Raw genomic sequence first — 57671 nt, 5'->3', positions numbered from 1 at the left:
CTGGGCTGGTGGTGAACTACTCGCCGGAGTATGGCGAGACGCGCGACAACCCACAGCTGCTGCGCGACCTGGCGAGCCTCACTGGCGGGCGCGCCGACCCTGCCGCCGAGACAGTGTTCGACTCGCCGGCACAGGCTGTCGGCACTGTCACCGAGATCAGCCTGCCGCTGCTGTGGCTGGCGCTGCTGCTCTGGCCGCTCGACATTGGCCTGCGCCGACTGTTCCCGCGGCTGGGCGAATTAGCGCCCTGGCTAGCGGCGCTCCGCCCCAGGCCAGGCGCGCGCCCGGCCAGCCCAGAGCGCGGCGCGACACTAAGCCGGCTTGGCGCCGCCAAGCAGCGCGCGCGCGACCTGCGGGCCGTGCCCGAGCTGCAAGCACGCCCGGCCGAGCCAGCCGCACCAATCTTTCAGGCTGCCGCCGAGCCAGCCGACCAGCCGCCCACAGCGCCAGCCGAGCCAGCCGCGCCAGCGCCAGCCCCGAGCGACGACGACCAGTTCGCCCGGCTGATGGCTGCCAAGCAGCGCGCCCGCAAACAGCGCCAGCAGTAGCATGAAACCCTGCCGCGCCAGCCGCGTAGATCATTAGGAGTTACGCACTTGCGTGCTTCGGGTTCCTCACGGTACGAGATTGAGCCTGCGGCAGCAGGGTACTTGTTCATCTTCTGTGAACGGTTTTTCCGCGCGGAACGCGGAAAAACCGTTCACGATACAGAGAACAGTACCGCTCTGCCTTTGGCAGAGCCCGCCAACTGCGCAAGTCCTAATCATTATTGAACAATCGAGCCAATCGAAGACGGCTTCATACGCGGAATGCCAAATTGAGCTTTGCAATCGGTTTCGGCATCCAAATTTGCTTCTAGCAAAAAGCGCGTTTTACCTCTTGACAAACAGGTAAAACGCGCTATAATTTCGCACTGGTGAACGAATTCACCAGACGTTATTCGGGCTCTCCGGCACGCGGCGACCGCCCCGCGAGGCAACTGACCGACGTGTTACCGCCAGGGGAGATGGCGCCCATTGCATTGGGCCAGCCATCCGGGTGGCGGGTCCGGCGAGCTTTCCCAGAGGGATTATGGACGGTAAGGCCAACTTACAGCACCGCGACTTTTCACGCTGTGCCACGCTGAATCACCCACCTGGTGAGTCGGCGCCTGCCGCCCTGCCCCAGCGTCGCTAAGCGACGCCTGCCTCTGCCGCACGCGCCCCTGCACCAGCCGGTGTAGGGGCTTCTTCTTGCCCTTCAGCCTGGCCTGCGCCCGTCGCTCGACTGGATGCGCCACGGCGCGTCATTGCGCCCTGAAACCAGGATGGAGAAACCCAAGATCACACAATCTCTTCGCCCGGCCTACCCAAACCATATTCGACAAGCAAGCCGCCGCACTGCGCGCCGCGCGCCGTGTGCCGGCTTCAGGCTGCCGTTTTTTCAGATTGCGTCGCGCGTGACACGCGCATATCAAGGAGGGCACCAGCATTGAGCAAGCAGTCCTATCTCGACTACATTCAGAATCGGTACGGCATTGAGTCCGAAGGTATGCTGACTGATTTTCTCAGTCGCCGGGATGGGCGGCTGCTGCTTGCAGACCGCATCGACCTTAGCGCCATGGCCGAACGCTACGGCGCACCGCTGGAGATCGCCTACTGCCCGCTGATCACCACCCAGGTTGAGCGCATGCTCGGCTGGGCGGCCGGCGCGCGCGCGGAAAGTGGCTACGAGGGCGAGTTTCTGTACGCCTACGCCACCAAGGCCAACTTCGCCGAAGAGGTTGTGCGCACCGCCCTTGCGGCTGGCGCGCACTACGAGACATCCGCCACCGCCGACGTGTTGATCGCGCACCATCTATGGCGGCAGGGCGTGTTGCCCGACACGCGCTACCTGTTCTGCAACGGCTCAAAAGAGGCGAGCTACGTCGACGCGATCGTGGCGCTGCGCGAGGCCGGCTACGCGCGCGTGGTGCCGATCCTCGACGACCTGGCCGAGCTCGACGCATACCTGGCGCGCTGCACGGAGCCGCTGCTGCTCGGCGTGCGCGAGCGGCACTTCGCCGATGTCGTCAATCCGGCCCATCCCGGCGGCGAGCGCTTTGGGCTGACCCAGGACGAGATCGCCGAGGTTGCACGGCGGCTGGCCGGCACGCCGCACCAGCTGGTGGTGTACCACGCGATGGTCGGCAGCCAGCTCGAAGATATGGACGGCTGGATGGCGCGGCTCGAGCGCTCGGCGGCAGCCTACTGCCGGCTGCGCCAGCAGGTGCCGACGCTGCGCGCGTTTAACTTTGGCGGCGGCATGCCCACCTCGGCGTACGCGCTCGGCTTCGCCTTCGACTACCCGGCATTTCTACGCCGCCTGATGGCCAGCCTCGCGACGGTGTGCGCCGAGCACGGCGTGCCCCAGCCCGACATTATCGGCGAGTTTGGGCGCTACACCGTGGCGAACCATAGCGTCTACCTGTTCGAGGTTGGCGCGGTGAAAGCCGCGCAGGCCTCCCAGGCCGAGCCGTGGTACTTGGTCAATGGCAGCATGATGGTGTCGCTGCCCGATACGCTGATCGTCGAAGACCAGCAGTTCATTGTGCTGCCGCTCGAGCGCTGGGATGCCGAGGCGCGCGGCGTGCGGCTGGGCGGCCGGCGCACCTGCGACTCGGACGACATGTTTCCGCGGCCGTCGCAGCCGCCGCTGATGCTGCCCGATGCCGGCGCAGGGCTGACGGTAGCGGTGTTCGGCGTAGGCGCCTACCAGCAGATGATCTCGGGCCGCGGCGGCGCGCACCACTGCCTCAACCCCGAGATGAGGCGGATCATTATCGAGCAGGACGACGACGCGCTGGTGGTGCGCGAGGTTGCCCCACAAAACCTGGGCGCGATCATGAGCCTGCTGGGCTACGCCACCGAGCAGCTGGAGCCGGTTGCGCGGCCGATGCCGGCCGTGCGGCCTGAGCCGGTGCGCGCGAATCGGCGCCGCCAGCTCGCGCCGCGCCCACGCTCGCTGGTGGCACGCGCCGGGCGAGCATCGGCGCCGGCCGCGTAGTACCACGTGCGTCGTTCGGCACCGCAATGAGACACATTTGCCTGCGGTGGCTTAGCGCGATTTTCCGCGCGGAATGCGGAAAATCGCACTTGAGCAATAGTCACGGCGCGCTCTGCCGAAGGTAGAGCGCGCCAGCTGCGTATGTCGTCAAGTAATCAAGCTCTGCGCTCGGCTTCGCCAAGCGCCCCCTCGGAACGCACCTCGGCCGCCACTGCTGCATCGCCATTCAGCCCCGCGTGCCGGAGGGTGCGCGCGTAAAGCACCAGAGTTGGCGCCAGCAGCGCGCCAGCCACCGCAAGTGCGGCCCGCAACGAGAAGAACGTACCGATCGCACCAACCACTGGCCCACCCACAGTCTGGCCGAGCGCGTTGCTCTGGCTGCCGATCGAGAGCACGGTCGCGCGCGTCTGAGGGCCGGTCTGCTGAACCAGCCAGGCGCTGTAGAGCGGGCCGCTGAGCGAGTGCAGCACAGCCTTGAGCGCCAGCATAGCGAAGGCCAGCGCGAAGCTGCCGGCCAGCGCAAAGGCGATCACGCTTGCGACGATCAGGCCATTCAACACCAAGAGCACGCGCGCGGTCGACCGGCTGCTCTGGCTGATCGTGTCCAGCCGGCGCTGGAACGCCGCCGTGATGGCCATGCTGACGATCGCCGTCCCGATGTTGATGATGCCAAACCACACCACCGGCTTGAGCGCGCCAAGCGACGGGAAGCTGAAATCGAGCAGGATGTGCGCCTCCCACAGGCGATCGAAGCCCTCGCTGGCTGCGCCGCCAACCAGGTTCACGGCCAGCAGCGCCAGCAGCACCGGGCTGGCGCGCACAACGCGCGCACCAGCCGAGAACGTACCAAACATCGCGCGCCACGAGGCGCGCTCGGCCTGCGGGGCCGGCCGAAAGCCACGCTCGGGCATATACAGCGCCAGAAAGACGCCAAGCGCCAGGTAGAGCGCGCCGCCCAGGATCACCGGCAGCGCCAGCTGGACGCTCGCCAGGCCGACACTGGCGAGCACGCCTAAAATGCCGACGCCCCGGCCGACCTGAGCCGCGCGTAGGTAGGCCCGCCCGACCTGCTCCTCGCCAACCTCGTCGGCCAGCCAGGCATCGGTGGCACCGCTGAGAAAGGTCTCCCCAACGCCACGAATCGCCTCGGCTGCCAGCACGCCGGCCAGCAGCGGCACCGCGCCCTCGAGCACAAAGGCGGCCCCAAGGATGACCGTACCAATGATCACCGACAGCCGGCGGCTGTATGTGTCGGCCACAACGCCGGTTGGCACCTCGAACAGCAGAATGACGCTTTCTAAAACCGTGCCGACCAGCACAAGCTGGAATGGATTCATGCCGACGGCGCTGACATAGTAGACCGCCAGCACGGTAAACATGAGCGCACTGGCGAACGTAGATACACCGCTGATAACCAGATAGACAAAGAAGGCGTCGAGCCTTCTGCGATGGCGAAGCATAGGTGCTCCTCAATAAATATGCCGTACGCGGCCGGGGCTTTGCCCTCGGCAGGGCGCGCCTCTTGTTCTGTATGGCGACCAGAATCGGCGCACAGAAGCGCGTACGTACCACGCTGCCGCAGGCTGAAATCAGCCTCTATTGCGGGCGAGCGCGTAGCTTGTGACAATACAGCGAGCGGCCAGCGCGCATCCGTTTGCCAAACGGGTATGCTCGTGGCCGCCAGGTATACGAAAGCCACAGGCGCGCGCCCGTGGCCACAGGTTCAAGATCGTACGTGGGCAACTTCGTGCGAGGTGCGTCAGGCGGAAGCTCGCGGGCGGCGCGCCGCCCACGAATTCCCTTCTTCTGCCGCAGTGCAGCAGAAGCCACAGCAATCCAACGAAGTTGGTATGATTGGCCGGAAGGTGCGCTTAGACGGGCATTCCCCGCATGGAGGCCGAAGAAAGCCCAAAGTTGTTCGTAGTGGCTGCCATGTGCGCGCCCTCCCTCTCGTCGATTGCTGCACCAGTGTAGCACAGCGGCGACGGCGGGCAATCGGCCCTTGGGCCGATGCACGCGACGGCGCATTTGTCGGCATGCCCAACCTATGCTACGATACGAGTTTGTGACAGCATACAGATGAAAGAGCGCAACATTCATGCCCGGCGACCAGATCGTTGTGCGCGGCGCACGCGAGCACAACCTCAAGAACATCGATGTCACCATCCCGCGCGACCAGCTCGTGGTGATCACCGGGCTCTCCGGCTCGGGCAAATCGACGCTCGCGTTCGACACGATCTTCGCTGAAGGCCAGCGACGTTATGTTGAGTCGCTCTCGGTGTATGCCCGCCAGTTTCTGGGCCAGCTGAACAAGCCCGACGTCGACGCGATCGACGGGCTTTCGCCGGCGATTGCGATCGACCAGAAAGGCAACACCCGCAACCCGCGCTCGACCGTCGGCACTGTCACCGAGATCTACGACTACCTGCGGCTGCTGTTCGCGCGGATCGGCCACCCGCACTGCCCGATCGACGGCCGCCCGCTTGAGCGCCAGACCACGCAGCAGATGGTCGACGCAATTCTGGCGCTGCCCGACGCCACCCGCCTGCTGCTGCTGGCGCCGGTGACGCGCGACAAAAAAGGCGAGCACCAGAAAGTGCTCGACGACGCGCGCAAGAGCGGCTTTGTGCGGGCGCGGATCGACGGCGCGGTGCGCGACCTCGACGAGGAGATCAAGCTCGAAAAATACAAGCCGCATACGATCGAGGTCGTGGTCGACCGGCTGGTGATCCGCCATCCAGCCGCCGACGACGAAGGGCGAAAGAGCAAAGCCCAGGCGGCAAGCAGTTCGCCATCGGCCCTGCGCCCTGCGCCGGCTACCAACCACCCCGACCGCATCCGCGTGTCGGACTCGGTTGAGACGGCGCTCAAGCTGGGCAATGGCATGCTGGTGGCGCAGATCGTCGGCGAGGGCGCGGCGCGCGACCTGACCTTTTCGCAGCAGTACGCCTGCCCGGTGCACGGGCCGATCAGCCTGGGCAACCTCGAGCCGCGCGACTTCTCGTTCAACAACCCAAACGGCGCCTGCCCAACCTGCGGCGGCCTCGGCGTGATCCGCGAGATCGACCCCGACTTGGTGCTACCCGACCGCGCGCTGACGCTGGCCGAGGGCGCAATCGTGCCCTGGAGCCGCATGAGCCGGGCGCAGCGCCGCTACTTCGACGACGTGCTTGAGTCGCTGGCCGAGCATATGCGCTTCTCGATGCAGGCGCCGGTGCGCGAGCTGCCGCCCGACGCGATCGCCACGATCTTGTACGGCTCGAACGGCGATATTATGCCGCTGCGCTACCACATGCGCGGCGAAGAGCGCGTCGTCAACGGCCCGTTCGAGGGCGTGATCCCCAGCCTGCGCCGCAGGCTCGAGGAGGCGACCGACGAGGCCGAGCGCGCCGAGATCGACCAGTATATGACGCCGCGTACCTGCACCACCTGCAACGGCGCGCGGCTGCGCCCCGAAGTGCTCGGCGTGACGATCGGCAGCCAGAATATCGCCCAGGTGGCGGCGCTGCCGGTGGAGCAAACGCTTGTCTGGAGTGAGACCCTGCTCAAAGACCAACGACCAACGACCAACGACCAAAGCGCGTCGTCAGGGGGCGATGCCTCATCTTTGGCCCTTGGTCCTTCGCCGGTGGCCGAGCTGACATCGCGCGAGCGCATGATCGCCACGCCGATCCTGAAGGAAGTGCGCGCCCGGCTGGCCTTTCTGGCCGATGTGGGCCTTGGCTACCTGACGCTCGACCGCACCGCCGCCACGCTCTCGGGCGGCGAGTCGCAGCGCATCCGGCTGGCGACGCAGATCGGCTCGGGGCTGATGGGCGTGCTGTACATCCTCGACGAGCCGAGCATTGGGCTGCACCCGCGCGACCATCACCGCCTGCTGGCGACCATCCAGCGCCTGCGCGACCTGGGCAACACCGTGCTGATCGTCGAGCACGACGAAGACACCATCCGCGCGGCCGATTGGATCATCGACATCGGGCCAGGCGCGGGCGAGCACGGCGGCGAGCTGATCGCCAGCGGGCCGCTCGCGGCGATCGTGGCCGAGCCGCGCTCGCTGACCGGCCAGTTTCTGAGCGGGCGGCGACGCATCCCGGTGCCGCGGCGGCGGCGCGCCGGCAACGGCAAAAGCCTGGTCGTCAAAGGCGCGCGCGAGCATAACCTCAAGAATATCGACGTAGCCCTGCCGCTTGGCACGCTGATCTGCGTCACCGGCGTGAGCGGATCGGGCAAATCGACTCTCGTGACCGACACGCTGTACCCGCGCCTGGCCCAGGCGCTCTACACCACCCGCGCGCGCGCCGGGGCGCACGACAGCATCTACGGCATCGAGCACCTCGACAAAGTCATCGACATCGACCAATCGCCGATCGGCCGCACGCCGCGCTCGAACCCGGCCACCTACACCAAGGCATTCGACCCGATCCGCCAGCTGTTTGCACAGGTGCCCGAGGCGCGCGCGCGCGGCTACGACGCCAGCCGCTTCTCGTTCAATGTCAAAGGCGGGCGCTGCGAGCACTGCAATGGCGAGGGGCTGATGCAGATCGAGATGCAGTTCCTGCCCGATATCTTCGTGCCGTGCGAAGTATGCGGCGGGGCGCGCTATAACCGCGAGACGCTCGACATCCGCTACCGTGGCAAGAATATTGCGGAGATCCTGGACATGACCGTCGAAGAGGCGCTGGCATTTTTCGAGCGCGTGCCGGCCCTGCGCGAGAAGCTGCAGACGCTGATGGACGTCGGGCTGGGGTACGTGCGGCTCGGGCAATCGGCGACAACGCTTTCGGGGGGCGAGGCGCAGCGTATCAAGCTGGCTACCGAGCTGGCGCGCCGCGCCACCGGGCGCACGCTCTACATCCTCGACGAGCCGACCACCGGCCTGCATTTCGCCGATATCGAGCGGCTGCTGCACGTACTGCAGCGGCTCGTCGACGCCGGCAACACCGTGCTGGTGATCGAGCACAACCTGGATGTGGTCAAAAGCGCCGACTGGATCGTGGATATGGGGCCGGAGGGCGGCGACGCAGGCGGGCGGGTTGTGGCCGCAGGCACGCCCGAGCAGCTTGCCAAAGTGGCCGAGTCGCATACCGGCGCATTTCTGCGAAACATGCTATAGTACCAGCTACGTTATCGGGCGGAGTGCAACCACGTTGATCGTCACGTCGTAGTTGTTCGGCCCGCAGGTTGGTAGCCGGCGCGTACTCAGCAGCCGCCGCCAATATTCAAAATCGGTTACATTTGGCTGCACCTGCCGGCGGTAGACAATGCTTGTTGGGTAGCCCAGCTGCGGATCGTAGGCGACGCTGCCCTGCACCACCCGATAGCACGAGCACGATTGCAGCGAGCTGTAGCACGGCGTTGGCCGATCCAGCAGCTCGCTGATCTCGAACAACCGCGCCACTGTCGTCACCCCGATCCACGAAACCCTGCAGCTATTCGCCACGATGCGCCGCAGCCGCTCGCCGTCGGTCTCGAGCTCCTGCGCGCATGAATTACCGCCATACTCAATCCGAATGGCGATACGATAGCTGGCAAACGCGCGCGCGACCCAGCGCTGCTGCGCCTCAGCGCGGCGCTGGGCCGGCGAGGCCGACCACGAGAGCATGCCGATCGACACGCAGCTGCCAACGAGCAGCAGCCCGGCGAGCAGCAGCCCGGCGCTACGGCCTACCAGCCGCATTGGCTCGCGTACAAACTGTGAACAAAGATTCATCGTACGCCAATTGGCTAAAGGCTATTACAAAGCCATACCATCTGCCGCGCATAACAAAATTGATAACTTTGCATTATCGTAACAATCACAGTTTGCGCATCTGGGTACGCTACTCTGGATCATTAACAGAACGTACGCGGCCGCCTTCAGCGCGGGATGTCTGGGGGCACATCACCCGCACGAGCCTTACGAGTAACACAAATGAGGCATTTGTCGAGCTTACATTTTTACTTTCTGCCTCGTAGAGAGGATCAACAGTGGAACGAAGGCAACGAGTCGCAATAACAATCGCTGTGTGTCTTGTCGTCATACTTGTAACCATCGGCTTCACCGACCTGATCACACCTAATATTGCCATCCTGGCCTCGGGCGGCTACGTGCCGCTGCTGGGCGGTGGCTCAGGAAGCTCGAGTGGCGGCCTGCTCGACCCGGCGTTTCTTGGCGCCGAGAGCGAGCGCTCTGGCCTGGCCAACACGCTATTCGACGACCCTACCGCCCAGGCCGCCGAGCCGACCGCTACCGCGTATATCGCGGCTGAGGCCGGGCCATTCGGCAACTCGGCGCAGCTCGAGGTTGAGCCGACGCTCATCCGGCCGCCAGTCATCGCCAGCGCAACACCAACTGTGCCAAGCGGCAGCACCGCCCAGCCCGGCAGCGCAAGCCCGGCTGCCGGCGGCGGCTCGCAGCCTACCAGCACCAGCGGCACCAGCGCATCGCCAGGCCAGCCAACCGACACCGGCTCGACGGGGATCCTGCGTCGCGCCACCCCGACCAGCCCGCCGGCTACCAGCACGCCGGTGCTGCCGGGCCGCGGCACAGCCCAGCCGAGCCCCACCACGCGCCCGCAGACGACGCAGGTGCCTAGCAGCACGGCCGTAGCGCCATCATCCACCAGCATACCAGCAAGCAGCACGCCAGTGCCGCCGACATTCACGCCGTCGGTTACGCGCACGCCGACTGCGACACGCACGCCGACTGCGACGCGCACGCCAGTGACACCGACGAGCACACCGGTGCCGCCGACGCGCACACCGGTGCCACCGACGAGCACACCAGTGCCACCGACGAGCACACCAGTGCCACCGACGAACACACCGGTGCCGCCGACCGACACGCCGGTGCCACCGACGAACACACCGGTGCCGCCGACCGACACGCCTGAACCGCCGACCGACACGCCGGTGCCGCCGACCGACACGCCGGAACCGCCGACCGACACGCCGGTGCTACCCGCCCCGCCGCTGCTGCCGGCGCTGTGCCCACCAATTTGCCTATCGATCCGCTAATACGCTCTTCGCTTGATCACGTATAGATTGTATTGCGCTGCGTGGCTTTGCCACGCAGCGCAATACAAAAAGATGGGTGAGGCGACTTCGCCGCCCTCAAACCCCCACCAAAGTGTAAGTAATCAAGCGAATTTGGTATCATACGCCATCGGACAAGCGCGCGAAAGCAGATACCGCCGTGGCTTCAAGCCACGGCGGTATCTGCTTTCGCGCGCCGTAGCCCTGTGCTACCTTGCGATCTCGCGCGAGATCACCAGGCGCTGGATCTCGCTGGTGCCCTCGTAGATCTCGGTAATCTTGGCATCGCGGAAGAAGCGCTCGACCGGATACTCCTTTGAGTAGCCATTCGAGCCGTGCACCTGCACCGCTTTGGTAGCCGTCCACATCGCGGTTTCCGAGGCGTACAGCTTGGCCATCGAAGCAGCCGCCACATAATCGAGGTGGTTATCTTTACGCCAGGCAGCCTCGTACGTCAGCAGCCGCGCAGCCTTGATGCGCGTGGCCATATCGGCAAGAGTGAAGCCCACGCCCTCGAACTCGATGATCGGCTTGCCGAACTGCTCGCGAAGCTTGGCATATTCGAGCGCGGCCTCGTAGGCGCCCTGCGCGATGCCGACCGCCTGCGCCGCGATACCGATGCGGCCGGCGTTCAGGATCGTCATGGCGATCTTGAAGCCCTGGCCCTCGGCGCCAAGCCGCCGCCAGGCCGGCACGCGATAGTTATCGTAGGCCATCTGGCACGAGTGTGCGCTGCGAATGCCGAGCTTATGCTCAACTTTTACAACGCTGCAGCCGGGGGCGTGGGTGTCGACAAGGAACGCGCTGATGCCGCGTACGCCCTGCGACGGGTCGGTCATGGCCATGAGAATAATCGTGTCGGCGTGGTCGCCGTTGGTCACCCAGTTTTTGATCCCGTTGATCACATACTCGTCGCCATCACGCACCGCGCTGGTCTTCTGGGCGGCCGCGTCCGAGCCGGCGCCCGGCTCGGAGAGCGAGAACGCGCCGAGGGCGCGGCCAGCCGCCAGTGGCGCCAGCAGCTCGCGCTTCTGCTCCTCGGTGCCAAACTTTTCGAGGCCATAGCATACCAGCGAGTTGTTCACCGAGGCAATCACGCCGAGCGAGGCGTCGACGCGCGAAAGCTCTTCGACCACAATCGCGTACGAGATGTAGTCGAGCGCCGCGCCGCCGTACTCTTCGCCGATCGCCACGCCCAGAAAGCCGAGCTGGCCCATTTTTTTCACCAGCTCGGTTGGCCATTCCATCGCCTCATCGCGCGCCGCAGCGCTCGGCTTGGCCTCTTTCTCGGCGAAGTCGCGCACGGCCTGGCGCAAAAGCTCGTGATCGTCGGTTGGCGCAAAATTCATAATGATACCTCCTTGTATCGTATTGGTATTGGCCGGCCGCGCTGGCTAGTCGGCGGCCCGGCAAGATCAGGCTGCCGCAGAGCGCCCGAGCGCACACCGCGCTAGCGGCGCTCGGCCATTGGCGTGTATTGCACGTCCATTGGGCCAATATACTCGGATTCCGGCCGGATCAGGCGGTTGTCGCTATACTGCTCGTAGACGTGCGCCGTCCAGCCGGCAACGCGGCTGATCGCGAAGATCGGGGTGAACAGGTCGATCGGTATGCCCAGCGTATAGTACACCGAGGCCGAGTAGAAATCGACATTTACCGGCAGCGGCTTGGATTCCTGCACCAGCACGCGGATGCGCTCGGACATATCGTACCACTTGCGATTGCCCGACGACTCGGCCAGCTCGCGCGAAAGCCGCTGCAGCCACGCGGCGCGCGGGTCGTCGGCCTTGTAGACGCGGTGGCCAAAGCCCATGATCTTCTTTTTGGCGTTCACGGCCCCGCGAATGTACTGGTCGACGCGGTCGACCTGGCCGATCTCGCGCAGCATGTGCATCACCTGCTCGTTGGCGCCGCCGTGCAGCGGGCCTTTGAGCGTGCCAAGCGCCGAGGTAATCGCCGAGTGCAGATCCGAGAGCGTCGAGGCGGTGATGCGCGCCGAGAACGTCGAGGCGTTCAGGCCGTGATCGGCGTGCAAGATCAGGCAGGTATCGAGCACCTGGGCCGATTTCGCGTCGGGCTCCTTGCCGGTGAGCATATACAGGAAGTTGGCGGCGTGCCCAAGCGTGTTGTGCGGCAGAATCGGCCACTGGCCCTTGCGAATGCGATCCCACGCCGCCACGATCGTCGGCATCGAGGCCGTCAGGCGCGTGGATTTGTGCACATTCGCCTCGAGCGAATTATCGAGGTCGTCGGGGTCGTAGGAAGAAAGCGCCGACACGGCGGTGCGCAGCACTTCCATGGGCGCGGTCTTCTTGGGCAGCGACATAAGCAGGGCGAGGATCTCGTTGGGGATCTGGCGGTTCTCGAGAAACTTGCGCTGAAAGCTCTCGAACTGGCCGGCCGTGGGCAGCTTGCCATACCACAGCAGCGCCGTGGTTTCTTCAAATGTCGAGTGCTGCGCCAGGTCGTTGATATCAATGCCACGATAGAACAAACGGCCGTTGATGCCGTCGATGTAGCTAATCGCCGTCGCGGCCGCGACGATGCCTTCAAGGCCCTTGCCCATCGGTTTCCCTTTCTTTCAGCAGCCGATAGCGTGGCTTACGCAGTTGGCGCGCTCAGCCTGCGGCGGAGCATCGGAGTGCCATGCTGCCGCAGGCAAACGTGCTTCATTGAGATGCCGGATAATGCAACTGCGTACGTCGGAATAAGCACGAATGAGAAAGGACGAATGCCGGGCGGTTCGTCCTTTCTCATTCGCTCTTTATTGTTAGATAGCAAGGCATGTTACGGTGCGCTTGATACCTGCGACAGCGTGGAAGTCGTTCATCACCAGGCGGCCGACATCGCGCGACTCGGCGGTTTCGATCGTGACGATCACGTCGTAGGGGCCAGTCACCGCATCGACGTGCGTTACCCCTGGCAGGCTCGCGAGCGCGGCGATCACCTGAGCAACCTGGCCGGCCTCGGCTTCGATCAGCACATACGCCCTGGCTTGCATAGCGTGCTCCTGGACTCGAGCGCCGCAAGCGGCACGCACGCGCCGCCCGATTACGGCTGGCAACTGCGGCACATTATAGCACAGCGCCCTGGACGGGCAGGTTACAGCCTCAGGCCGCGCACGAAAGCTTCGGCCGCACCAACCTGGCCATCGGGCGGCGCGCCTTCGATCTGGTTGATCAGCGCGCTTGCGACGATCGCGCCGTCGGCGTAGGCGCCCACCTGGCGCACATGCGCGGCACTGCTAATGCCAAAGCCGACTACCAAAGGCAGATCGGTGTGGCGGCGCACCCGCGCCAGGAAATCGGGCAAGCCCGGCCACAGCTCGCGGCGCGCGCCGGTGACGCCGGTGAGCGACACGCAGTAGATGAAGCCGCTGGCCATGCCGGCGATAGTGGCGAGGCGCTCGTCGGGGGTGGTGGGCGCCACGAAGAAGATCAGGTCGAGGCCGGCAGCGCGGCACAGCGCCTGGCACTCGCCAGCCTCTTCGGGCGGCAGGTCGGGGATGATCAGGCCATCGGCGCCGGCAGCGGCGGCGTCGGCCACCAGCCTGGGCAGGCCATAGCGCAGGAACGGGTTGAAGTAGCCCATCATCACCAGCGGCGCACGCACGCCACGGCGGCGCAGCTCGGCGACCGTTTCGATGCAGGTGCCTAGGCGCACGCCATTGGCCAGCGCGCGCTCGGCGGCACGCTGGATGGTCGCGCCATCGGCCAGCGGGTCGGAGAATGGCACACCCAGCTCGAACAGGTCGGCGCCGGCAGCCTCGAGCGCGGGCGCCAGGTCGAGCGCTGTGTCGCGCTCGGGAAAGCCGACCATCAGGTATGGCATCAGCGCGGCGCGGCCCTCGGCCTTGAGGCGCGCGAAGGTTTCGGAAATTCGGCTCATAGCTACCTCAGCTTATTCAAACGGCCTGGCAGGCGCTACCTGGCGCCCCTCACCTGATGCACCAGCACGGTGCCAAGCACGAAGTACACAAACGCGAGCGCGAATAGCACGGTGTAGCCAAGGTTCGCCCAGCCGGCGCCATGCCCGACGCGCTGAAACGTGTCGAGCAGCACGCCGCCGATCGGCACGGCCAGCACTTGCGGCAGCGTAAACGACACGTGCCAGACGCCCATGTCCTTGGCGTAATCATCTTCGCTCGGCAGCACATCGCTGGCCAGCGCCCAGTCGACGGCCTGGTAGGCGCCGTAGCCTAGGCCAAACACAAAGCCCATCAGCACCGCCAGCTCGAAGCCGCTGGCGAACAGAAACACCAGCACCACCGCCGCCTGCAGGCCGCCGCTCAGGTAGACGATGCGCTTGCGGCCGTAGCGGTCGGAGAGCACGCCAGCCACCAGCGAGCTGAGGATCGCGCCAAGCAGCAGCGGCAGCACAAAGAACGACGTGGCCCCGGCCGCGTCGCCGGCCAGCTTCACGCCGAAAAAGGTGTAGTTGAACTGCGCCGCGCCGCCGGCGATCACATCCTTCATATAGAACAGGAGAAACGACTGCACGGTAAACGTGCCCAACGTTATAAGAAAGCGCGTCCAGAACACCCAGCTAAAATCGCGCGATCGGAACGGCTCGACCAGGCCGCGCAGAAACGCGCCCCAGCGAAACGGCGGCACGCTGGGCGGCTCGGGCTCGTGCACTGTGAGCACGGTGCCGAGCATGCCGATCAGCATGATCGCGGCGATAATGGCATACGCCCCGGTGATTCCGCCGATCAGCGGCAGCACCAGCCCAGTGATACCGCCAAGGAAGTTGCCGAGCATCAGCATCAGGCCCATCCAGCCGCTGGCTGAGCCGCGCTGCGCGGGCGGCACCAGATCGGGGATCATACCCGAGTACGGCGCGGTAGCCAGGTTGTTCAGCAGCTCGATCCAGATAAACGCCAGAATATACGGCACCAGCGCCGACGGCGCGCTGGGAATAAGCGCCAGCGCCACCAGGCCCAGCACATTGCCGAGCGTGCCGGCCACCAGAAACGGCCTGCGGCGGCCCCAGCGCGTGCGCACGCGGTCGCTCCACGCGCCGAACAGCGGCGCCACGATCATCGAGGCAAAGGCGCCAATCGACAAGATCTGGCCGAGCGTGGTGCCCTTGAACTCGGCGCCGCCGATCAGCTCGGCCTGGAGCGGCAGCAGCGTGATCAGAATAGCCGTCCAGTGCGCGTTGGTGGCGAACCAGTACAGGCTCAACGCGGCCTGCTGCCAGGTGCTCATGCGCGGCCGATCGATGGGCGCAGAAATCGAAGGGGCGATCGCGTCGGCCATGACGTGCTCCTTGTTCAACCAGGCATACAGTGGATGGGAGTATTGTAACGCAAAACCGCCGCGACGCGGCGGCGCGCTACTTGGAGGCGGGCTTGCGCGGCGGGGCCACCGGCGCGGGTGGGCGGGCCTCGGGGGCCAGCTTGCCGCTGAGCAGCGGCCAGGCTTTCCAGAAGTACTCGGCGCCTGAGAATGCCGTCCAGACGATCGTCAGGAACATCGGCACCGGCCACAGGCTGAATAGCCACGAGATCACCGCAGCCAGGCCAGCATATGCGGGGGCGGCGCGAAAGGCCACAGCATCGGGGCCGTTGAACGCAGCGGCCAGCAGGCACCATACCAGCGCCGTCACCGTAATCACCAGCTTTTGCTTGCCATACTGGCGCGCCGAGATCACCTCGCCCTCGGCTGCGGCGAACGAGCGCAGCCCCGACACGGCAAAGTCGCGCACGATGATCAGCAGCGCGATCCAGCCCGAAATCAGGCCGGCTTCGACCATGGGGATGAGCGCGCCCGCGACGAAGATTTTATCGGAGATCGTGTCGAGAAACACGCCCAACGGCGAAACCACACCCATACGCCGGGCCAGCGGGCCATCGGCAATATCGCTGATCGCCATCACCAGCAGCAGCACCACGGCGCTATAGTAGCCCGCAGCGGTATTCAGCAGGATCAGCCACACGAGCAGCGGCGTCGTGACGATCCGAAAGATTCCGAGCAAGTTAGGCAAACTACGTGCTAGCACTAGAACCTCCTGTTGGCGAGCCTGCGACCATTATACTCCCGATGCGGGTGGTTTGTTTCAGGCTACTCGCCAACATCGACTTGGCCGAGCACCAGGCGCGTACCGCCGATCACCTGGCCGGCGCTGCGCACCGGCAGCCGGGCTTCTTCGGCCGGGTTGCCCGCCGGGTACACGCCCAGCAGCAGGGTGTAGCGCCCAGGCGGCAGGGCGGCTGGTAGCGCAATCGATCGCTCGTCGTGCAGCGGATCGCCCACGTGCCAGGTGCTGGTTTGCCCGGCGGGGTAGTAGCCGTCGAGCGGCCGGCGATCGTCCTGCGCGAGCGGAGGGGCATCGCAGTCGCGGCACAGGTGCAGAAACATGGTGTAGTCGCGCGTGGGCGGGGTGGCGGCGGCCCAGAACAGCGTGATCGGCAGGCGCCCACCGGGGCGTAGCCTGCCGCCAAGCGGGGTGATGCTGTAGCCACGTAGGCCGATCTCGCCGCCAAACACCGCATCCAGCGGCACGGCCGGCTGCGGGATGGCCGCCGCGCCTTTCTGCTGATAGCGCGAGGGGAAGCTGGCGCACATCACCTCGACGCCGACAAATACATCGCCGCCGCACGGCCAGGTGCGCTGGTTGCTGGCATACTGGAAGCGCAGGCCCAGCACGCCGTACTTATCGGGCCGGCTGGGCGGGTCGACGCGCTGGCGCTGTTCGGCGGGCAGCTGCTCCCACGCGGCGCGCAGTTCGGCCAGCGTCTTAGGCGGGTCGATCGTGCGGGCATGCTCGGGCGCAATCAGCATCAGCATGCGCGTGTGGCCGCGCGCCGCGGCGTCGAAATCTTTCTCGTACTCGCGGCGGTAGCACTCGACCGGCACGCGCTGGCGCATGCAGTCGCCCTGGCCCAACACGTTAAACCGCACCGGCTGGGGCAGCGGGTCGGGCGTGACGCGGGGCGCATAGTAGCGCCACAGCGGCTCGACGTAGTATGGGTGCAGGATCAGCAGATCGTCGGGGTGAGCGCGCGCGGCAATTGCCGCAATGCCGTCGCGCCACTGCTCTTTCACCGGCGCGCCCGAGAACAGGCCGTGCTCGGGCTGCAGCAGCACCGCCGCATTCACCAGCAGCACGGCGGCGTAGGCGCTGCCTGGCAGCAGCAATGGCAGCCGTGGCCGCAGCGCCGCGACCGCAGCAGCCCGGCCCGGCGCGCGCCGGGCGGCGTAGCCTAGCGGGTAGGCCAGCAGCATAGCCCAGGCGGGGAACGCGACCGTGACATAGCGCGACTCGAACAGGCGCACCAGGCTCAGGGCAGCGGCAAACAGCAGCAGTGGCGCGGCGAATAGGCAGGTGATCGCAATCGCCGCGCGGTCGCCGCGCCAGGAGTCGCGCGCCAGCAGCACCAGGCCCACCAGCGTCAGCGCCAGCGCGGGCAGCGCCCACGCCAGCAGTGGCAGGCCAAGCCAGCCGCCGATATCGCCGCGGTCGAGCGCGAAATGGGCGAACGACAGCCACAAGCCGGCGAGCGGCCCGGCGGGTATGTGCCCGCTGCCGCCACGGCTTTCGACGCCGACGGCGCGCACAGTGCCGAACACCGCCGCCGCCGCGCCCAGCAGCGCGCCGGCCAGCAGCATCCAGCGCCCGCCCAGCCGATCGCGCGGAAACGGCCAGGCCAGCACCAGTGCGAGCATCGCCGCGCAGATCGCCAGCAGCGCCAGGCGGTGCACGAAGATGCTCGCCAGCGCCACCACAAGCAGCACCAGCCAGTCGCGCGCGGCGGCGCTGCGCAGCGCCCGCAGCAGCGCCCAGCCGAGCAGCGCCGCGCACAGCAGGAGCAAGCTGTACACCTTGGCATCCTGGGCTTGCCACAGCGCGAACGGCGCGGTGGCGAGCAGCAGCGGCGCCGGCGTAGCGCCAAGGGCCAGGAGCCGCGAGCCACGCGGCCGGCCCTGCATCGCTCCCAGCTCGAGCGCCGCGAGATAGCTCGCCGCCACTGCGGCGGCGCCGGCAAGCGCCGAGGGAAAGCGCAGCGCCCACTCCGAGTCGCCGGCGAGCGCCACCCAGCCCTTGAGCAGCAGGTGGTACAGCGGGTAGGCCGCATTCGGGCTGAACAGGTCGGCCAGCAGCGCCGCCCAGCCCTTGCCAGTCACCTCAGCCCAGGTGCCGCCCTCGTCGAGCCACAGGCTCTGCGCGCCCAGGCGGTAGAGCCGCAGCGCCAGCGCCAATGCAAACAGCAGCACGCCGACAACGGCCTGGCTGTGCTGGCGCCACAGCCGCAGCACGGGGGCCAGGGCAAGGCGCGCAGGCGTGTGATCGGGCTGGTTCATGGCGTACATGGTCGTATCGAGGCAAGCCGACGGAGCAATCGCCGGATTGTACCCGAGGCACAGGGGGTGGTCAAATCGCGGGCATAAAAAATCACGAGGGCTGCGCCGCCCCCGTGATTAGCACCGATAGCCTGGTAGGTTATGTGGCCGCACCGCTGGTGCGCGGCTACACACGCTTCGCATCTTCCCAGCCAACCCAGAAATTATTGCGCCGAATGTAGCCCTCGCTGCGCACAAGCACACCGCTGATCTCGGCACGATCGGCCTCGTTGACCAGCACGACGTTTGGGCGCGTCTTGAAACGATCGGTGTAGGCGTGGATCGCCTCTTCGATCTTGATCGACGCCGATTTTTTAGGATTGTCGTCGAACCACCCGAGATACATACCTGCCCTCCTATACGCTCACATGCCACGTCCCTAGCCGGACATCCTGAAACAGCACAAAGCACTGCTCCGGGCCGCAGATTACCTCAAAATAGCGCCGGCCCGAGCGCTCCCACACACGCGCGACCACGCGCACACGCCGCAGGTCGCCGCGCCAGCGAAACCGGTGCGGCAAAAAGTTGAACCGCTGATCGACCACGTCGACCGGTTCGGCGCGCCGCCAGAGTGCGCCGAGACCGGATAGCACACGGCCAAGCAGCCCCGCAGGCGCCGGAGCGAGTGCGCTGATTCGCTGAACCATGGCGCATTGTCCTTCTGTTCATCGTCGGCAAGCTCTGCGTATAGTATATCAGAACATTTGTTCTTGTCAATATTGGATCACGATTCAAGGATCCATTCCCCACTTTTCCCCCCACGTTTCTGGGCCAGGCGAATATCGCTGATACGCATCTGGCGATCGACGGCTTTGCACATATCGTAGATCGTCAGCGCGGCCGCGCTCACCGCCGTCAGCGCCTCCATCTCGACACCGGTTTTGCCGGTGGTACGCACGGTGGCCTCGATCAGCACGGCCGCGCCGTCGGCACCGGCCGCAGCCTTGGGCGTCAGCTCCAGCGCTACGTGCGTAAGCATCAGCGGGTGGCACAGCGGGATCAAGTCGGGCGTGCGCTTGGCGGCCATGATGCCGGCTACCCGCGCCACCGCCAGCACATCGCCCTTGGGCATTCCACCGGCCACAATCAGCTCCAGCGTGGCCGGCTGCATCAGCACGGCGCCACGCGCCACTGCCTCGCGCCGGGTGCTGTCTTTCTCGCCCACATCCACCATGCGCGCGCGGCCGGCCGCGTCGAGGTGGGTTAGCTCATGCTCGCTCATAGCTGCTCCTTTGCCTTTGCCTTCGGCATTCTGTATTCGCCATTGCAGGTGCGAGCGCCAGCCCGAAGCACAGCGACCAGCGCTTGCGGTGCGTCACTATAGCAATCACGCCTGGCGCGGTCAAGATAGCCATGCCCTTGCTAAAGCCGCTCGTAAGCCCAATATTACAAGATATTCCCTAAAATCACGTGCATCTCTATTGAAAAAGCGGGGTTAGTGGTATATAATGTGCAAACTTATGGGGAATTGTGGGGCAAAGTGGGGAAGCAGTAGAACTTATGTTCTAAAGGCAAGCGCGCACTGTGTTTCTAGGCGAGTACGAGCACAACCTCGACGACAAAGGCCGGCTGGCCGTCCCCTCGCGCTTCCGCGACGAGCTGGGCGACGGCGTAGTGGTCACACGCGGCTTCGACCGCTGTCTGATGGGGTTTCCGCGTAGCGCCTGGGAAGGGCTGGCCCAGCGCGTGAACGAGCTGTCGCTGGGGCAGGCCGAGGCGCGCAATCTGCGCCGGCACCTGTTCTCGGGCGCGGCCGACCTGGCGCTCGACCGGCAGGGGCGCATTTTGATCCCGCAGAACCTGCGCGAGTACGCCGGCCTTGGCGACCAGGTGATTGTGGCCGGGCTGAGCACGCACTTTGAAATCTGGGCGATGGGCAACTGGGGCCAGGTGCTCGAGTCGCTCGACACCAGCGCCAGCACGATCGCCGAGCAGCTTTCCGCCTTGGGGATTTGACCCCGCCAGTTGCAGCTTGAGCTATGGATAACCGCGAGCCACTCAATCTGCAATTCCGGCACGTGCCGGTGCTGCTGAGCGAGGTGATCGCCGGGCTGGCGCCGCGCGACGGCGGCAGCTATATCGACGCGACGCTCGGCGGCGGCGGGCACGCCCTGGCGATGCTGGCGGCCAGCGCGCCGAACGGCCGGCTGCTTGGCCTCGACGCCGACCCGGCCGCGCTAGCCGCCGCCAGGGCGCGGCTGGCAATCTATAGCGGGCGCACTACGCTGGTACATGGCAACTTTCGCGAGATCGGCCGGCTGGCGCGCGAGCACGGTTTCGCCGCCGTCGACGGCATCTTGCTCGATCTGGGCGTCTCGTCGTACCAGCTCGATACGCCTGAGCGCGGCTTTTCGTTCGCCGCCGACGCGCCGCTGGATATGCGGCTCGACCCGACGCAGGGCGAAACGGCGGCGGATCTGGTGAACGAGATGCCCGAGGCCGAGCTGGCCGACCTGATCTTCAACTATGGCGAAGAGCGCGGCGCGCGACGAGTGGCGCGCCTGGTCGCCGAGGCACGCCGCAAGCGGCCGATCACCAGCACTGCCGAGCTGGCCGGGCTGGTCGAGCGAGCGCTGGGCGGGCGGCACGGCAAAATTCACCCAGCCACGCGCACATTCCAGGCGCTGCGCATCGCCGTCAATCGCGAGCTCGAAAGCCTCGAAACGGCGCTGCCGCAGGCTATCGAGCTACTGGCGCCGGGTGGGCGCATCGCGGTGATCGCGTTCCACTCGCTCGAAGACCGGATCGCCAAGCTGTTCTTTCGCGCCGAGTCGGGCTATGGCGGCAGCGAGCGCAACCAGCTGGCGATCGTCACAAAGAAACCGATCGTGGCCGCGGCCGACGAGGCGCGCAGCAACCCACGCAGCCGGAGTGCCAAGCTGCGCATCGCCGAGAAGCTGAACCCAGAGAGATGAGAGGCAGATCATGGCCGTCAACATCCGACAGCTCTTTCCCATCCAGCAGGCGCGCGTGCGGCGCAGTCAGCTCGCGCGCTACCTGCAGCTCGATGGTGGGCGCTACCTGATCGCTGCGGCGGTGATCTTCGCGCTGCTCAGCCTGATCTCGCTCGGGCAGACGGGCCGGCTGGCCACGCAGGGCTACGAGCTGGTGAACCTGCAGAATACCCAGAAGCTGCTGCTGCGCGAGCACGGCACACTGCAGCTCCAGCTCTCCGAAGCCGAGTCGCTGCTGAAGATCGAAGGCCGCGCCAAATCGCTGAATATGCAGCCAATGCAGCCCAACCAGGTGCGCTACATTACGATCGCGCCGCCGGCCGTGCCGGGCGTACAGGCCGAGGGGCGCTAGAGCGCCGGCAAGCATTCGCTCGATACCGACGAGCACTCCATTCGCGCCCATGCGCAAGTATGCGCGGTGAACACCAGGCCAGTATGGCAGCACGCAGCCAACAGCTGAAAAAAACCGCCCGGCCCGTCGCGATCAGTCGCTGGCGGATCAACGCGATTTTGATCGTCGCAGTGGCGATGATTGCGATTGTGGCGCTGCGGCTGGGCAATCTGCAGGTGCTCCAGAGCGCCAAGCTCAGCAGCATGGCCAATAGCGAGATCAAGCGCCAGCTGCCGCTCAACCCGCGCCGTGGCACCATCCGCGACCGCGCCGGCAATGTGCTCGCGCTCGATGTCGATCGCGAAAGCCTGTTCGCAGTGCCGCGCGAGGTCGACCAAAAGAACGCGCCGCGGCTGGCGCTGATGCTGTCCGGGCTGCTCGGCAAGCCCGCGCCCGATCTGCTGGCGGCTCTGCAGCAGCCCGACAGCGCGTGGGTGCCGCTGAAGCGCTGGCTCGACCCGGAGATCGCCCAGCAGGTATCGAAAATCATCGAGAGCGAGCCAGGGCTGCGGATGATCTACGAGCCGCGGCGGGTGTACCCGCAGGGCAGCTTCGCGGCGCAGACGATCGGCGCGGTAAACCTCGAGGGCGTGGGCATTAGCGGCATCGAGGGCTACTACAACACCGACCTGATCGGCACCACCGGAATGATCACCGCCGAAGTCGACGCGCAATCGCAGCCGATCTGGATCGCGCCGCAGCAGAGCAAGCCCGCCAGCGACGGCGCCGACCTCGAGCTGACAATCGACCCGCTCATCCAGCACCTGATCGAGGTCGAGCTGAAGGCGGCGATCGACACGCACAAGGCCGACGGCGGCTCGATCATCGTGCTCGAGCCATCCACCGGCGCGGTGCGCGGCATGGCCAGCTACCCGACATTCGACCCGAACCGCTACTACGACTACGACCCCGAGATGTATAACCTGAACCCGGCGATCGCCAAGGGCTACGAGCCGGGCTCGACGTTTAAGCTGGTGACGGTGGCCGCCGGCTTGCAGGCGCGCACGTTCTCCACCAGCACCACCGTCGACGACCCTGGCGTGATCGAGCGCTACGGCTGGACGCTGAAGAACTGGGACAGTGGCGGGCACGGCATGCTCACGCCGGCCGAGATGCTGTACTACTCGAGCAATGTCGCGGCGCTGCAGTTCAACGAGCTGACCGGCAAAGACAAATTTTACGCCATGGTGAACGCGTTCGGCTACGGCAAGGCCACCGGAATCGACCTGGCGGGCGAGGGCGAGGGCATCGTGAAAGACCCCAACGCCGACAGCTGGGGGCCGCTGGATCTCGACACCAACGCCTTTGGCCAGGCGGTGCTGGTAACGCCGCTGCAGCAGGCGCGCATGATCGCGGCGATCGGCAACGGCGGCACGCTGATGCGGCCCTACGTGGTGGCGAAAATCTGCCACGCCGATAACTGCACCACGACGCAGCCGCAGGCCCAAGGCCAGCCGATCGCGCCCGAGGTGGCGAGCACCATCCGCGACATGATCGTGAAATCGGCGAATGGCTATGTCAACCCGATCAAGCCCGACACGCTCTGGCTGGTGCCGGGGTATGCGATCGGCGCCAAAACCGGCACGTCGCAGATCCCCGACAGCAAGGGCGGCTACGGCCCCGGCACAATTGGCTCGGTGGCCGGGCTGGCGCCGATCGAGCATCCGCGCTATGCCATTCTGGTGAAGATCGATTACCCGAAAGACGACCCGTTCGGCGTGAACACCGCGCTGCCGGTGTATCGCAAGATCGTCGAGCAGCTGATGCGCTATGAGCGGATCGCGCCCGACCCGAACTTCGTAGGGCCCGAGCAGGTGCCGGGCGTGGCGATCGCAGCGCACTAGCGCGCCGCGCGGGCCTGCAACTGGTAAAGATAATCTATGCTACAATGCCGCCGAGATCCGGGTTCATAGGGAGGATTTGGCGGTGTTGCGATTGGCTGAAGTGCTGACTGGAGTGCAGGCCGCGAGCGGGCGTTCGACGCCAAGCGTGCCGGCCGCGCTCGGCCAGGTTGCCTTCCCCGAGGCGGTGATCGACTCGCGGCTGGCAATTCCCGGCGCACTGTTCGTCGCATTAGGCGGCGAGCGGGTCGACGGGCACGATTTCATCGCCGACGCAGTTGCGCGCGGCGCCAGGGCGGCGCTGGTGCGGCAGGATCGGGCGAGCGGGCTGAAGCTGGATCGGCCATTCGCGGTGGTGGAGCCCACCGGCGCGGGGCTGGCCGGCGCCGAGCCCGACACAGTGCTGCTGATCGCGGTCGACGAGCCGCTGGCGGCACTGCACCGGCTGGCGAGCTACCACTGGGGCCAGTTCGCGCCAACGGTGATTGGCATCACCGGCAGCGTGGGCAAAACCTCGACAAAGGAAGTGGCCGCGTCGGTGCTGCAGCGTCGGTATCGCACCTTAAAAAACCCAAGAAGCTATAACAACGAGTCCACACTGCCCTTAACCCTGCTCCAGCTCGATCGCAGCCACGAGGTGGCCGTGCTGGAGATGGGGGCGTATGTGCCGGGCGATATTGCGCTGCTGGCGCAGCTCGCCCGGCCACATATCGGCATTGTGACAAACGTCGGGCCATCGCACCTCGAGCGCATGGGCACGATCGAGATGGTGGCCCACACCAAGAGCGAGCTGGTGCGCGCGCTGCCGCCCGACGGCCACGCGATCTTGAATATCGACGACGCGCGCGTGCGCGCCATGGCCGAGGTGACACCAGCGCGGCCATTCTTCTATGGCCTCGACCCAGCCGCCGACCTGTGGGCCGACCAGATCGAGAGCCGCGGGCTCGCAGGCATCGCTTTCCGGGCGCACCACGCCGGCGAAAGCGTCACGCTGCACCTACCGCTGCTGGGCCGGCATAGCGTGCACACCGCGCTGGCCGCGGCCGCCAGCGGGCTGCTGCTGGGCCTGGGATGGGACGCGATCGTCGAAGGGCTGCGCGACGAGAGCGCGCAGCTGCGGCTGCTGGCCGTGCCGGGCATCGGCGGCGCCACGCTGATCGACGACACCTACAATGCGTCGCCGGCGTCGTCGCTGGCAGCCCTGAACTTGCTCGCCGACCTGGACGGCCGCAAGATCGCCGTGATGGGCGACATGCTCGAGCTTGGCTCGGTCGAGGAAGAGTCGCACCGGCTGGTCGGCAGACGCGTGGCAGAAGTAGCCGAGCTGCTGATCACAGTGGGCCAGCGTGCGCGCTGGATTGCCGACGAGGCGCGGATCGCGGGCATGCCGGCCGCGCATATTCAGCACGTCGAGCAGAACCGCGAGGCGATTGCGGCGCTGCGCGGCACGCTGCGCGACGGCGACTACGTGCTGATCAAAGGCTCGCGCGGCGTGGCGATGGAGCAGATCGTGGCAGCGTTGCAGCCGGCTCAATCTGCCGAGGCTGAATGACGGTTGGCTGCGGCGGCAACCATGCTCACTTCGAGGAGAATGTATCGTGGGAAGTGCCTTACGAGCGGTGCTGGTCGATAATATGTCGCGTGCGCTGCTGCTGGCTGCGGCGGCGTTCGCGCTCACACTGGCCACCGGCGGCTACTGGGTGCGCTTTCTACGCGAGAAGCGGATTGGCAAGCAGATCCGCACCGAAGGCCCACAGAGCCATATTATCAAAACCGGCACACCGACTATGGGCGGGATCATCATCCTGCTGCCAGTGATCGGCCTGACGCTGTGCTTCAACCTGGTCGACCGCTGGTCGATGCTGCTGCCGCTGGCGGTGCTGATCGGCTTCGCCGTGCTGGGCGGGATCGACGACTATATGTCGCTGGTAGGGACGCGCTCGCGCACCTACGGCTTCACGCCGCGGCGCAAGCTCATCCTGACGATTATCATCGCGCTGGGGGCAAGCCTGGTGCTGTACCTGCCGGCGCCGTTTGGCCTGCAGCGCGCCGAGTTCAAAGGCCCGGTGATCATTCCGTTTGTCGGGCAGTGGGACATCGGGCTGTGGTACATCCCGCTGGCGACGTTCATCATCATTGGCACCAGCCACGCCGTGAACCTGACCGACGGGCTCGACAGCCTGGCAGGCTGGAATTTGACGCTGGCGTTCGCGGCCTACGGGGTGATCACCTTCCTGGATCAGAAGTTCATCAACCTGATGGCCTTTAACTTCACGCTGGTGGGCGCCTGCGCAGCGTTCCTGTGGTTCAACGCACACCCGGCCCAGGTGTTTATGGGCGATCTGGGGTCGCTCGCGCTCGGCGCAGTGCTGGCGGTGATCGCGCTACAATCGCAGCAGTGGCTGCTGCTGCCGGTGGTCGGCGCGGTGTTTGTGGGCGAGGCGCTCTCGGTGATGATCCAGGTCGGCTACTTCAAGTGGACGCGCCGGCGGCTGGGCGAGGGCAAGCGCTTCTTTAAAATGTCGCCGCTGCACAACCACTTCGTGTTGGTAGGCTGGAGCGAAACACAAATAATGCAGCGCTTTGTGCTGGTGGGTATGGTTGCGGCCCTGATCGGCATCTCGCTGGCGCTCACGCTGCGCGACGCCGACCAACGTGCCAGGGTCGATGCGCCGCCAGCATACACCACAACGGTGCAGTCAAGCGGGCAGTGATCGCGTAACAATGGGTAAGGCGAGACGGCGACGGTCGAGCGATCGTAGGCGCCGGCTGGCCTGGTGTTTCATTCGCGCTGTGACTCTACTATGGATCTACGTGGCAAACGCGCACTCGTGATGGGTCTGGGCGTCCACGGCGGCGGGCTGGGCGTAGCTCGCTTCCTCGCCGACCGCGGCGCTCTCGTCACCGTTACCGATCTGCGCGGGCCAGAGCTGCTACAGCCCTCGCTCGACGCCCTGGCTGGCCTGCCTATCCGCTTTGTGCTCGGCCGGCACGACGAGAGCGACTTCCGCGCCGCCGACCTGGTAGTGCGCAACCCCGGCGTCCCGCGCGAATCGCGCTTTCTCCAGATCGCCCGCGCCGCCGGCGCGACGATCGAGATGGAGATGACGCTGTTCTTCCGGCTCTGCCCCGGCCCGATCCTCGGCATTACCGGCACCAAGGGCAAAACCACCACCACGCTGCTGGCGGCGGCGATGCTGCGCGAGCAGTTCGCCGACACTGTGGTGGCTGGTAACTTGCGCGTATCGGCGCTCGAGGCGCTGCCGCGGATCGGCGCGCGCACGCCGGTGGTGCTCGAGCTCTCGAGCTGGCAGCTCGAAGGGCTCGGCGAGGCCGGCCTCAGCCCGCGCTATGCCTGCGTCACAAACCTTTCGCCCGACCACCTCGATCGCTATGGGTCGATGGCGGCGTACGGCGAGGCCAAAAAGCAGATCTTTCTATGGCAGGGGCCAGATGGCGTGGTGGTGCTGAACCACGACGACCCGATCGTGGCGGCGTGGGCCGCCGAGGCGCCCGGCCAGGTGCGCTGGTTCGGCAGCTACGCCGGCACGCGCTACGACGACGCGGGCATCTGGCAGGATGGCGCGCTGCTGATTGCGCGCGACGAGGTGCCGCTGCCAGGCCGCCACAACCTAGCGAATGTCGCGGCGGCGGCGGCGCTGGCAGGCGCGTTCGGCGCCGAGGCGGCGCGCATACGCGCCGCAGTGCGCGGCTTCGGCGGCGTCGAGCACCGGCTCGAGCTGGTGCGCGAGCTCGCGGGCGTGCGTTATGTCAACGACACGGCGGCCACCGCGCCCGAGGCGGCGATCGCCGCGCTGCACAGCTTCAGCCAGCCGATCGTGCTGATCGCCGGCGGGGCCGACAAAAACCTGCCGTTCGAAGGCTTCGCGCGGGCGATCGCCGAGAGCGCCAAAGCCGTGGTGCTGCTCGAAGGCAGCGCAACGCCGAAGTTGCAGTCGGCGCTGGCCGCAGCGGCGCCGGCAACACCGCTGCTCGGCCCATACGGCGACTTCGCGGCGGCGATTGCGGCGGCGCGCGGGCAGGCGGCGCCGGGCGAGATCGTGCTGCTGGCGCCGGGCTGCGCGAGCTTCGGCATGTTTCGCAACGAATTCCACCGTGGCGAAGAGTTTCGGCGGATCGTCGGCCAACTGTGAGCGTACTTTGAGCAAGCCGCATAGCGCAAGAGCGTAACTTCCTAACTCTAGACTAATGATGTTGGAGCTTTGGCGGCCTGCGCGAAAGCCCCGGCATGGAAGCCATGACAGAACCTGACCGCAAAGATGACGATATCGAGCCGGTGCTGCGGAACTTCGAGCAGGAGTTCGGGCCGCGCCGCGAGGGCGAGCCGCCGGTGTACGGCGAGGCCCGGCCAATCGCGCCGCCGAGCTACCGGCTGGCGCTGCCATTCGAGCCGGTGCGCGCGGTGTGGGTCCTGCTGGCGCTGAACATCGCAATCTTCGCGATTCCGGCGCTGCTGCAAATCTTTCGGGTCACGATCAACGGTATCCCGATCGACGACCTGCTATTCGCGCTAGGACAAAAGGAAAACCAGGCGATATACGACGGCCAGTACTACCGGTTCATCACGTCGATGTTCCTGCATGCCGGCCTGCTGCATATTGGGTTCAACGCCTGGGCGCTGTACGTGCTCGGCCCCGAAAGCGAGCGGATCTACGGCACGCCGCGCTTTCTGGCGCTGTACTTTCTGGCGGGGCTGGCCGGCGGCGTGGCATCGTACCTGCGCTCGCCGATCGCGGCCGTGGGCGCGTCGGGCGCAATCTTTGGGCTGATCGGCGGGCTGGCAGCGTTCTACTATAGCTCGCGCAAGCTGCTGGGCGAGATCTCGCGGCAGCAGCTGGGCAGCCTGATCACCGTGATCATGATCAATCTGTTTATCGGCTTTAGCACGCCGCGTATCGATAACAACGCGCATATCGGCGGGCTGGTTAGCGGGGCGCTGGTGGGCTGGCTGCTTGCGCCACGCTTCGAGCTCGATGACCGGCTGTTCCCGCCGCGGATCGTGCGCCGCGGGCTGGCGTGGGGCTGGGCCGGCACGCTGGCGGTGCTGGCGCTGCTGGTTCTGCTGGTGAAGACGATGTATCCGCCTATCCAGTAGGCAGCAGGCAGCGGCCAGCCGGCAGACGATGCCGCTGACTGCTGGCTGCTGGCTGCCGACAAACGTCTATGTTCGACACATCCAAACGCAAACCCGATTACCCGCTGCTCACGGCCGTCGGCATCCTGGTGCCGCTCGGGCTGGTGATGGTGTATAGCGCCTCGTTTGTCGACGCGTTCAACCAGCACGGCAACCAGCTCTACTACACGCTGCGCCAGCTGAGCGGGGTAGTGCTCGGCACGATCGGGCTGCTGGTCGCCCAGCGGATCGACTACCGCTTCTGGCGCACCTACTCGGTGCAGCTGATCGGCGCCGCGCTGCTGCTGCTGCTGGTGGTGCTGGTGCTGCCCACCGACCTGACCGAGGTGAACAACGCGCGCAGCTGGATCCGGCTTGGCTTCTTCAGCATGCAGCCGTCGGAGGTGGCAAAGCTGGCGATGATCGTCTACTTCGCCGACTGGCTCTCGCGGCGCGGCGAGCGGCTCGACAATGTCAGCTACGGGCTCATCCCATTCGCCATGATGCTTGGGATCGTGTGTGGCCTGGTGATGCTCGAAGGCGACCTGGGCACGACGATCGTGATGATTGTGATTGGCGGCCTGGTGTATTTCACCGCCGGCGCGAACCTGCTGCACATCCTGGCGGCGGCGGCGGTGTCGGGCGGGGCGTTCTGGGCGATGATCAAGATCGCGCCATTCCGGCAGGGGCGCATCGCCGCCTGGCTCGACCCATTTTCGGATTACCTGGGCGCCGGCTGGCAGCCGGTGCACGGGCTGTACGCACTCGGCAGCGGCGGGATCTTCGGCGTGGGCCTGGGGCAGGGCCGCCAGAAATTCATCTGGCTCTCGCAGGCGCACACCGACGCGATCTTCGCGGTGATCGGCGAAGAGTTCGGCCTGATCGGCACACTGTTCGTCGTCGGCTGCTTTCTGGTGATCGCCTACCGTGGGCTGCGCATCGCCGGGCGCGCGCCCGAACCGTTCGCGGCGCTGCTGGCCACTGGCCTCACCGGCTGGCTGGTGTTTCAGGCGCTGATCAATATGGCGGTGGTGACAACGCTGCTGCCATTCACCGGGCTGACGCTGCCGTTCATCAGCTATGGCAGCTCGTCGCTGATTATGTGTATGGTCGCAACCGGAATTCTGCTCAGCATCTCGCGGCATACTGTCGAACGCCCGCGCGAGGCGCCCGAGCAGGCACTACGGGCGTCGCGGCGACCACCGATCGCGCTACGCGAACGACTGGCCGGGTGGTGGCGGCCAGCACGGGGCAGTGCGGGTGGGCGGCGCGGCGCGCGTGAAGTTCCGGGCATCCCGCGCCGCAGCGCGCGCCGCCCGCGGTGACGAGATGAGGTTCGCGCAAACAACGAGTATGTACGCCACGTAGAAGAGTGGAACCGGCAGCATCGGCGATCGGCGCGCGGCGATCGGCTGGTTCGCGGTATGATCTGGCAACCAGGAGAAGCCCAGCATGAGTACTGACAACGGATTAATCATCATCAACCTGGGAAGCTCCCTCGTCACCTACGCCATCTTGATCGGATTGGCGGCCCTGGGCTGGCGCAAGGGCTTCCGCTACATGCTTAGCATCGCGGTTTTCATCACAATTGGCTACCTGCTGACGGTTCAGGGCGGAAACTACGTGGTAGGGCTGCTCAACCGGTTCTACACGAACTTTCCGAAACTGATCGCATTCGCGCTCGGCCGCGACTTTAATGCCGTCGATACGCTGGATCCGCTGATCCCCGATAACTTCCAGGCGCCGCTGCTGCTGCGCGTGCTGGTGTTCGTGGCACTGCTGGCGGTGGGTATCGCATACGCGTGGCCGTGGGAGGGCGCACCGCTCAAACCCAACGATAAGGCCCAGAACATGCGCCTGCTCGGGCTGCTGGCTGGCCTATACATCGGGGTGCTCGGCATCAGCGCCGCCTCGGCGTTCTGGGCCGCCGCCCCCGAGACGCTCAACCAGGGCGGGCTGCTCTCGAGCGCGCTGAATGGCCTGCCAAACTACGGCGCGGTTATTCCTTCCATGATTGGCGCGTTCTTGATCTTACTGCTCGTGATTATTCTGCTGCGGTTCAACCGCGTCTGGAAAACATAACGGCTGGGACTATGCGCTACCATATCGTCGGCATCGCAGGCGCGGGCATGAGTGCGATCGCGCATGTGCTGCTCGATCAGGGCCACCAGGTCAGCGGCTCTGATCCACAGCACAACGCGCTGGCCGACGCGTTGGCGGCGCGCGGGGCGTCGATCGCGCACGCGCCCGCCGCGGCGCATGTGGCCGGCGCCGACGCGCTGGTGGCGACTTCGGCGGCGCGGGCAGGCCACCCCGAGATCGAGGCCGCGCGCGCCGCTGGCATCCCAATTCTCAAGCGCGCCGACCTGTGGCGCGCCTGGTCGGCTGAGCGCCCGGTTGTAGCGGTGGCCGGCACGCACGGCAAAACGACAACCACCGCGATGATCGCGCTGGCGCTCGTGGCGGCCGGGCGCGACCCAGGCTTCCTGATCGGCGCCGAGGTGCCTGGCCTGCCGCGCAACGCGCGCTGGGGCGCGCCGGGCGCTCCGCTGGTGATCGAGGCCGATGAGTACGACCGGACGTTTCTGGCGCTCACGCCCCAGATCGCGGTGGTAACCAACGTCGAGCTCGACCACGTCGATATCTACCCGAGCGCGGGTGAGTACGACGCGGCGTTTCGCGACTTTGCCGGCGCGCTGCCCGACCCGCGCAACCTGATCGTCTGCGGCGACGACCCTGGCGCGCTACGCGCGGCCGACCGGCCCGGCGCGGCGCGCTACGGCATCGACGACGACGTGTGGCGCGACCCGGTGTCGTGCCGGCGCAACCTGCTCGACTGGATGGCCGCGCGGGTGCACGCCGACGCCGGCGGCACGAGCTTCGAGGTGTGGCGCTACGACCGGCGTACGCTTTCGACGCGCAGCCTGGGGCCGTGCCGCATCCAGCTGAGCGGCGCGCATAACGTGCGCAACGCGCTCGCGGCGCTCGCGGCGCTCGCGGCGGCCGGCCTGCCGCCGGCACAGGCGATCGCGGCGCTGGGCGGCTATGGCGGCGCGCGGCGGCGCTTCGAAGTCCGCGGCGAAGCCGGCGGCGTCACGGTAGTGGACGACTACGCGCACCACCCGAGCGAGGTGCGCGCAACGCTGTCGGCGGCGCGCGAGCGGTTCGGCGGGCGGCGGATCGTCGCCTATTTCCAGCCGCATACCTACTCGCGCACCGCCGCGCTGCTGGAGGAATGGGCCAGCGCCTTTGGCGACGCCGATATGGTGCTGGTGGGCGATATCTACGCCGCGCGCGAGTCCGACACGCTCGGGCTCGACGCGGCGGCGGTGGCAAAACGGATCGAGCACCCGAATGTACGCGCTGTTGGCAGCATTGGCCAGGCTGCAGCAGCGCTTCGAAGTCTCATGCGGCCGGGCGATGTGCTGCTGATGCTCGGCGCCGGCGATGGAAACCGCGTCGGCGAAGCCTTTCTGGAGGCATGAGTGTTGCGTGCACAAGCACTATACTTCGCAGCCGGCGCTCACAATCTGAAACTTACAGCCTGTCGTACTGCATCTGGTATGCTTGCTACCCTTGCTAGACGCGAAACGAGCCAGCCGTGACGACCGACGACAACGCAACATTTCACCGCCGCACCGCCGAGGCGCTGATCGCGCGCTACGGCAGCAGCCCGCAGCCACCCCAAGACTGGCGCGAGGCGCTGGCCTGGCATTGGGAGCAGGCGGGCGCGCTTGCAGAAGCAGTTGAAGCGATTTTGAGCATTGCCGAGGCGCGAATGACGCGCCTCGATTTCACCTCGGCGCGGCGCTGGGCCGAGCACGCGCTGACGCTGATCGAGCGGCTGAGCACCGAGGAGCGCCACCGCTACGACCTGCAGGCCTACGCCCTGGCGCTGGCAATTCTCGAGTTCGGCGGGCAGTATCGCGAAGGGCTCGACTACGCCCGGCGCATGCTCAGCATCGCGCAGTCGCGCGGCAACACCGAGGCCACCGCGCGCGCCTATATGTCGGTTGGCCGCATGCAGCGCGAGCTTGGCCAGCTGGCGAGCGCCGAAGTCGTGCTGCAGCAGGCGCGCTCGCTGGCCGCCGACGACGATCTGAGCGAGCTGGAAACCGAGGTGCGCCTGCACCTGGCCAAGGTACACCAGCTGCAGGGCCGCCACCTTGAGGCGCTGCAGGAGCTTCAGCTCGCCCAGGAAGAGACCGAGCAGCACGACGGCCGCACCATGCTGGCGCGCGTGCTCAGCAGCGTCGGCGATATCTATCGCATCCTGGGGGCCAGCCGCGAGGCGATGGCGTTCTACCTGCGCTCGCTCAGCATCGAGCAGGGGCGCGGCAGCCTGCTTGGCCAGGCGATCCTGCGCGACAAGATCGCGCTCTCGCGGCTGGCCCAGGGCAAGCTGAACGAGGCGCTGGCCGACTCCGAAGAAAGCCTGGCGCTGCGCGAGCGGATCAGCGATACCGTCGGGCAAGCGCGATCGCACACGGTTATGGGCATGATCTTGCAGCAGCTCGAGCGCTATGCCGAGGCCGCCGAGCATATGCGCCAGGCGTTGGCGCTCGAGGAGCAGCTGCAGAACCCGCGCGGCCAGGGGATTGCGCTGCTGCACCTGGGCAATATCGCGCGCGCGCAGCGCCGCTTCGCCGAGGCGCGCCAGCTGTACGAGCGCACCATGGCCGTGACGCGGCGCAACAACGACCAGATCGGCCTGGCGCGCGCGCTCGAGCGCCTGGGCGACCTGGGCTACGAAGAGGGCCGCCGCGACCGCGCTAACGCAGATTGGGTCGAGGCGCTGAAGATCCGCGAGACGCTGCACCACGCCGACGAGGCGGCCGAGCTGCGCGAGCGCATCCGCAGCGGGCACCCGCCACGCCGCAACTAGCGGTGGCTTGGATGACCACAGAGGCACTAAGAACATTGAGAAAAGAACCGGAAAGTCAAAACTCGGTGTCTTCCGTGTCTCTGTGCTGAAATCAGATGCATATGGTTTTGAATTTTTTCGAAAACGAACCATTGGCGAAGTACACCGCCTGGCGCATCGGCGGCCCGGCGCGCTTTTTCGCCAATGCCGCCACCGCCGAGGCGCTGCGCACCGCGCGTGGCTGGGCGCAGAATCGCGGGCTGGCGCTGTTCGTGCTGGGCGGCGGAACCAATCTGCTGGTGCGCGACAATGGCTTCGACGGCCTGGTGGTGCGCTTGCGCGACCAGAGCCTGCGTGTCGAGGCCGGCGGCGACGATGCCGTCGCTCGCGTGGGCGCGGGCGCGCCCATGGCCGGCACGGCGCGGCGGCTGGCGGGCATGGGCTGGGCCGGCCTCGAATGGGCCGAGGGGCTGCCCGGCACGATCGGCGGGGCGGTGTTCGGCAACGCGGGCTGCTATGGCGGCGATATCGCCAAAGCACTGCGGCGCGCCTGGCTGCTGGCGGGCGACACGATCGAGGAGTGGCCAGCCGCGCGGTTTGCGTACGGCTACCGCACCAGCGCGCTCAAGCGCACGAAGAGCGAAGAACTATTGACCAAGAATGATGGCGCCGACGCTAGCGCCCCGTTCTTCTTTCACCCTTCGTCCTCCGTCGCTCCGATCGTGCTGGAGGCCGAGTTCGGTCTGCGCCGGGCCGACCCGCGCGCACTCGCCGAGCAGATGCAGCACACCGCAGCCGAGCGCAAGCGCAAGACGCCGGTAGGCTCGTCGTGCGGCAGTGTGTTCAAGAACCCGCCGGGCGACAGCGCCGGGCGGCTGATCGAGGCGGCCGGGCTGAAGGGCACACGCATCGGCAACGCCGAGATCGCCACCCGCCACGCCAATTACATCGTCAACCTCGGCGGTGCCAGCAGCGACGACGTGCTCAAGCTGATCGAGCTGGCTCGCGAGCGCGTGCTGCGCGAGTTCGGCATAGCGCTGACGCTGGAAGTGGAGATACTTGGATGAGCGTGCCACTTGCCGTGAATGTCGCGGTGTTCGACGAGCGCGGCCGCGTGCTGCTGACCCGCCGCGAGGATTTTGAGGTCTGGTGCCTGCCGGGCGGCGGCGTGGAGGCCGGCGAGTCGCTGGCCGAGGCCGCGGTACGCGAAACGCGCGAAGAAACCGGCCTGGAGGTCGCCCTGACGCGCCTGGTGGGCCTGTACTCGCGGCCAAACTTCGGCGGCTACCACACGCTGGCGCTGTTTGCCGGGAAGATAGCCGGCGGCACGCTGCGGCCGGCGCCGGCCGAGGTGATCGAAACTGGCTGGTTTGACGCGGGCGACCTTCCAGCCGACATGCTCTGGGGCCAGCGCGAGCGCATTCTCGACGCGCTGAGCGGGGCGGGCGGCAGCCTGGTGCGCTCGCGCGCGGCCGCGCGGCCGGATGGCTGGCCCACCGCTCGCGCCGAGCAGTATGCGCTGCGCGACCGATCGGGGTTGCCGCGCAACGAGTTCTACCGCCGCCACGCCGCAATGCTCGGGCCAGAAGCGAGCCGGCTGGAAGTTGAGGGAAAAACTGTATGACACAGAAGCTGCGCGTTGGCGTGCTGTTCGGCGGCCAATCCGGCGAGCACGAGGTTTCGCTGGTGTCGGCCAGCGCGGTGATCGAGAACCTCGACCGCGATAAGTACGATGTCGTGCCAATCGGCATTACCAAGGCGGGGCGATGGCTCGTCGGCGGCAACGCGCTTGCTGCGCTGATCGAGGCCGCCAACCCGGCGCTGCTGCCAGCCGGCGCCGGCAACCAGCCCGCCGCTGCGACGCGCGATAACACAACGGCGCTGGCCCTGACCCACCACTCTGAATTCTGGCTGCTGACGCCTGAGGCATCACTCGACGTACTCTTCCCGGTGCTGCACGGCCCGATGGGCGAAGACGGCACCGTGCAGGGCCTGATGGAGCTGGCCGGCGTGGCGTATGTCGGCTGCGGCGTGCTGGCCTCGGCTGTGGGTATGGACAAAGCCATGATGAAGGCGGCCTTCGCCGCCGCCGGGCTGCCGCTGGTGCCCTGGCTGCTGGTGCGGCGCGTCAACTGGCAGCGCGCGCCCGAACACACCGCTAGCCAGATCGAGGCGCAGCTGCGCTACCCGATGTTCGTCAAGCCAGCCAACATGGGCAGCAGCGTCGGCATCAGCAAAGCCACCGACCGCGCAAGCCTCGAGCGCGGGCTGGCCGAGGCGGCGCGCTACGACCGGCGGATCGTGGTCGAGCAGGGCATCAACGCGCGCGAGATCGAGATCAGCGTGCTCGGCAACGACGAGGTGGCCGCCAGCGTGCCCGGCGAGATCATTCCATCGAACGAGTGGTACGACTACGAGGCCAAGTATCTGGGCGGCGAGTCGAAGATCGTCATTCCAGCCGAGATCGCGCCCGCGCTGGCCGAGCAGGTGAGCGCGCTGGCCATTCAGGCGTTCAAGGCGATCGACGGCGCCGGCCTGGCGCGGGTCGATTTCCTGCTCGATCGCGACAGCGACGCGCTGTACCTGAACGAGGTCAATACCATGCCCGGCTTCACTTCGGTGAGCATGTACGCCAAGATGTGGCAGGCGACCGGGCTTTCGTACGCCGCGCTGCTCGACCGGCTGATCGCGCTGGCGATCGAGCGGCAGGGCGAGAAGACAGACGGCACAAGCCAGAAGGCAGAATAGCTACTGCTTTTATTACGAATGCCGATTTCCGGCTTCTGAATGCTATGGAGCGATTCGACTACAACCAGCCGAACAGCCGCGAGCGCGTAGCCGCGCGCCGCCGCGCCCGCGCCGGGCAGCCGCGCTCGCGCCGCACCCAGGCCACGCGGCCCGGCCCGCGCCGCGCCGTGGGCTCGTGGCTGGCGAGCGGCCGAATGGCGAGCCTGGTGCTGCTGCTGGCCGCGCTGGGCGGGCTGCTGTACGTCGGCCTGGCACCGCGCTTCGTGGTGCGCACGATCGACGTCGAGGGCGCCGAGGCCATGCGCGCCGACGCCGTTGCCGAGCTTTCGGGCGCGCGCGGCCAGTCGATCTGGATGCTCGACACTGCACAGGTGGCCGCGAAGCTGAAGGCCAGCGCGTATATCGAGGATGCCCGCGCGAGCGTAGCGCTGCCCGATAAGCTCACAATTGTGGTGAGCGAGCGGCGGCCCGAGCTGCGCTGGCAGTCCGGCGGCGCGCTCTACCTAGTCGACGCATCGGGCCGTGTGCTCGACAAAGACGCGACCGCGCCGCTGAGCAATACGCTGGTGATCGAGGATGCCAGCAACCGCGCGATCCAGCCGAACGACCACGTCGACACCGACGCGCTGGCGCTTGGGCGCGTGCTGAGCCTGCGGCTGCCAGCCGAGCTGGGCCTGCGGCCCGCGCATATCAGCTGGGATCTCGGCCGGGGAATGTATATCTCAACCGCCGACAATCGCACGATTATCTTTGGCACGTCCAACAACCTTGACGAGAAGCTGGCGGTGCTCGGCACGCTGCTGAACGACGGCACCGCCTTCACCATGCTCGATCTGCGGCCAAGCACGCCGTTCTACCGCAACGACGTGCCCGAACAAGCAACGCCCACGGCGGCGACACCATAACATAGGCATTGCCGATTGCCGCTCTGCAGGCGCGTGGGAGGCCCCAGGCTGCAACCGCCAATCGGCAATTCTGAGGAAACGCTATGGCACAACGCACCATCGTCGGCATCGATGTCGGCACCACCAAAGTCTGCACCATCGTGGCGCAAGTACACGACAGCGGGCGCGTCAACGTGCTCGGCGTGGGCCTCACGCCCTCGAAAGGGCTCGACAAGGGCGTCGTGGTGAATATCGACGACGCCGTCAACGCCATCGCCACCAGCGTCGAGAAGGCCGAGCGCCTTTCGGGCTACCGGATCGGCACGGCGTTTGTCGGCGTCTCGGGTCGGCATATCTCGTCGCTCAACAGCCGCGGCGTGGTGGCGGTCGGGCGCGGCGATCACGAGATCACCCGCAACGACGTGGCCCGCGCGGTCGAGAACGCCCAGACGATCGCCATGCCCAACCAGCGCGAGATCATTCACGTGATCCCGCGGGCGTACGTGGTCGATGGGCACGAGGGCATCCGCGACCCGATCGGCATGTCGGGCTTCCGGCTCGAGGTCGAAACCCACATCGTCACCGGCGAGGTGATGGCCATCCAGAACCTGATCAAAAGCGTGCAGCGCGCCGGCGTCGAGATCGACGACCTCGTGCTGCAGACGCTGGCGTCGGGCGAGGCGGTGCTGACGCCCGACGATAAAGACCGCGGCGTGGTGCTGGTCGACATTGGCGGCGGCACCACCGACATCGCGGTGTTTGTGGATGGCGGGATCTGGCACACCAGCGTGGTGCCGGTGGGCGGCAACCACTTCACCAACGACATCGTGGTAGTGCTGAAAACGCCGCACAATACCGCCGAATATTTGAAGCTGAAATACGGCGCGGCGATCGCCCAGGAGGCGGGCGACACTGCGGCCGATCTGATCGAGGCCGAGGGCTTCGCGCCCGGCGAGCGGCAGCAGATCAGCCACTCGCTCCTGAACCAGGTGCTGCAAGCGCGCGCAGAGGAGGTGATCGAGCAAATTTACAACGAGATCCGGCGCAGCGGCTACGAGGGCCTGCTGCCGGCTGGCGTCGTGCTGACGGGCGGGGCGGTGCAGCTGCCGCGCTTCGACGAGCTGATGCGCGATATGCTGGGCATCCCGGTGCGCGTCGGCACGCCGGCCGACCTAGGCGGGCTTTCCGACTCGATCGACACGCCACCGTATGCAACCGGAGTCGGCCTGCTGCGCTGGGGCGCGCGCCACGGCCTGGCGATGCACAACCTCCCCGGCGGCCCATCCGAGCGCCACAACATGGGCTCGGCGTACGAACGGTTCAAAGGCTGGCTGAAAGAATTTCTTCCCTAGAAGTGTTGAGTTTTGAGTGTTGAGTTTTGAGTGCTACGGCACACTCAGCTACAAACTCGCACTCGTAAATTCAAAACTCATAACTCATAACTCATAACGACAACAGGAGGCATCTCATGGCTGATTTCAGCAACTTCAACCTGACCCCCGAGCCGCAAGCCACCATCAAGGTGATCGGCGTGGGCGGCGGCGGCTCGAACGCGGTGGATCGAATGGTATCGGACGGCGTGCAGGGCGTCGAGTTCATTACCGTCAATACCGACGCGCAGGCGCTGATGCACTCGCAGGCCGACGTGCGCATCCGCATCGGCGATAAGCTCACCAAGGGCCTTGGCTCGGGCGGCAACCCGGTGATCGGCCAGAAGGCCGCCGAGGAAACCACCGAAGAGATCTACGAGGCGCTCAAGGGCTCGGATATGGTGTTCATCACCGCCGGCATGGGCGGCGGAACCGGCACCGGCGCCGCGCCAGTGATCGCCGGGATCGCCCAGGATCTGGGTATCCTCACCGTCGGCGTGGTGACGCGGCCGTTCACCTTCGAGGGCAACCACCGCCGCAAGACGGCCGAGCAGGGCATCGAGCAGCTCAAGCCGATGGTCGATACCACGATCATTATTCCAAACGACCGGCTGCTTCAGACCGCCAGCAAGAACACGTCTATGCTGCAGGCCTTCCGCATGGCCGACGACGTGCTGCGCCAGGGCATCCAGGGTATCTCGGATGTGATCACCCAGCGTGGCCTGATCAATGTCGACTTCGCCGATGTGAAGGCGATCATGGCCCAGGCCGGCTCGGCGCTGATGGCGATCGGCTACGGCAGCGGCGACACGCGCATGGTCGACGCGGTGAACGAGGCGATCGCCTCGCCGCTGCTCGAGGTGTCGATCGACGGCGCCAAGGGCGTGCTGTTCAATGTCACCGGCGGCGAAGACCTGGGCATCCTCGAGATCTACGAGGCTGCCGACATCGTGGCCAAGGCGGTCGACCCCGACGCGAACATCAAGTTCGGCGCGGTGATCGACCCGAACTTCCCGGCCGGCCAGGTGCGGATCACGCTGATCGCCACCGGCTTTGACTCGACGCGCCCGAATGTGCAGCGCTCGCGCGCGTTCCCCGGCGCGGCCCAGCCGCAGCAGCAGCAGGTGCCGGTGCCGGCGGCCCAGCCGCAGCCGCAGCGCCCGGTGGTGCAGCCGCAGCAGCAGCCGCAGCCGCGCACCGCGCCGACGTTCAGCAGCAGCGACGACCTCGACATTCCGCCGTTTCTGCGCAACCGCAACCGCGGCCGGTAACCACCAGCCCGCGGCCCGACTCGGCGAGCCGGTAGCGATGTTCCAGGGGAGCATCGCTGCCGGTTCGGCACGTTTAGGGCTTTGTACTACGGAGGCTCGTGTATGATTGGTGTGGCGAGCTGCCAATTAGACGAAGCGCAGCACAGCAGCGGGATGCTGCCACGCCGCTGGTATGGCGACGAAACCGGGCCGCCTCAGCATCATCGCGTGAAGCTCACCGCCCGCACCTGGCGCTACTGCGCGATCACGCGCCGCCAGGAGCCAGCCGACGCCGCCCCAGCTCCTCGGGCGGCGTCGGTTTATTCTTCGATCGTCAGGCCGCAGCCCAGCCGCTCGAACAGCGCGCGTGCCAGCGGCCAGCCAGTGCGGCGTACCAGCCAGCCGTCTTTGTCGCGCCGCGCCACCAGCTCGAGCAGCTCGCGGTACGGCCGCGGCAGCTCGATCTCGGGCAAGCGCAGCTCGGCCTCGCCATCGGGCACCTCAGGCGGGCGCACCTCGCCGATCAGCGGGCGCGGGTCGAAGGCCAGCGCCTGCGCATAGCCCTGCAGCAGCGCGCTGGTTTCGCCAAGCGGCAGCAGGCCAATGCCGCCCCCACGCTCTTTATGCGCCTGGTAGAACGACGCCGCGCCACGCCCCTTGCGCCGCCGCAGCACCCAGCCATCGTACAGCGCAACGCCCGGCGCATCATTGTGCGTCTCGGCCGAGATCGGGTGCCAGCGCAGCCGCCGCAGGTCGAAATGGCTGAACTGCTCGAGCGGCGTAGCCAGCGCGCGCCAGCCCGCCCCGCCGATCGGGTGCGGCGCCGGCGGCAGCGGCAGCGCCTCAAGCCGATCGGCCAGGCTGCGCACGCTGAAGCCGCGCTCGCGCAGCCGCGCCAGCAAACCCTCGCGCCGCCAGCTGGTAAGCTCGAACATATGGCCTTTGATCAGGCCCTCGCTCTTCAGCAGCGTAGCCAGGTGCGAGTTGTTCAGTGCAAAATAGTTCGGCGCCACCTCGTCCATGTCGAGCGAGGCGCGCCGACCCGATCGCGAAGCGTGTGCCATTCCTTCACTCGTCCAGTATCGTCAGGCTTGATGCGCGCCGCAGCCCAAGTGCCGGCGCTACTCGCCCTCGCTCACATCCTTCACCACCACCTCGCCAAGCTCGGCCGAGGCCTTGGCGCCCTGGCTGCCCACCAGCAGGTCGTGGCGCAGCTGCGCCAGCTCGACCAGATGGGTGCGCTCGTGGGCCACCACCCAGTTGCCCTGGTGCAGCAGGTTGATCGTGCCGTACAGCTCGTGGTGGCCCTGGCGGTGCCACGCCGCGCTGGTGAGCCCGCGCAGCAGGTTCAGCGTCTGGCGGCGGCTGGCGTGAAACGCTGCCAGGATCGCATCGGCCGGCTGGCTGCGGTAGGCCGCCGCCGCGTCGAGCCGCGGCGGGTGCGCGGGCGGCAGCTCGGGCCGGTCGGTCTCGAGCAGCAGCCAGGCGCGCTCGCGGAAGACCTTGTCGATGTCGACCAGGTGGCCAACCAGCTCTTTGATCGACGGCTGGGCTTCCACCGGCCGCGCAGCCAGCAGCTCTTCCTCGACGCCATCGAACAGCTTGCGCAGGCTCTCCTCGGTATGCTCGAGCGATGCCATGATCGCGTGCGGGCCGAGCACGCCCATCGCCTCGATCGCGCGAAAAGCCTTGTGGGCCTCGGGCACGGCGCCGCACACCGCGCAGGCCGTGGTGATCACACCTTCGCGCAGCGTGCCGCAGGTGGTGCAGACATAAATGTCGCCAATCTCGTCGGCCCGCAGGTCGCGATCTTCGCGGATGGCACGCTGGGCGCGCAGCAGCATGTCGCGCGCCAGCGGGGTAGTGCCGGTAACCGGCCCGGTGGCGATCGACTCGGGCTCGAGCCCAGCCAGCGCGCGATCGACATTGTCGCCGGTATTGCCGGCCTCGCCAAGATCGCGAAATACGCTCTCGGCCCGCGCGAGCTTGGCAGTCGCCAGCGCCTCGAACAGCCTAGCGATATTGAAGCGCCGCTCGTGGCGCGCCTGCAGCGACCATGCCCGATACGCGGTGTGGCCCAGGCTGGCGCTAGTAAACACGCGGCGCAGCTCGGCTTGATTGGATGTCATAGCTGTCTGATTGCCTCCATCGTGGCTAGGATGTTGCCCCTGGGCGCAGGAGCAACTATGCTCGTACTACTATATGGTGATCAGCGATTCCATGCAAGTGCCGGCGCCAAGCAGCGCCGGCCTCGGCCGTTTGACGCCTGGCGCATTTGCTGGTAGTTTATGCGTCAGCAATCAGCGGCAGGCCAAGCAATGACCATGCGCGTCGCCATCGTCCACGATTATCTCAACCAGTACGGCGGAGCCGAGCGCGTGCTCGAGGCGCTGCATGAACTGTACCCCGGCGCCCCGGTTTACACGTCGATTTATGACCCCGAGGCCATGCCGCAGGACTACCGCGGCTGGGATATTCGCACCTCGTGGATGCAGCGGCTGCCCGGCTGGCGGCGCCATTTTCAGAAATATTTCCTGCTCTACCCTAGCGCGTTCGAAAGCTTCGACCTGAGCGGGTACGACCTGATCATCAGCAGCAGCAGCGCCTACGCCAAGGGCGTGATACCGGCGCCCCACGCGCGCCATATCTGCTACTGCCACACGCCCATGCGCTTCGCCTGGCGCACCGACGATTACATCCGCCGCGAGGGCTTTGGCCGTCTGCAGCGCGCTGTGTTGCCCATCGCACTCTCCTATGTTAGACTGTGGGACGTCAGCACGGCGCCGCGCGTCGATTGTTTCGTGGCGAACTCGCAGGCGGTGGCGGCGCGCATTGCGCGCTACTACGGCCGCCAGGCGACGGTGATCGCACCGCCGGTCGAGCTGCCGCCGTTCCGGCCATGGGTGCCGGGGAATTTCTACCTGGCCGGCGGGCGGCTGATCCCGTACAAGCGGCTTGATCTGGTGGTGAGCGCGTTCAGCGCGCTGGGCCTGCCGCTCAAGATCTTCGGCGACGGGCGCGACCGCGAGCGGCTGCAGGCGCTGGCTGGGCCAAATATCGAGTTCCTGGGCCAGATCAGCGAAGCGCAGCGCCACGATCTGTTCGCCGGCTGCCGGGCGTTTATCTTCCCTGGCGAAGAAGATTTCGGCATTACGCCGCTCGAGGCTATGGCGGTTGGCCGCCCGGTGATCGCCTACGGCGCCGGCGGCGCGCTCGACACCGTCATCGACGGCGTGACCGGCCGCTTCTTCTACGAGCAGAGCGCCGCCGCGCTGGCGGTAGCGGTGGCCGGCGCCCGCAACGACCGGTACGACCCCGCGATCATCCGCCGCCACGCCGAGAATTTCGGGCGCGAGGTGTTTCTTGGGAAGATGCGCGAGCTTATCGATGGCGCCCAGGCCGGCGGCATACAGTAGCACACCGGGCGCCGCGCCAAAGCCGGCATCAGGGCACGTACCGTCTATCGCGCTGCTGCGCGTCGCAACCTATGGAGCTGCGTCAGTACTTCGATATTCTGCGCCGGCGCTGGCGCTTGCTCGCGCTCGTGCCCGCGCTGGTGGCGCTGCTGAGCATCGCCACAGCGCTGACGCAGCCCGCGCGCTATGGCACCGCCATGCGCCTGCTGGTGACGCGTGACAGCCAGGCGCCGGGCCAGGCTGGCCTGTCGGACCGCGGCGAAGATACCACTGCCCAGGATCTTCCGGCGATCGTGCAGAGCAGCGTGTTTCGCGCCGACTTGGCGGCCGCGCTCGGGCAGCAAGGCAATGAGCCTGGCGCAACGCTCACGGCCAGCTTCAGCGAGCATACGGTCAGCATCGGCATTCTAGCAAGCTCGCCTGCAGCGGCGAGCGGCACTGCCGATGCGGCGCTCGCGCTGCTGCGCGAGCACGGCTTGCGGTACTGGGGCGTCGCCAACGCGCCTGGCGCGCAGCCGGGGCTCAACATTGGCGTGCTCGACCCGCCGGGGCCACCAGTGCGCCTGAACGGGCTTCGCGCCGTCGCGCTCGACGCGGCGCTGCGCGCGCTACTCGGCTTGGGCGCGGCTGCCGGGCTGGCGCTGCTGCTCCACCGGCTCGAACACGCGCCAGCGCCGGCCCGCTAGGCAGAGTTTCGGCCTGACGCGGAACGCGCGCGTACATCGCGCCTCTACGCCCACGGGGCAATCAACCGCAAAGCCGGTTTGGGCCGTGCCTCATCGGAAATGGTGAAATAATGCAAATAATCGATTATGTCAATATACTGCGCCGGCGCTGGTGGATCATCGTGCTGGCGGCCGTGGTAACCTCAGGCAGCGCGTACGTGTTCACGCGCTTCCAAGAGCGGCTGTACCGCTCGGAGGCGACCTACCTGGTACTGGCGAACCAGCTCGACAACGGCCTCTCGATTGTGCTGCAAAACAGCATGAACAGCTACCGCGAGCTGGCGCTGGCCCCGCGCGAGCTCGACAAAGTCAGCCAGCAGCAGGGGCTCGACCGCAGCGCCGAATGGCTGCTGAACAAGCACGTGGCGATTCAGCCGCTGCCCGACGAGCGCAAGATCGTCGTGCAGGTGACCTACCCCGACGCCGAGGTGGCGCCGCGCCTGGCCAACGCCATCGGCCAGAACATGGTCGGCCTGGTGGCCTCGCTCAACAGCTCGCTCGAGGGCAGCAGCCGGATCAACCTGCGCGAGCTGCAGCCGGCCGACCGCGTGAGCCTGTACTGGCCGCAGACACGCGTGATCGTCGCGGCCGGCGGTATCCTCGGCCTGGTAATCGGCCTGCTGCTCGCGTTTGTGCTCGAAGCGCTAGACAGCACCCTGAAATCGGCCACCGACATCGAGCGCTTCGTGGGGCTTACCACGCTCGGCGCGATACCGACCGTCGAATAAGCTATGCGCTTTGCGCATGGCCCAGAATTTAATACGATTATGACCACATCACCAAATGGCGCCACTCGTAGCCCGCTGATCGCGCTGCGCGACCCGCGCTCGGCCGCGGCCGAGGCCTACCGCACCCTGCGCACGAACATCCAGTTCTCAAGCCTCGACCGGCAGCTGCACACGCTGCTGGCCACCAGCAGCGCGCCCGACGAAGGCAAATCGACCACAATTGCCAATCTGGCCGTCACCATGGCGCAGGCCGAGCAGCGCGTGATCCTGGTGGATTGCGACCTGCGCCGGCCAACGCTGCACACGCTGTTCGGCCTGCCGAACGACGCCGGGCTCACCAGCACGATCCTGGCCCAGGACGACGCCGAGATCCCGCTGCTCGAAACGGGCGTGCCGGGCCTGAGCCTGCTGGCAAGCGGGCCGCTGCCGCCGCGCCCAGCCGACATCCTAGGCTCGCGAAAGATGGAAGCGATGATCTCGCGGCTGCGCGGCCTGGCCGATATCGTGCTGTTCGATACCCCGCCGGTGGTAGCAGTTACCGACGCGGCAGTGCTCGCCACGCGCGTCGACGGCGTGCTGCTGGTGTTTCAGGCCGGCAAAACCAGCCGCGAGCGCGGGCGCCAGGCGCGCCAGATTCTCGAGAAAGTCAAAGCCAATATCGTCGGCGTCGTACTGAACAACGCCAAAGTCGAACAGGGCTACGGCTACTACGGGTAAGCGTTGCGGCGCCTCATAGGGCGATCATCCATAGATTGCACAGATGATCGTACATCGCCATGATCGACCTGCACTCACACATATTGTATGGCGTCGACGACGGCGCGCAGACCATCGACGAATCGCTGGCGATGGCCGTGATCGCGGCGCGCGACGGCACCCGGGTGATCGCCGCCACGCCGCACAGCCCAGGCTCGAGCGCCTGCCGCATCTACGACCCGGCGCTGTTCCACGAGCGCATCGGCGAGATCAATGCGCGCCTGGCAGCGGCCGGTATGCCGATCGAGGTAGTCGCAGGTAGCGAGATCTTCTACAGCGCCAACATTGTCGAGCGGCTACGGCGCGGGCAGCTTCTAGCGTATGGCACCAGCCGCGCCATTCTGCTCGAGCTGGTTAGCGCCGACTTCCCAGCCGGGTTCGACAGCACCATCTTCAATCTGCAGGTCGCCGGCTACCGCGTGGTGCTGGCACACCCCGAGCGCATCGCCGAGGTGCAGCGCCACCCCAACAAACTGCTGCCGCTGATCGAGCGCGGCGTGCTGATGCAGGTAACTGCCGAAGCGCTGCTTGGTGGCCAGGGCGAGCGCCTGCGCGCCGCCGCCGAGACGCTTGTCAGCCACGGCATGGCACACCTGCTGGCCAGCGACGCGCACGGCCTGAACCCGCGCCGTCCACCGCTGCTTAGCGCCGCCCGCGACCGCGCCGCAGCGCTGGTTGGCGCCGCCGCCGCCGAAGCGCTGGTGCAAACCACGCCCACTGCGCTGCTCGCAGGCCAGCCCCTTCGGCTGCCACCCGCCCGGCCAGTCGCCACGGCACACGGGCGCTGGTGGAAATAAGCGCCCGCATAGCTTGCAAAGATCGCCGAATCGTGGTAAGATGCAGCCCGTTGGGATATGAGACTCTGTAGCTCAGTGGATTAGAGCGCTTCCCTGCGGAGGAAGAGGTCGGGCGTTCGAGTCGCCCCAGAGTCGCCACAAATGGGAAGGGCGGTCGCGCCGTATGGCGTTTGGCCGCCCTTCGGGTGTAGCGGCATGGCAACGCGCCGCTGCACCACCCAACAACAACTCGGGGAGGTGACGGAGCGGTTGAACGTGCTCGTCTCGAAAACGAGTTGGGCCTGAAAACCCACGTGGGTTCGAATCCCACCCTCCCCGCCACTGCAATGCACCGTTTCTGTTCCAAGAAACGGTGCATTGTTGCGTATTACCCTCATAGCGCAATGCAGCGGATGCCGGCGGGCATAGCTGTGCCTCCACGGCACAAGCTATATTTCCTGGATCGTCACCTTTTCCATCCTGTCGCCCTGGCGCGTGGCATTCACAATATCCATGCCCTCGACCACTTTGCCAAACACGGTGTGCTTGCCATTCAGGTGCGGCTGCGGCGAGAGGGTGATGAAGAACTGGCTGCCGTTGGTATTCGCGCCGGCATTCGCCATCGAGATCACGCCGGTTTCGTGGAGCAGCGGGTTGCCGCGCACTTCGTCCTCAAAGCGATAGCCCGGCCCCCCTGTGCCGGTGCCGGTCGGGTCGCCGCCCTGAATCACGAAATTGCTGATGACGCGATGAAATCTAATGCCATCGTAGAAGCCCTGGCGGGCCAGAAACACGAAGTTATTGACGGTTTTTGGCGCATTGGCAGGGTACAGCTCAAGTACAATGCTGCCTTTGTTGGTTTCGATCGTCGCCCGATAGATTCGCGCCGGATCAATCTCTAGTGCCGGCGGCTGGCTCCATTGCTGTGGAGACACAACTGTTCCTTTCTTTGGTAGAAATGCAAAAACCGCCGCAAATTATACCATGGCGAATAGTCACCGGGCAATCAGCTTTCGACAGAAATAGGATCACCGCCGGATGGCGCTTATCATTCAGCTTTTGGCGTACGAGCGGTATAGTAGGCCCATCGATACAACGCTTGATTGGCCGGCGCAATCGCAGCTATACAAAAGCCCGGCCAGCGAAACCACTGGCATTCGAAGGAGGAAGACCTATGGCGACGACAAAACGAACCAGGCGCAGCAGCGACACCCCGGCTAATCGCAAGCCCGCCGCCTCGCCCGAATCGCATAGCGCCGACGTAGTGGTGCTTGAGGCCGGCGATGCCGCGCTGAACGATGCGCCAACGCTGACCTTGCCGACCATGGGCAGCCGGCCCGAGCCCGAGTTCGTGCCGCCTGCCGCGCCGGCTCCTTCGCAGCCCAGCGCGCCCCCGGCCGAAGCCGCCGCGCCCGCGCCAGCCGCCCCGCTGCCGGCCGCGCCGGCCATGAGCCCGGCCGAAGAGCGCGCTACGTTCCAGCGCCGCCGCGCCGTCGCGCTGGCGAGCCTGGTGGTGGGGCTGCTGCTGATCGGCTTCCTGGCGTACCGCTTCTTCGCGCCCCAGGCCGCCAGCACGCCCAGCGCACCACCCGCGCCCCAGGCCGCCGCACCCCAGTCGAACAACCCGGCGCCGCCCGCGCCTCAGGCGAACAACCCGGCACCGCCCGCACCCCAGGCCGCCGCACCTCAGGCGAACGGCGAGGTTGTTGGCGGATGCAGCGCCGTTGCCGGCCTGCCGGTGTTCAGCGGCGCGACATGCACCAAGCAGAAGCAGGACACCGAAGACGGCGTGGTCAAGCTGGAGAATACCTACACCATCAGCGCCGCGGCCGACGACGTGCGCCGCTTCTACGAGGGCGCGTTCACGCAGAATGGCTGGAGCATTACCGAGAGCAAGCAGGATCTGGAAGATCAGCAGTGGGAATATACCGTCGAGCAGAACGCTCGCAAGGTGAAGGTCAAGATCGAGGCCAAGAATACCGCCCAGGCGAATGGCACCGAGTTGCAGATCGACGAGAAGTAGCCCCATACACATTCGGCTGATTACCGCTGTATGGTGGGGGTTCGGGGGCGGCTTTGCCGCCCCGAACTTTCTTTATTGTGATGCCCTGCCCGGCTTCGCCGTGCAGAGCATCACAATAAAGAAAGAGATCAAATGAAGTTAGTATTGCACCAGCGGCCCGGTCAACAGTGCGTCAAGCTCGGCGCCGGCGGGGTATACCTGGCCATCGCCCGGCACCAGCAGCAGCGCGTTCGCGCCGCGCAGCGAGAGTAGCCGGCTTGAGCCCTGCGCCCCGGTGCTGCGCGCCACCAGCCGCCCGCCCTCCCAGCTCACGATCGCCCGCTGGTATTCAGGGCGGTCGGGCGGGGCGGCGATTGGCTCGGCCAGCGCCACGCGCGCGCGCGCGCGCTCGGGCCGCGCGTCGCCCTGCAGGCGGCGCAGCGCCGGCCGCACAAACACCTCAAACGACACCAGCGACGACACCGGGAAGCCTGGCAGGCCAAACACCAGCGCGGGCGCGGCGCCTGCGCGCTCGACGGTCGCGAACGTCGTGGGCTTGCCGGGCTTGAACGCGACCCGGCCGAAATGCACCGTGCCAAGTTCGGCCAGCAGCGGCTTCACCAGGTCGCGCGTGCCCATCGAGACTCCCCCGCTGGTGATCAGCACGTCGGCGCGCGCGAGGCCGGCCAGAATAGCCTGGCGCTGCACCTCGGCGTCGTCGCGCGCGATCCCAAGCGAGATCGCCTCGCAGCCGGCCTCGCGCGCGGCCGCCAGTAGCGCGTAGCGGTTGCTGTCGCGGATCGCCCCCGCGCCGATCTGCGCCCCTGGCTCGTACACTTCGTCGCCAGTCGCTAGCACCGCTACCACCGGGCGGCGCCACACGCGCACGCGCACGCGCCCGATCGTCGCGAGCAGGCCAATGTCGGCCGGGCCAAGCGCTGTGCCGGCCGCCAGCACCAGCGCGCCCGGCGCGATATCCTGGCCTACGGTGTGAACGCTATCGCCAGCGCGCAGCGCCTGCCGCACCTGCACCACCCCGTCGCGCTCCTCGGTCTGCTCGACCATGATCACGGCGTCGGCGCCTGGCGGTAGCGGCGCCCCCGTCATAATCCGCGCGGCCTGGCCCGGCCCGACGGCGAGCTGCTCGCCGCCGCCCGCCGTCAGCTCGCCAAGCACGCGCCGCGCGGCCTGGCCGTCGGCGGCGCGCAGCGCGTAGCCGTCGACAGCGGCCTTGGGCACGTCGGGCAGCGCCTCGGCCGCCAGCACATCCTCGGCAAGCACGCGCCCCTCGGCCCACAGCGCGTCGATCTCCTCGCCTGCCAGCGGCGCGGCATGCGCGGTAATGATCCGCTGCGCCTCGTCTACCGGCACCATCGGGTAAGGCGACTCGCGCCGCATTGGTTGCATGGCCAACTCCTCGCGCGCTACCACTGGCCCAGCGCGGGCGAAACAACCTCCTCGGCGGCTTTCTGCGATTTCAACGCGGCGTGCTCCTGCTCGGCCAGGAACCACGTCGCCTCCATCGCCGCCTTGCAGCCGTCGCCGGCGGCGGTGATCGCCTGGCGGTACACGTGATCGACAACGTCGCCCGCAGCAAATATGCCGGGGATGTTCGTGCGCGTGCGGCCGTCGGTCACAATAAAGCCGCTCTCGTCGAGGTTGAGCTTGCCCTGGAACAGCCAGGTGTTCGGAATATGGCCAATGTACGGGAACACGCCGTCGGTCGCCAGGTCGCTCTCTTCGCCAGTCTTCAGGTTCTGAATGCGCACGCCGGCCACGCTCTGGTCGCCCAGCACCGCGCTCACTGTCGAATCCCACACAAAGCGTACCTTCGGGTTGCTGAACGCGCGCTCTTGCAACACCGGGTCCGCGCGCAACGTGTCGCGGCGGTGCACGATCACAAGCTCGCTAACATAGCGCGTCAGAAACAGGCCCTCGTCGAGCGCGCTGTTGCCGCCGCCTACCACCACCACGCGCTTGTTGCGGAAAAAGAAGCCGTCGCAGGTGGCGCAGTATGAGACGCCACGGTTGGCCAGCTGCTCTTCGCCCGGCACGCCCAGCTTGCGCGGCGATGCCCCGGTCGAGACAATCAGCGTGTCGGCGGTGATCGTCTCGCCGCCGTCGGTGGTGAGCTTGAACGGCCGCTCGGCGACGTCGATCGACTCGATCAGCGCGTCTTTGAACTGCGTGCCGAAGCGCGCAGCCTGCTTCTCCATGTTGTCCGCCAGGTCGTAGCCGCCAATGCCCTCGACAAACCCCGGGTAGTTCTCGACCTCGCTGGTGGTGGCGATCAGGCCGCCTGGCTGCAAGCCGCGCACTACCAGCGGCTCCAGGTTCGCGCGCGCGGCATACAGCGCTGCCGTCAGGCCGGCTGGGCCCGAACCAATGATCACAACTTTGCTGTGCATAAACTGTCTGCTCCTCTTCAGAGTGCCGTCACGCCTGCGGCCGCGGCCCCCATGATAGCATATTCCATTCCGGTGCCGCAGTGCAATTATACCCCCCAGGGGTATAGGCCCTAGTATACCACAAACGCTCTCTCGGCGCACCTCATCTGTCGCACACACCAGGGCTCGTGCAACGTCGGCACTCACCCCCTTTCCCCTCTCTCCCGCGCGCGGGAGAGAGATATTGGTGGCTGTGTGGTGCGGTCGCGGCGGCGACCGCACCACACAGCCAGATGTGTTTCCCCTCCCCTGACAGGAGGAAGGGGGAGGGGTCGAAAGACATTGCACAAACCCTGTCGCACGCGCTAGCAGAAGCTACGGCCAGCAGTGCGCGGGAAGCAGCGCATAAGCTCGTGTTATGCAGCGGTAACGCCAATATTCTACTATTGCGGCTAGTGCACCGTTTCCAGCCGCTAGCCTAACGTCAGGAACCACACCATGCCGCTATCGATCTGTCTGCGTACCTGGCTCTGCGTTTCACTTCTCGCAATCGGCGTGCTTGCGCTGCCGCCGCCGGCCAGCCGCGCCGCCGCCGCATCGCCGATCCTGATCAACGAGTTCGTGCCCAAGCCGGCCAGCGGCGCCGAGTGGGCCGAGCTGCTGAACACCAGCGACGCGCCGGTCGATCTGTCGGGCTGGATCATCGACGACGATACGCTTGGCCCGCCGCGCACGGCGCTCGCCAGCGGCACGAGCATCGCGGCGCACGGACTGCTGGTGGTTTCGCTCACTAGCAATATTCTGAACGACACCGGCAGCGACGCTATTCAGCTGCTCGATGCGGCGAATACGCTGATCGACACGCATGCCTACACCGGCACTGTCGCCGGCATGGCCTACGCGCGCATCCCCGACGGCGGCGCTACCTGGGCCAGGGTAGCCGCCACGCCGGGCGCGTCCAATCCGCAGCCAACCGCTACACCAACGGCCAGCCCAACGCCCAGCAGCACGCCTGCACCCACCGCCACGAGCACCAGCACGCCCACCGCGACTGCGCCCGCCCCTAGCACGACGCCCAGCAGCACGCCCACCACGAGCATCCCAGCCACCGCCACGCTCGCGCCCAGCGCCACGCCATACCCGGCCGGCGTCATCATCAATGAATTTCTGGCCTACCCAAAAACGCTGTACAGCAACGAGTGGGTCGAGCTGTACAACACCGCGGCCGAGCCTGCCGAGCTATCAGGCTGGAAGATCGACGACGAGGCGGGTGGTAGCGCGCCGATCGCGCTGCCGGCTCAGTCAACAATCCCAGCCCTCGGCTACCTAGTGATCGAGCTGCCCGGCGCGCTGCTGAACAACGACGCCGATAGCGTGCGCCTGCTGCGGCCCGACGGCAGCAGCGCCGACAGCACGAGCTACGCCGGCAGCCAGCCCGACCTTAGCCACAGCCGCGCGGCCGATGGAAGCTGGTATATCAGTACGGCTAACAGCCCTGGCGCGGCCAATCTCCCGCCCGCCACGCTCACCGCCAGCCCGACCCACACGCCGACCGCTACGCGCACGCCTAGCCCGACCCACACGCCAACCACTACACGCACGCCTAGCCCGACCCACACCCCGACCGCTACGCTTACACCAACCTGCGTAGGTGAAGGCGGCTGCGCGCCGAGCGTTAGCTGGCCCGAGGGCATCTCTATCAACGAGATCCTGGCGTACCCGAAAACCCGTTACAGCGGCGAGTGGATCGAGCTGTTCAACGCAGCCGCTGGCGCGGTCGACCTATCGGGCTGGAAGATCGACGACGGGGCCGGAGGCGGCGCGCCGATTGCGCTGCCACAGTTCACGGCGATTGCGGCCGGCGAATACTTGGTGGTGAACCTGCCCGGCGCGCTGCTGAACAACGGCGGCGACAGCGCGCGCCTGCTGCGGCCCGACGGCAGCGTCGCCGATGCTGTCGATATTGGCGCCAGCCCGCCCGACGCTAGCTATAATCGCGGGGACGGCGGCTGGTACTTCAGCGATACGCCGTCGCCGGGCGCACCCAACCTGCCGCCATCCCCTCCGACTTCCACCCCGGCAAAGTCTACCGCCACGCCGCACAAGCCCACCGCCACGCCGCACAAGCCCACCGCCACGCCGCACAAGCCCACCGCCACGCCAGCAGGCGTAGCCAGCGCATCAAGCTGCGCCGAGTGCGCGCCAGCCCTCAGCGAGTTCTTGCCGAACCCAAAGACGCGCTACGACGCCGAGTGGGTCGAGATTGCGAACAGCGGCCCGCGCGCGATCGACCTGGGCGGCTGGGCGATCGACGACGCGCCCGGCGGAGGGGCGCCATACCAGCTGCCCGCTGGCACGCTCGTCGCGCCTGGCGGCCTGCTGCTGGTGCAGTTGCCGAAGGCACTGCTGAACAACGGCGGCGACAGCCTGCGGCTGCTGCGGCCCGATGGCAGCGCCGCCGACGAGTATCGCTTCGGCGCGACCGCTGCCGACACCAGCCTGTGCCGCATCGCGGGCGCCTGGGCCACATGCGACCCATCGCCGGGGCAGCCTAACCGCGCGCTGGAGCTGCCGAGCGACGCAACACCAGGCGCACCACCGCTCGGCACGCCACAGGCTTCCACGCCCGCAGGCAGCAGCCAGCCCGCGCGCGCAGCCGCGCCGCCGCCCACTTCTACGCCGCGCATCCCAGCCTGGCCCGGCGCGACGCCGATCGGCGTGCGCTACCATCTCGCGTCGCCGGCCGCGCGCTATCGCGGCGTGGCCCAGCCAGCCGCCCCAGCAGCCACAGCCTCACCGGCGGCCGGCGCTGCGCCGACCAGCGCGCCGCCACCACCCACGGCCGCAGCCGCAGATTGGCCGCGCCGCGCCACAAGCCCTGGGGCGGCAATGATCTTGCTGGCATTTGGCGGTGTAGCGTTTGGATACGACCAGATACAGCGCCGCAGCGCGGGCAGCGCGCCAGCACCCGACGCCCCAGCCGGCGACACACCTGAGCCGCACCCATAGCCGCGCGCGCGGCAGTGTGCTATAATGCCGCCGAAGTGCCTGCCCGATCGTTCCCTCACGCTGTGATGCCATCGAGATCGAGAAGGAGGATCGCCATGAACGACCCGCAACCCCTCGTGCAAGACCGGCTCAGGCGCAACAGCTGGGGATTTCTTGGCAACCAGGGCCACATCCTGGGCATGGACATCGGCAGCTACGGCCTGCGCGCCGCGCTGATCGATCTGCATAACCACACCTATCAGCGCGCCTACCACGAAACCACCGGCAGCAGCGCCAGCGGCCTGCTCGAAGCCTCGCTCACGCTCGCGCGCGACCTGCTGGCACAGCAGGGTGTCGAGCCCGCGCGGCTGGTGCGCATCGGCGTAGGCTTCGCTGGCCCCGTCGACGCGCGCAGCGGCATTGTGCAGCGCTCGCACCGCATGCCCGGCTGGGAGCAGTTCCCGCTGAGGCAGCACGTCGAAGACGCGTTCGGCGCGGTGACGCTGCTCGACAACGACGCCAACCTGATCGCGCTGGGCGAGGCGACCTTCGGCGTCGGGCGCGACACGCACAGCCTGTTCTACCTGCACCTCAGCAGCGGCGTCGGCGGCGGCCTGGTGCTCGACGGGCGGCTGTACCACGGGGCGACGACCATGGCCGGCGAGGTTGGCCACGCGATCGTCGGCCCGATCGACCCGATCTACCCCAACGAGCCGCCGCGCACGCTCGAACAGCGCCTCTCGATCAGCGGCATCCTGCAGCGCTCGGCCGAGCTTGGCCTCTCGACCGATATGCTCAGCGAGATCTTCGGCGACACGCGCGTCGGCCCGCAGATCATCGCCGAAGCGGCCGACCTGCTGGCGGTGCGGCTCTCGCAGATCATCGCGCTGATCGACCCGCAGATGATTATTCTGGGCGGCGTGGTGGCGCGCCACGGCGGCGATACGCTGCTCGGCGCGATTAAGCAGCGCATACCAACGTACATGGCCTCGCTGATCGAGCGGCCGGTGCAGATCGTGCCGTCGGTGCTGGGCTTCGAGAGCGTGTCGATCGGCGCGCTCGCGCTCGCGCTCGAGAGCATGCGCGATTAAAGGCACTTTTTGATCATTGTGTGCGGTTTTTCCGCGCTCCGCGCGGAAAAACCGCACACGTCCAATCTGCCGAAGGCTGAGCGCACCAACTGCGTAAGTCCTAATTGTTTCTTCCTCTGCCCTTGTGATCTGCCCCCCCTCACGTTTGCACCCGGCTGGTTCCAATGCTATAATGCCTGTTTAGTTGCGCAGTCGGCGCGTGTTTTTGTGCGCGCCGCTTTTCGGCTTTCAGCCAGTAGCGAAATCAGGAGCTATGGACGCCAAAAACGTAATCTTCGGCGAAACCGGGCTAGACAAGCTCGTGCAGATGCTGCGCGCCAGCGGCCAGCCGCAAGACATTGCCAAGCTGATCGAGCGCTATCTCGACATTCTGCGCGAGATGGTGACTGCGGAGGAGAAACGCTGATGAGCGATCAGCCAAGCTTCACAGGCAACGCCGAGCAGCAGGCGCTGGCCGAGCAGGTGTTTCAGATCATGAAGGCGCAAGGCTCGTTCTTCGCCGTCGACGCGCCCATCCGCCAGACGCTCGCCAACCTGGCCGACTACTTCGCGACCCAGCGCAAGGCCGACCGGGCCAAGCTGGCGCAGGAGATCGACGCGGCGCTGAGCACGAATACCGCCGTGTTCGCGCGCGAGCAGCAGGGCGACGACGTGATCTACGTTGTGTCGCGGCTGGGCGCCTACCGGCCACGCCAGGACGACAACAAGCATATGTTCAAGCAGCGGCTGTACGAGCCCGATAACCCGCTGCCCGTCGATGATATTAGCGTGGTGGTTACCACTACCCGCCCGGCGCTGACTACGATCGAGCCGGTGTATATCTCGGACTACTGGCAGCAGCAGGCCGGCCTTACGCCGCTGCACCCGGCCGAGGAGGCCGCGCCGGTGGCCGAGGAGCTGCCCGCGCCCGTGGCCGAGGAGGCCGCGCCGGTGGCCGAGGAGCTGCCCGCGCCCGTGGCCGAAGCACCCGCTCCTGTGGCCGAAGCGCCCGCGCCCGTGGCCGAGCGCCCCGCCGCGCTGCCGCAGAACACCATGATCACCCTGCCCAATGGCGTGCAGATCGACCTGCGCCGCGCGACACCGGACCTGATGGGCCAGTACGGGCCGACGCTGGCGAACCTGTTCCGCACCGCGCTCGAGAACGACCCGCTGCGCCGGATCGTGGTGTTTGGCAACGACGCCTACCCCGAGGCCGCGGTCGAGAGCTTCGGCAAGAACGATCTGCGCCGCATCCGCGACTACCTGATCGAGACCGGCGAGCCCATGGCCGACACCCAGATCATCGCCGATATTTTCTACCACAACCCGCGCCAGCCCGACTACGAGACGTTCCGCTTTGCGCTCGACTACCGGCTGAGCCGCGAGAAGGACTTCGAGTTTGTTGGCGTCGACGGCGCGCGCCTGTGGTCCACCAAGGGCATGCCGGCGATCGGCACCAAGCGCGTGAAGGCCAGCGAGATGGGCCAGCTGGCGGGCTACCTCGAAGAGGGCTTCGACGACAGCCTGGCCGAGCAGAGCGCCGATTCGATCCGCAAGAGCGGCACGCTCAGCCATATTCTGACGTTCTTCGAATGGGAGTATGGCGTGCTGCCGTACTCCAAGGCGATAGCCGCGCTGCTGCCGAACGCGCTGCTCTCCGACCAGCGCAGCGCCGTGCTGCGGATCGAGTCGCCGCAGCACTACAGCTCGGCGCTGGCCGAGCTGCGCTTCCCAACCGGCAACCGCGGCGGCTGGGTGCAGGGCTTGGAAGAGTTCTTCCACGAGCACCTGGTGCCCGGCGCGCTGATTACGCTGGCGCGCACAGCCGAGCCGCATATCTTCACGATCTCGTACGAGGAGCAGCCCGAGCAGCAAGACCGCCTGCTGGTGCTCGACGAGAAGAAGAACAAGTTCGCCTTCGCCAACGTCAGCTACTACTGCGCCGTCGACGACGATATGCTGGTGAACCAGCAGCAGTACGGCCGCCTGCGCAACCTGAAGTCGCTGCCGATGAATGAGCGCCGCAAGGGCGATGTGACGCTCGAGCACGTGTTCGAGACGGTGGGCGAGCCGATTGGCACGCGCTCCGAGCCGCGCTACCGCGCGACGCTCAGCCAGCTGTTCGTCGCGCTCAACGTGCTGCGGCCATCCTCGCGCGATTACCTGAGCCACCTGCTTGGCGAGGGCGACCAGTTCGAGCAGGACGGCGCCAGCTGGACGTATGCGCCGCCGCCGGTCGAGGCCAGCGACGACGAAGACGACACCATGGACTACGACGACGACGAGTAGTCGTTCGATCGACGTGATAGCACACCGAACGAGTAGTGAGCCGACGGCGCGGTCGATCTCACTACTCGTTCAATATTCCCAGGGGGAATCTGACGCATGACCATAGCCGAACATATCTACGCGATCGGCGCGCGCGACCATAAGCTGGCCATGCGCGAGCTGAAGCCGCTCTCGGGGCTGGGCTTCGAGGCGCGCGCCGAGTTCTGGCCGGCCTGGATGTCGGTGGTGGCGCGCCGCCGCGCCGAGATCGCGCACGCGATGGTGGAGCTGGCCGAAGATAATGTCGACCTTGACTTTGCCCAGGCGCTGCTGTGGATGCTCGACGACGACGACGCCGAGGTGCGCGCCAGCGCCGCCGAGGGCCTGTGGGAGAGCGAGCGCACGCAGGTGCTGCACCGGCTGCTCGACCTGCTGCGCGCCGACCCGGCGCCGGCCGTGCGCGCGGCGGCCGCGGTGTCGCTCAGCCGCTTTGCCTACCGCGCCCAGCTCGACGAGCTGGCCGAGGGCGATGCCAAGGCGCTGCGCGCCGCGCTCGAGCGCGTGGTGCTCGACCAGCGCCAGCCGCTGGAGGTGCGCCGCCGCGCGATCGAGAGCGCCGGCTACTTCGCCGAGGACGACGAGATCCAGCGCCAGGTTGGGCTGGCCTACGCCGGCGACGAGCTGCTGCTGCGCGAGAGCGCGCTGGTGGCCATGGGCCGCTCGATGCTGCCGCGCT

General features: G+C 66.8%; 50 protein-coding genes and 2 tRNA genes (2 of these 52 cut by a window edge). 35 read left to right on the top strand and 17 right to left on the bottom strand.

What is annotated here, in order from left to right; genetic code table 11:
* A protein-coding gene (locus U0177_RS13755; RefSeq protein ID WP_409571209.1) for a VWA domain-containing protein crosses the window boundary here: on the top strand, window positions 1–548 show its 3' end. It extends 2338 nt beyond the left edge of the window; 548 of the gene's 2886 nt are visible here — the last part of the coding sequence; the start codon falls outside the window, past its left edge; the stop codon is at window positions 546–548.
* Between the two features lie 922 nt (window positions 549–1470).
* Entirely contained in the window at window positions 1471–3024 is a 1554-nt protein-coding gene (locus tag U0177_RS13750; RefSeq protein WP_409571208.1) for an arginine decarboxylase, read from the top strand.
* 155 nt (window positions 3025–3179) lie between these two features.
* Here U0177_RS13750 and U0177_RS13745 read toward each other — a convergent pair whose 3' ends face one another.
* The gene (locus U0177_RS13745) at window positions 3180–4484 is read right to left on the bottom strand and encodes an MFS transporter (RefSeq protein ID WP_409571207.1); all 1305 of its coding nucleotides are present in this window, start codon (window positions 4482–4484) and stop codon (window positions 3180–3182) included.
* A 638-nt stretch (window positions 4485–5122) separates the two neighbouring features.
* On the opposite strand from U0177_RS13745, the gene uvrA reads away from it, so the two are divergent.
* Window positions 5123–8137, top strand: coding sequence for an excinuclease ABC subunit UvrA (gene uvrA / locus U0177_RS13740; protein WP_409571206.1), 3015 nt, complete (start codon window positions 5123–5125; stop codon window positions 8135–8137).
* Window positions 8138–8143: 6 nt separating this feature from the next.
* On the opposite strand, the gene U0177_RS13735 is transcribed toward uvrA, so the two are convergent.
* Window positions 8144–8734, bottom strand: coding sequence for a hypothetical protein (locus tag U0177_RS13735; RefSeq protein WP_409571205.1), 591 nt, complete (start codon window positions 8732–8734; stop codon window positions 8144–8146).
* 293 nt (window positions 8735–9027) lie between these two features.
* Here U0177_RS13735 and U0177_RS13730 point away from each other — a divergent pair, with 293 nt between their 5' ends.
* Entirely contained in the window at window positions 9028–10020 is a 993-nt protein-coding gene (locus U0177_RS13730) for a hypothetical protein (RefSeq protein ID WP_409571204.1), read from the top strand.
* 227 nt (window positions 10021–10247) lie between these two features.
* On the opposite strand, the gene U0177_RS13725 is transcribed toward U0177_RS13730, so the two are convergent.
* The 10 genes from U0177_RS13725 to moaC all read right to left on the bottom strand — a co-directional run bounded on the left by U0177_RS13725 (window position 10248) and on the right by moaC (window position 19605).
* Window positions 10248–11387, bottom strand: coding sequence for an acyl-CoA dehydrogenase (locus U0177_RS13725; protein WP_409571203.1), 1140 nt, complete (start codon window positions 11385–11387; stop codon window positions 10248–10250).
* A gap of 101 nt (window positions 11388–11488) precedes the next feature.
* Window positions 11489–12604 carry a citrate/2-methylcitrate synthase gene (locus U0177_RS13720; RefSeq protein WP_409571202.1) on the bottom strand — a complete coding sequence of 372 codons (1116 nt, stop codon included), beginning with the start codon at window positions 12602–12604 and terminating at the stop codon, window positions 11489–11491.
* A 204-nt stretch (window positions 12605–12808) separates the two neighbouring features.
* Window positions 12809–13039, bottom strand: coding sequence for an Lrp/AsnC family transcriptional regulator (locus tag U0177_RS13715; RefSeq protein ID WP_409571201.1), 231 nt, complete (start codon window positions 13037–13039; stop codon window positions 12809–12811).
* 101 nt (window positions 13040–13140) lie between these two features.
* On the bottom strand, window positions 13141–13926 hold the full coding sequence (gene trpA, locus U0177_RS13710; RefSeq protein WP_409571200.1) for a tryptophan synthase subunit alpha: 786 nt from the start codon (window positions 13924–13926) through the stop codon (window positions 13141–13143).
* A 35-nt stretch (window positions 13927–13961) separates the two neighbouring features.
* Window positions 13962–15299, bottom strand: coding sequence for an MFS transporter (locus U0177_RS13705; protein WP_409571199.1), 1338 nt, complete (start codon window positions 15297–15299; stop codon window positions 13962–13964).
* Between the two features lie 76 nt (window positions 15300–15375).
* The gene (locus U0177_RS13700) at window positions 15376–16041 is read right to left on the bottom strand and encodes a CDP-alcohol phosphatidyltransferase family protein (protein ID WP_409571198.1); all 666 of its coding nucleotides are present in this window, start codon (window positions 16039–16041) and stop codon (window positions 15376–15378) included.
* Window positions 16042–16103: 62 nt separating this feature from the next.
* Window positions 16104–18344, bottom strand: coding sequence for a protein O-mannosyl-transferase family (locus U0177_RS13695; RefSeq protein ID WP_409571197.1), 2241 nt, complete (start codon window positions 18342–18344; stop codon window positions 16104–16106).
* Window positions 18345–18510: 166 nt separating this feature from the next.
* Complete coding sequence (locus U0177_RS13690) at window positions 18511–18729, bottom strand: hypothetical protein (protein WP_409571196.1); 219 nt, start codon at window positions 18727–18729, stop codon at window positions 18511–18513.
* A 10-nt stretch (window positions 18730–18739) separates the two neighbouring features.
* Window positions 18740–19030 (bottom strand): hypothetical protein, encoded by a 291-nt coding sequence (locus tag U0177_RS13685; protein ID WP_409571195.1) that lies wholly within the window; start codon window positions 19028–19030, stop codon window positions 18740–18742.
* Between the two features lie 77 nt (window positions 19031–19107).
* Window positions 19108–19605, bottom strand: coding sequence for a cyclic pyranopterin monophosphate synthase MoaC (gene moaC, locus U0177_RS13680; protein ID WP_409571194.1), 498 nt, complete (start codon window positions 19603–19605; stop codon window positions 19108–19110).
* Window positions 19606–19907: 302 nt separating this feature from the next.
* On the opposite strand from moaC, the gene mraZ reads away from it, so the two are divergent.
* From mraZ to ftsZ, 18 genes are all read left to right on the top strand, one after another.
* On the top strand, window positions 19908–20339 hold the full coding sequence (mraZ, locus tag U0177_RS13675) for a division/cell wall cluster transcriptional repressor MraZ (RefSeq protein WP_409571193.1): 432 nt from the start codon (window positions 19908–19910) through the stop codon (window positions 20337–20339).
* A 23-nt stretch (window positions 20340–20362) separates the two neighbouring features.
* Window positions 20363–21298 (top strand): 16S rRNA (cytosine(1402)-N(4))-methyltransferase RsmH, encoded by a 936-nt coding sequence (rsmH, locus tag U0177_RS13670; protein ID WP_409571192.1) that lies wholly within the window; start codon window positions 20363–20365, stop codon window positions 21296–21298.
* Between the two features lie 10 nt (window positions 21299–21308).
* Complete coding sequence (locus tag U0177_RS13665; protein ID WP_409571191.1) at window positions 21309–21689, top strand: hypothetical protein; 381 nt, start codon at window positions 21309–21311, stop codon at window positions 21687–21689.
* An 83-nt stretch (window positions 21690–21772) separates the two neighbouring features.
* Window positions 21773–23572: a peptidoglycan D,D-transpeptidase FtsI family protein gene (locus U0177_RS13660; RefSeq protein WP_409571190.1), complete on the top strand. Its 1800-nt coding sequence runs from the start codon at window positions 21773–21775 to the stop codon at window positions 23570–23572.
* A gap of 82 nt (window positions 23573–23654) precedes the next feature.
* Window positions 23655–25121 carry a UDP-N-acetylmuramoyl-tripeptide--D-alanyl-D-alanine ligase gene (gene murF / locus U0177_RS13655; protein ID WP_409571189.1) on the top strand — a complete coding sequence of 489 codons (1467 nt, stop codon included), beginning with the start codon at window positions 23655–23657 and terminating at the stop codon, window positions 25119–25121.
* Between the two features lie 82 nt (window positions 25122–25203).
* Window positions 25204–26283 carry a phospho-N-acetylmuramoyl-pentapeptide-transferase gene (gene mraY, locus U0177_RS13650; protein WP_409571287.1) on the top strand — a complete coding sequence of 360 codons (1080 nt, stop codon included), beginning with the start codon at window positions 25204–25206 and terminating at the stop codon, window positions 26281–26283.
* A 90-nt stretch (window positions 26284–26373) separates the two neighbouring features.
* Window positions 26374–27723 carry a UDP-N-acetylmuramoyl-L-alanine--D-glutamate ligase gene (gene murD / locus U0177_RS13645; protein WP_409571188.1) on the top strand — a complete coding sequence of 450 codons (1350 nt, stop codon included), beginning with the start codon at window positions 26374–26376 and terminating at the stop codon, window positions 27721–27723.
* A gap of 104 nt (window positions 27724–27827) precedes the next feature.
* A complete protein-coding gene (locus U0177_RS13640) occupies window positions 27828–28685 on the top strand; it encodes a rhomboid family intramembrane serine protease (protein ID WP_409571187.1) in 858 nt (285 codons plus the stop codon).
* A 68-nt stretch (window positions 28686–28753) separates the two neighbouring features.
* A complete protein-coding gene (ftsW, locus tag U0177_RS13635) occupies window positions 28754–30028 on the top strand; it encodes a putative lipid II flippase FtsW (RefSeq protein ID WP_409571186.1) in 1275 nt (424 codons plus the stop codon).
* A 127-nt stretch (window positions 30029–30155) separates the two neighbouring features.
* Window positions 30156–30785, top strand: a complete 630-nt coding sequence (locus U0177_RS13630; RefSeq protein WP_409571185.1) for a hypothetical protein — start codon at window positions 30156–30158, stop codon at window positions 30783–30785.
* 11 nt (window positions 30786–30796) lie between these two features.
* Entirely contained in the window at window positions 30797–32188 is a 1392-nt protein-coding gene (murC, locus tag U0177_RS13625) for a UDP-N-acetylmuramate--L-alanine ligase (RefSeq protein WP_409571184.1), read from the top strand.
* Window positions 32189–32304: 116 nt separating this feature from the next.
* On the top strand, window positions 32305–33588 hold the full coding sequence (locus tag U0177_RS13620; protein ID WP_409571183.1) for a tetratricopeptide repeat protein: 1284 nt from the start codon (window positions 32305–32307) through the stop codon (window positions 33586–33588).
* Between the two features lie 95 nt (window positions 33589–33683).
* The gene (gene murB / locus U0177_RS13615) at window positions 33684–34634 is read left to right on the top strand and encodes a UDP-N-acetylmuramate dehydrogenase (RefSeq protein WP_409571182.1); all 951 of its coding nucleotides are present in this window, start codon (window positions 33684–33686) and stop codon (window positions 34632–34634) included.
* Window positions 34631–35191, top strand: coding sequence for an NUDIX hydrolase (locus U0177_RS13610; RefSeq protein ID WP_409571181.1), 561 nt, complete (start codon window positions 34631–34633; stop codon window positions 35189–35191). Before murB ends, U0177_RS13610 begins: the two co-directional genes overlap by 4 nt.
* On the top strand, window positions 35188–36315 hold the full coding sequence (locus U0177_RS13605; RefSeq protein ID WP_409571180.1) for a D-alanine--D-alanine ligase family protein: 1128 nt from the start codon (window positions 35188–35190) through the stop codon (window positions 36313–36315). Before U0177_RS13610 ends, U0177_RS13605 begins: the two co-directional genes overlap by 4 nt.
* A gap of 44 nt (window positions 36316–36359) precedes the next feature.
* Complete coding sequence (locus tag U0177_RS13600) at window positions 36360–37220, top strand: cell division protein FtsQ/DivIB (protein ID WP_409571179.1); 861 nt, start codon at window positions 36360–36362, stop codon at window positions 37218–37220.
* A gap of 83 nt (window positions 37221–37303) precedes the next feature.
* Entirely contained in the window at window positions 37304–38551 is a 1248-nt protein-coding gene (gene ftsA, locus U0177_RS13595; RefSeq protein WP_409571178.1) for a cell division protein FtsA, read from the top strand.
* A 116-nt stretch (window positions 38552–38667) separates the two neighbouring features.
* Window positions 38668–39840, top strand: coding sequence for a cell division protein FtsZ (gene ftsZ, locus U0177_RS13590; RefSeq protein ID WP_409571177.1), 1173 nt, complete (start codon window positions 38668–38670; stop codon window positions 39838–39840).
* A gap of 299 nt (window positions 39841–40139) precedes the next feature.
* On the opposite strand, the gene U0177_RS13585 is transcribed toward ftsZ, so the two are convergent.
* Both U0177_RS13585 and U0177_RS13580 read right to left on the bottom strand, forming a co-directional pair.
* On the bottom strand, window positions 40140–40883 hold the full coding sequence (locus U0177_RS13585; RefSeq protein ID WP_409571176.1) for a hypothetical protein: 744 nt from the start codon (window positions 40881–40883) through the stop codon (window positions 40140–40142).
* Between the two features lie 57 nt (window positions 40884–40940).
* Window positions 40941–41948, bottom strand: coding sequence for a DinB family protein (locus U0177_RS13580; protein WP_409571175.1), 1008 nt, complete (start codon window positions 41946–41948; stop codon window positions 40941–40943).
* Window positions 41949–42143: 195 nt separating this feature from the next.
* Between U0177_RS13580 and U0177_RS13575 the strand changes: the two genes are divergently transcribed.
* From U0177_RS13575 to U0177_RS13545, 7 genes are all read left to right on the top strand, one after another.
* On the top strand, window positions 42144–43235 hold the full coding sequence (locus U0177_RS13575; protein ID WP_409571174.1) for a glycosyltransferase: 1092 nt from the start codon (window positions 42144–42146) through the stop codon (window positions 43233–43235).
* A gap of 71 nt (window positions 43236–43306) precedes the next feature.
* The gene (locus tag U0177_RS13570) at window positions 43307–43921 is read left to right on the top strand and encodes a Wzz/FepE/Etk N-terminal domain-containing protein (RefSeq protein ID WP_409571173.1); all 615 of its coding nucleotides are present in this window, start codon (window positions 43307–43309) and stop codon (window positions 43919–43921) included.
* 110 nt (window positions 43922–44031) lie between these two features.
* On the top strand, window positions 44032–44688 hold the full coding sequence (locus U0177_RS13565; protein WP_409571172.1) for a YveK family protein: 657 nt from the start codon (window positions 44032–44034) through the stop codon (window positions 44686–44688).
* 39 nt (window positions 44689–44727) lie between these two features.
* Window positions 44728–45405 carry a CpsD/CapB family tyrosine-protein kinase gene (locus U0177_RS13560; RefSeq protein WP_409571171.1) on the top strand — a complete coding sequence of 226 codons (678 nt, stop codon included), beginning with the start codon at window positions 44728–44730 and terminating at the stop codon, window positions 45403–45405.
* A gap of 59 nt (window positions 45406–45464) precedes the next feature.
* A complete protein-coding gene (locus tag U0177_RS13555) occupies window positions 45465–46241 on the top strand; it encodes a tyrosine-protein phosphatase (RefSeq protein WP_409571170.1) in 777 nt (258 codons plus the stop codon).
* A gap of 61 nt (window positions 46242–46302) precedes the next feature.
* Window positions 46303–46379: transfer RNA gene (locus U0177_RS13550), tRNA-Arg, on the top strand.
* Between the two features lie 93 nt (window positions 46380–46472).
* Window positions 46473–46562, top strand: a tRNA-Ser gene (locus tag U0177_RS13545).
* Between the two features lie 107 nt (window positions 46563–46669).
* Here the strand turns inward: U0177_RS13545 and U0177_RS13540 are convergent.
* Window positions 46670–47155: a peptidylprolyl isomerase gene (locus tag U0177_RS13540; protein WP_409571169.1), complete on the bottom strand. Its 486-nt coding sequence runs from the start codon at window positions 47153–47155 to the stop codon at window positions 46670–46672.
* Window positions 47156–47394: 239 nt separating this feature from the next.
* Here U0177_RS13540 and U0177_RS13535 point away from each other — a divergent pair, with 239 nt between their 5' ends.
* Window positions 47395–48243 carry a hypothetical protein gene (locus tag U0177_RS13535; RefSeq protein WP_409571168.1) on the top strand — a complete coding sequence of 283 codons (849 nt, stop codon included), beginning with the start codon at window positions 47395–47397 and terminating at the stop codon, window positions 48241–48243.
* 138 nt (window positions 48244–48381) lie between these two features.
* On the opposite strand, the gene glp is transcribed toward U0177_RS13535, so the two are convergent.
* The gene (gene glp, locus U0177_RS13530; protein WP_409571167.1) at window positions 48382–49629 is read right to left on the bottom strand and encodes a gephyrin-like molybdotransferase Glp; all 1248 of its coding nucleotides are present in this window, start codon (window positions 49627–49629) and stop codon (window positions 48382–48384) included.
* A 17-nt stretch (window positions 49630–49646) separates the two neighbouring features.
* On the bottom strand, window positions 49647–50630 hold the full coding sequence (gene trxB, locus U0177_RS13525; RefSeq protein WP_409571166.1) for a thioredoxin-disulfide reductase: 984 nt from the start codon (window positions 50628–50630) through the stop codon (window positions 49647–49649).
* A 477-nt stretch (window positions 50631–51107) separates the two neighbouring features.
* Between trxB and U0177_RS13520 the strand changes: the two genes are divergently transcribed.
* The 5 genes from U0177_RS13520 to U0177_RS13500 all read left to right on the top strand — a co-directional run.
* Window positions 51108–53618: a lamin tail domain-containing protein gene (locus U0177_RS13520; RefSeq protein WP_409571165.1), complete on the top strand. Its 2511-nt coding sequence runs from the start codon at window positions 51108–51110 to the stop codon at window positions 53616–53618.
* A 95-nt stretch (window positions 53619–53713) separates the two neighbouring features.
* On the top strand, window positions 53714–54688 hold the full coding sequence (locus tag U0177_RS13515) for an ROK family protein (RefSeq protein ID WP_409571164.1): 975 nt from the start codon (window positions 53714–53716) through the stop codon (window positions 54686–54688).
* A 253-nt stretch (window positions 54689–54941) separates the two neighbouring features.
* On the top strand, window positions 54942–55094 hold the full coding sequence (locus U0177_RS13510) for a hypothetical protein (RefSeq protein WP_409571163.1): 153 nt from the start codon (window positions 54942–54944) through the stop codon (window positions 55092–55094).
* Window positions 55094–56956, top strand: a complete 1863-nt coding sequence (locus U0177_RS13505) for a hypothetical protein (RefSeq protein ID WP_409571162.1) — start codon at window positions 55094–55096, stop codon at window positions 56954–56956. Before U0177_RS13510 ends, U0177_RS13505 begins: the two co-directional genes overlap by 1 nt.
* A 96-nt stretch (window positions 56957–57052) precedes the next feature.
* A protein-coding gene (locus tag U0177_RS13500) for a HEAT repeat domain-containing protein (protein WP_409571161.1) crosses the window boundary here: on the top strand, window positions 57053–57671 show its 5' portion. It continues 296 nt past the right edge of the window; only the first 619 of its 915 coding nucleotides appear in the window; its start codon is at window positions 57053–57055; its stop codon lies beyond the right edge, outside the window.

The sequence above is a fragment of the Kouleothrix sp. genome (assembly GCF_046328425.1).
Classification (GTDB): domain Bacteria; phylum Chloroflexota; class Chloroflexia; order Chloroflexales; family Roseiflexaceae; genus Kouleothrix.
Note: the sequence above shows the minus strand (reverse complement) of the source record. Positions and strands in the feature narration are given on the sequence as shown.

Bases quoted from the DNA above. Each gene is read 5' to 3' on its own strand.
- U0177_RS13745 (WP_409571207.1), bottom strand. From the start codon at position 4,484: ATGCTTCGCCATCGCAGAAGGCTCGACGCCTTCTTTGTCTATCTGGTT.
- uvrA (WP_409571206.1), top strand. From the start codon at position 5,123: ATGCCCGGCGACCAGATCGTTGTGCGCGGCGCACGCGAGCACAACCTC.
- U0177_RS13735 (WP_409571205.1), bottom strand. From the start codon at position 8,734: ATGAATCTTTGTTCACAGTTTGTACGCGAGCCAATGCGGCTGGTAGGC.
- U0177_RS13725 (WP_409571203.1), bottom strand. From the start codon at position 11,387: ATGAATTTTGCGCCAACCGACGATCACGAGCTTTTGCGCCAGGCCGTG.
- U0177_RS13720 (WP_409571202.1), bottom strand. From the start codon at position 12,604: ATGGGCAAGGGCCTTGAAGGCATCGTCGCGGCCGCGACGGCGATTAGC.
- U0177_RS13715 (WP_409571201.1), bottom strand. From the start codon at position 13,039: ATGCAAGCCAGGGCGTATGTGCTGATCGAAGCCGAGGCCGGCCAGGTT.
- trpA (WP_409571200.1), bottom strand. From the start codon at position 13,926: ATGAGCCGAATTTCCGAAACCTTCGCGCGCCTCAAGGCCGAGGGCCGC.
- U0177_RS13705 (WP_409571199.1), bottom strand. From the start codon at position 15,299: ATGGCCGACGCGATCGCCCCTTCGATTTCTGCGCCCATCGATCGGCCG.
- U0177_RS13695 (WP_409571197.1), bottom strand. From the start codon at position 18,344: ATGAACCAGCCCGATCACACGCCTGCGCGCCTTGCCCTGGCCCCCGTG.
- U0177_RS13690 (WP_409571196.1), bottom strand. From the start codon at position 18,729: ATGTATCTCGGGTGGTTCGACGACAATCCTAAAAAATCGGCGTCGATC.
- U0177_RS13685 (WP_409571195.1), bottom strand. From the start codon at position 19,030: ATGGTTCAGCGAATCAGCGCACTCGCTCCGGCGCCTGCGGGGCTGCTT.
- moaC (WP_409571194.1), bottom strand. From the start codon at position 19,605: ATGAGCGAGCATGAGCTAACCCACCTCGACGCGGCCGGCCGCGCGCGC.
- rsmH (WP_409571192.1), top strand. From the start codon at position 20,363: ATGGATAACCGCGAGCCACTCAATCTGCAATTCCGGCACGTGCCGGTG.
- U0177_RS13665 (WP_409571191.1), top strand. From the start codon at position 21,309: ATGGCCGTCAACATCCGACAGCTCTTTCCCATCCAGCAGGCGCGCGTG.
- U0177_RS13660 (WP_409571190.1), top strand. From the start codon at position 21,773: ATGGCAGCACGCAGCCAACAGCTGAAAAAAACCGCCCGGCCCGTCGCG.
- mraY (WP_409571287.1), top strand. From the start codon at position 25,204: ATGTCGCGTGCGCTGCTGCTGGCTGCGGCGGCGTTCGCGCTCACACTG.
- murD (WP_409571188.1), top strand. From the start codon at position 26,374: ATGGATCTACGTGGCAAACGCGCACTCGTGATGGGTCTGGGCGTCCAC.
- U0177_RS13640 (WP_409571187.1), top strand. From the start codon at position 27,828: ATGACAGAACCTGACCGCAAAGATGACGATATCGAGCCGGTGCTGCGG.
- ftsW (WP_409571186.1), top strand. From the start codon at position 28,754: ATGTTCGACACATCCAAACGCAAACCCGATTACCCGCTGCTCACGGCC.
- U0177_RS13630 (WP_409571185.1), top strand. From the start codon at position 30,156: ATGAGTACTGACAACGGATTAATCATCATCAACCTGGGAAGCTCCCTC.
- murC (WP_409571184.1), top strand. From the start codon at position 30,797: ATGCGCTACCATATCGTCGGCATCGCAGGCGCGGGCATGAGTGCGATC.
- murB (WP_409571182.1), top strand. From the start codon at position 33,684: ATGCATATGGTTTTGAATTTTTTCGAAAACGAACCATTGGCGAAGTAC.
- U0177_RS13610 (WP_409571181.1), top strand. From the start codon at position 34,631: ATGAGCGTGCCACTTGCCGTGAATGTCGCGGTGTTCGACGAGCGCGGC.
- U0177_RS13605 (WP_409571180.1), top strand. From the start codon at position 35,188: ATGACACAGAAGCTGCGCGTTGGCGTGCTGTTCGGCGGCCAATCCGGC.
- U0177_RS13600 (WP_409571179.1), top strand. From the start codon at position 36,360: ATGGAGCGATTCGACTACAACCAGCCGAACAGCCGCGAGCGCGTAGCC.
- ftsA (WP_409571178.1), top strand. From the start codon at position 37,304: ATGGCACAACGCACCATCGTCGGCATCGATGTCGGCACCACCAAAGTC.
- ftsZ (WP_409571177.1), top strand. From the start codon at position 38,668: ATGGCTGATTTCAGCAACTTCAACCTGACCCCCGAGCCGCAAGCCACC.
- U0177_RS13585 (WP_409571176.1), bottom strand. From the start codon at position 40,883: ATGGCACACGCTTCGCGATCGGGTCGGCGCGCCTCGCTCGACATGGAC.
- U0177_RS13580 (WP_409571175.1), bottom strand. From the start codon at position 41,948: ATGACATCCAATCAAGCCGAGCTGCGCCGCGTGTTTACTAGCGCCAGC.
- U0177_RS13575 (WP_409571174.1), top strand. From the start codon at position 42,144: ATGCGCGTCGCCATCGTCCACGATTATCTCAACCAGTACGGCGGAGCC.
- U0177_RS13570 (WP_409571173.1), top strand. From the start codon at position 43,307: ATGGAGCTGCGTCAGTACTTCGATATTCTGCGCCGGCGCTGGCGCTTG.
- U0177_RS13565 (WP_409571172.1), top strand. From the start codon at position 44,032: ATGCAAATAATCGATTATGTCAATATACTGCGCCGGCGCTGGTGGATC.
- U0177_RS13560 (WP_409571171.1), top strand. From the start codon at position 44,728: ATGACCACATCACCAAATGGCGCCACTCGTAGCCCGCTGATCGCGCTG.
- U0177_RS13555 (WP_409571170.1), top strand. From the start codon at position 45,465: ATGATCGACCTGCACTCACACATATTGTATGGCGTCGACGACGGCGCG.
- U0177_RS13535 (WP_409571168.1), top strand. From the start codon at position 47,395: ATGGCGACGACAAAACGAACCAGGCGCAGCAGCGACACCCCGGCTAAT.
- glp (WP_409571167.1), bottom strand. From the start codon at position 49,629: ATGCAACCAATGCGGCGCGAGTCGCCTTACCCGATGGTGCCGGTAGAC.
- trxB (WP_409571166.1), bottom strand. From the start codon at position 50,630: ATGCACAGCAAAGTTGTGATCATTGGTTCGGGCCCAGCCGGCCTGACG.
- U0177_RS13520 (WP_409571165.1), top strand. From the start codon at position 51,108: ATGCCGCTATCGATCTGTCTGCGTACCTGGCTCTGCGTTTCACTTCTC.
- U0177_RS13515 (WP_409571164.1), top strand. From the start codon at position 53,714: ATGAACGACCCGCAACCCCTCGTGCAAGACCGGCTCAGGCGCAACAGC.
- U0177_RS13510 (WP_409571163.1), top strand. From the start codon at position 54,942: ATGGACGCCAAAAACGTAATCTTCGGCGAAACCGGGCTAGACAAGCTC.
- U0177_RS13505 (WP_409571162.1), top strand. From the start codon at position 55,094: ATGAGCGATCAGCCAAGCTTCACAGGCAACGCCGAGCAGCAGGCGCTG.